General features: G+C 56.9%; 61 protein-coding genes and 4 tRNA genes (1 of these 65 running past the window's edge). 56 read left to right on the forward strand and 9 right to left on the reverse strand.

What is annotated here, in order from left to right; translation table 11 throughout:
• Positions 1 to 131 precede the first annotated feature (131 nt).
• The 49 genes from birA to bfr all read left to right on the forward strand — a co-directional run bounded on the left by birA (position 132) and on the right by bfr (position 35,539).
• Positions 132 to 1,091 carry a bifunctional biotin--[acetyl-CoA-carboxylase] ligase/biotin operon repressor BirA gene (gene birA / locus D8U69_RS06265; RefSeq protein ID WP_056855890.1) on the forward strand — a complete coding sequence of 320 codons (960 nt, stop codon included), beginning with the start codon at positions 132 to 134 and terminating at the stop codon, positions 1,089 to 1,091.
• Positions 1,081 to 1,830, forward strand: a complete 750-nt coding sequence (locus D8U69_RS06270) for a pantothenate kinase (RefSeq protein WP_130906943.1) — start codon at positions 1,081 to 1,083, stop codon at positions 1,828 to 1,830. Before birA ends, D8U69_RS06270 begins: the two co-directional genes overlap by 11 nt.
• Before the next feature lie 7 nt (positions 1,831 to 1,837).
• Positions 1,838 to 2,290: a hypothetical protein gene (locus D8U69_RS06275; RefSeq protein ID WP_056855888.1), complete on the forward strand. Its 453-nt coding sequence runs from the start codon at positions 1,838 to 1,840 to the stop codon at positions 2,288 to 2,290.
• Positions 2,291 to 2,433: 143 nt separating this feature from the next.
• Positions 2,434 to 2,518, forward strand: a tRNA-Tyr gene (locus D8U69_RS06280).
• Between the two features lie 24 nt (positions 2,519 to 2,542).
• Positions 2,543 to 2,616: transfer RNA gene (locus D8U69_RS06285), tRNA-Gly, on the forward strand.
• A 26-nt stretch (positions 2,617 to 2,642) separates the two neighbouring features.
• A tRNA-Thr gene (locus D8U69_RS06290) sits at positions 2,643 to 2,718 on the forward strand.
• Between the two features lie 174 nt (positions 2,719 to 2,892).
• Positions 2,893 to 2,968: transfer RNA gene (locus tag D8U69_RS06295), tRNA-Trp, on the forward strand.
• A gap of 45 nt (positions 2,969 to 3,013) precedes the next feature.
• Positions 3,014 to 3,382 (forward strand): preprotein translocase subunit SecE, encoded by a 369-nt coding sequence (secE, locus tag D8U69_RS06300; protein ID WP_007896620.1) that lies wholly within the window; start codon positions 3,014 to 3,016, stop codon positions 3,380 to 3,382.
• A gap of 9 nt (positions 3,383 to 3,391) precedes the next feature.
• Complete coding sequence (gene nusG / locus D8U69_RS06305) at positions 3,392 to 3,925, forward strand: transcription termination/antitermination protein NusG (RefSeq protein ID WP_007933727.1); 534 nt, start codon at positions 3,392 to 3,394, stop codon at positions 3,923 to 3,925.
• 117 nt (positions 3,926 to 4,042) lie between these two features.
• Positions 4,043 to 4,474, forward strand: coding sequence for a 50S ribosomal protein L11 (gene rplK / locus D8U69_RS06310; protein ID WP_007933726.1), 432 nt, complete (start codon positions 4,043 to 4,045; stop codon positions 4,472 to 4,474).
• Positions 4,474 to 5,169 (forward strand): 50S ribosomal protein L1, encoded by a 696-nt coding sequence (rplA, locus tag D8U69_RS06315; protein WP_008041297.1) that lies wholly within the window; start codon positions 4,474 to 4,476, stop codon positions 5,167 to 5,169. Before rplK ends, rplA begins: the two co-directional genes overlap by 1 nt.
• Before the next feature lie 199 nt (positions 5,170 to 5,368).
• Positions 5,369 to 5,869 carry a 50S ribosomal protein L10 gene (gene rplJ, locus D8U69_RS06320; protein ID WP_007970413.1) on the forward strand — a complete coding sequence of 167 codons (501 nt, stop codon included), beginning with the start codon at positions 5,369 to 5,371 and terminating at the stop codon, positions 5,867 to 5,869.
• Between the two features lie 75 nt (positions 5,870 to 5,944).
• Positions 5,945 to 6,310: a 50S ribosomal protein L7/L12 gene (gene rplL, locus D8U69_RS06325; protein WP_056855887.1), complete on the forward strand. Its 366-nt coding sequence runs from the start codon at positions 5,945 to 5,947 to the stop codon at positions 6,308 to 6,310.
• Positions 6,311 to 6,530: 220 nt separating this feature from the next.
• Complete coding sequence (gene rpoB, locus D8U69_RS06330; protein ID WP_056855886.1) at positions 6,531 to 10,604, forward strand: DNA-directed RNA polymerase subunit beta; 4,074 nt, start codon at positions 6,531 to 6,533, stop codon at positions 10,602 to 10,604.
• 64 nt (positions 10,605 to 10,668) lie between these two features.
• Entirely contained in the window at positions 10,669 to 14,868 is a 4,200-nt protein-coding gene (rpoC, locus tag D8U69_RS06335) for a DNA-directed RNA polymerase subunit beta' (RefSeq protein ID WP_056855885.1), read from the forward strand.
• Between the two features lie 216 nt (positions 14,869 to 15,084).
• A complete protein-coding gene (gene rpsL / locus D8U69_RS06340) occupies positions 15,085 to 15,456 on the forward strand; it encodes a 30S ribosomal protein S12 (RefSeq protein WP_003186084.1) in 372 nt (123 codons plus the stop codon).
• 119 nt (positions 15,457 to 15,575) lie between these two features.
• Positions 15,576 to 16,046 carry a 30S ribosomal protein S7 gene (gene rpsG / locus D8U69_RS06345; RefSeq protein ID WP_002555493.1) on the forward strand — a complete coding sequence of 157 codons (471 nt, stop codon included), beginning with the start codon at positions 15,576 to 15,578 and terminating at the stop codon, positions 16,044 to 16,046.
• 30 nt (positions 16,047 to 16,076) lie between these two features.
• On the forward strand, positions 16,077 to 18,182 hold the full coding sequence (fusA, locus tag D8U69_RS06350) for an elongation factor G (protein ID WP_046815908.1): 2,106 nt from the start codon (positions 16,077 to 16,079) through the stop codon (positions 18,180 to 18,182).
• Positions 18,183 to 18,212: 30 nt separating this feature from the next.
• The gene (gene tuf / locus D8U69_RS06355) at positions 18,213 to 19,406 is read left to right on the forward strand and encodes an elongation factor Tu (RefSeq protein WP_008065716.1); all 1,194 of its coding nucleotides are present in this window, start codon (positions 18,213 to 18,215) and stop codon (positions 19,404 to 19,406) included.
• A gap of 157 nt (positions 19,407 to 19,563) precedes the next feature.
• Entirely contained in the window at positions 19,564 to 19,875 is a 312-nt protein-coding gene (gene rpsJ / locus D8U69_RS06360) for a 30S ribosomal protein S10 (RefSeq protein WP_003186070.1), read from the forward strand.
• Between the two features lie 80 nt (positions 19,876 to 19,955).
• The gene (gene rplC / locus D8U69_RS06365) at positions 19,956 to 20,591 is read left to right on the forward strand and encodes a 50S ribosomal protein L3 (RefSeq protein ID WP_003186059.1); all 636 of its coding nucleotides are present in this window, start codon (positions 19,956 to 19,958) and stop codon (positions 20,589 to 20,591) included.
• A gap of 12 nt (positions 20,592 to 20,603) precedes the next feature.
• Positions 20,604 to 21,206, forward strand: a complete 603-nt coding sequence (gene rplD, locus D8U69_RS06370; protein WP_003228735.1) for a 50S ribosomal protein L4 — start codon at positions 20,604 to 20,606, stop codon at positions 21,204 to 21,206.
• Entirely contained in the window at positions 21,203 to 21,502 is a 300-nt protein-coding gene (gene rplW / locus D8U69_RS06375) for a 50S ribosomal protein L23 (RefSeq protein WP_002555488.1), read from the forward strand. Before rplD ends, rplW begins: the two co-directional genes overlap by 4 nt.
• Positions 21,503 to 21,516: 14 nt before the next feature.
• Complete coding sequence (rplB, locus tag D8U69_RS06380; protein ID WP_003186055.1) at positions 21,517 to 22,341, forward strand: 50S ribosomal protein L2; 825 nt, start codon at positions 21,517 to 21,519, stop codon at positions 22,339 to 22,341.
• A 16-nt stretch (positions 22,342 to 22,357) separates the two neighbouring features.
• The gene (gene rpsS, locus D8U69_RS06385; protein WP_002555486.1) at positions 22,358 to 22,633 is read left to right on the forward strand and encodes a 30S ribosomal protein S19; all 276 of its coding nucleotides are present in this window, start codon (positions 22,358 to 22,360) and stop codon (positions 22,631 to 22,633) included.
• 11 nt (positions 22,634 to 22,644) lie between these two features.
• On the forward strand, positions 22,645 to 22,977 hold the full coding sequence (gene rplV / locus D8U69_RS06390) for a 50S ribosomal protein L22 (protein ID WP_003103908.1): 333 nt from the start codon (positions 22,645 to 22,647) through the stop codon (positions 22,975 to 22,977).
• Positions 22,978 to 22,990: 13 nt separating this feature from the next.
• Entirely contained in the window at positions 22,991 to 23,677 is a 687-nt protein-coding gene (rpsC, locus tag D8U69_RS06395; RefSeq protein ID WP_003176422.1) for a 30S ribosomal protein S3, read from the forward strand.
• 12 nt (positions 23,678 to 23,689) lie between these two features.
• Positions 23,690 to 24,103, forward strand: a complete 414-nt coding sequence (rplP, locus tag D8U69_RS06400) for a 50S ribosomal protein L16 (protein WP_003228729.1) — start codon at positions 23,690 to 23,692, stop codon at positions 24,101 to 24,103.
• Complete coding sequence (gene rpmC, locus D8U69_RS06405) at positions 24,103 to 24,294, forward strand: 50S ribosomal protein L29 (protein ID WP_002555481.1); 192 nt, start codon at positions 24,103 to 24,105, stop codon at positions 24,292 to 24,294. Before rplP ends, rpmC begins: the two co-directional genes overlap by 1 nt.
• Positions 24,295 to 24,296: 2 nt before the next feature.
• Positions 24,297 to 24,563 carry a 30S ribosomal protein S17 gene (gene rpsQ / locus D8U69_RS06410; RefSeq protein WP_003176419.1) on the forward strand — a complete coding sequence of 89 codons (267 nt, stop codon included), beginning with the start codon at positions 24,297 to 24,299 and terminating at the stop codon, positions 24,561 to 24,563.
• Between the two features lie 23 nt (positions 24,564 to 24,586).
• Positions 24,587 to 24,955, forward strand: coding sequence for a 50S ribosomal protein L14 (gene rplN / locus D8U69_RS06415; RefSeq protein WP_002555479.1), 369 nt, complete (start codon positions 24,587 to 24,589; stop codon positions 24,953 to 24,955).
• 11 nt (positions 24,956 to 24,966) lie between these two features.
• A complete protein-coding gene (gene rplX / locus D8U69_RS06420) occupies positions 24,967 to 25,281 on the forward strand; it encodes a 50S ribosomal protein L24 (protein ID WP_003186046.1) in 315 nt (104 codons plus the stop codon).
• A 20-nt stretch (positions 25,282 to 25,301) separates the two neighbouring features.
• Positions 25,302 to 25,841, forward strand: a complete 540-nt coding sequence (gene rplE, locus D8U69_RS06425) for a 50S ribosomal protein L5 (RefSeq protein WP_003210069.1) — start codon at positions 25,302 to 25,304, stop codon at positions 25,839 to 25,841.
• A gap of 13 nt (positions 25,842 to 25,854) precedes the next feature.
• Complete coding sequence (gene rpsN, locus D8U69_RS06430) at positions 25,855 to 26,160, forward strand: 30S ribosomal protein S14 (RefSeq protein ID WP_003176414.1); 306 nt, start codon at positions 25,855 to 25,857, stop codon at positions 26,158 to 26,160.
• 209 nt (positions 26,161 to 26,369) lie between these two features.
• The gene (gene rpsH, locus D8U69_RS06435; RefSeq protein WP_003228724.1) at positions 26,370 to 26,762 is read left to right on the forward strand and encodes a 30S ribosomal protein S8; all 393 of its coding nucleotides are present in this window, start codon (positions 26,370 to 26,372) and stop codon (positions 26,760 to 26,762) included.
• A gap of 12 nt (positions 26,763 to 26,774) precedes the next feature.
• Positions 26,775 to 27,308, forward strand: coding sequence for a 50S ribosomal protein L6 (gene rplF, locus D8U69_RS06440; protein WP_003176412.1), 534 nt, complete (start codon positions 26,775 to 26,777; stop codon positions 27,306 to 27,308).
• Positions 27,309 to 27,318: 10 nt separating this feature from the next.
• On the forward strand, positions 27,319 to 27,669 hold the full coding sequence (gene rplR / locus D8U69_RS06445) for a 50S ribosomal protein L18 (RefSeq protein ID WP_003186037.1): 351 nt from the start codon (positions 27,319 to 27,321) through the stop codon (positions 27,667 to 27,669).
• A gap of 3 nt (positions 27,670 to 27,672) precedes the next feature.
• A complete protein-coding gene (gene rpsE / locus D8U69_RS06450; RefSeq protein ID WP_003186035.1) occupies positions 27,673 to 28,173 on the forward strand; it encodes a 30S ribosomal protein S5 in 501 nt (166 codons plus the stop codon).
• 2 nt (positions 28,174 to 28,175) lie between these two features.
• Complete coding sequence (rpmD, locus tag D8U69_RS06455) at positions 28,176 to 28,352, forward strand: 50S ribosomal protein L30 (protein ID WP_003176408.1); 177 nt, start codon at positions 28,176 to 28,178, stop codon at positions 28,350 to 28,352.
• A 3-nt stretch (positions 28,353 to 28,355) separates the two neighbouring features.
• Positions 28,356 to 28,793, forward strand: a complete 438-nt coding sequence (gene rplO / locus D8U69_RS06460) for a 50S ribosomal protein L15 (RefSeq protein WP_003228720.1) — start codon at positions 28,356 to 28,358, stop codon at positions 28,791 to 28,793.
• Positions 28,794 to 30,122: a preprotein translocase subunit SecY gene (secY, locus tag D8U69_RS06465; RefSeq protein ID WP_056855884.1), complete on the forward strand. Its 1,329-nt coding sequence runs from the start codon at positions 28,794 to 28,796 to the stop codon at positions 30,120 to 30,122.
• Between the two features lie 24 nt (positions 30,123 to 30,146).
• Complete coding sequence (gene rpmJ, locus D8U69_RS06470) at positions 30,147 to 30,263, forward strand: 50S ribosomal protein L36 (RefSeq protein WP_002555468.1); 117 nt, start codon at positions 30,147 to 30,149, stop codon at positions 30,261 to 30,263.
• A gap of 130 nt (positions 30,264 to 30,393) precedes the next feature.
• Positions 30,394 to 30,750, forward strand: a complete 357-nt coding sequence (rpsM, locus tag D8U69_RS06475; protein WP_009045849.1) for a 30S ribosomal protein S13 — start codon at positions 30,394 to 30,396, stop codon at positions 30,748 to 30,750.
• Between the two features lie 30 nt (positions 30,751 to 30,780).
• On the forward strand, positions 30,781 to 31,170 hold the full coding sequence (rpsK, locus tag D8U69_RS06480; RefSeq protein WP_002555466.1) for a 30S ribosomal protein S11: 390 nt from the start codon (positions 30,781 to 30,783) through the stop codon (positions 31,168 to 31,170).
• 18 nt (positions 31,171 to 31,188) lie between these two features.
• Positions 31,189 to 31,809 (forward strand): 30S ribosomal protein S4, encoded by a 621-nt coding sequence (rpsD, locus tag D8U69_RS06485; RefSeq protein ID WP_003176404.1) that lies wholly within the window; start codon positions 31,189 to 31,191, stop codon positions 31,807 to 31,809.
• Positions 31,810 to 31,831: 22 nt separating this feature from the next.
• Complete coding sequence (gene rpoA, locus D8U69_RS06490; RefSeq protein WP_007970428.1) at positions 31,832 to 32,833, forward strand: DNA-directed RNA polymerase subunit alpha; 1,002 nt, start codon at positions 31,832 to 31,834, stop codon at positions 32,831 to 32,833.
• A gap of 42 nt (positions 32,834 to 32,875) precedes the next feature.
• Positions 32,876 to 33,262, forward strand: a complete 387-nt coding sequence (rplQ, locus tag D8U69_RS06495; protein ID WP_007970429.1) for a 50S ribosomal protein L17 — start codon at positions 32,876 to 32,878, stop codon at positions 33,260 to 33,262.
• A gap of 208 nt (positions 33,263 to 33,470) precedes the next feature.
• Positions 33,471 to 34,925, forward strand: a complete 1,455-nt coding sequence (locus tag D8U69_RS06500; RefSeq protein WP_130906960.1) for a catalase — start codon at positions 33,471 to 33,473, stop codon at positions 34,923 to 34,925.
• Positions 34,926 to 35,074: 149 nt separating this feature from the next.
• Positions 35,075 to 35,539 (forward strand): bacterioferritin, encoded by a 465-nt coding sequence (gene bfr / locus D8U69_RS06505; protein ID WP_056855882.1) that lies wholly within the window; start codon positions 35,075 to 35,077, stop codon positions 35,537 to 35,539.
• A gap of 65 nt (positions 35,540 to 35,604) precedes the next feature.
• On the opposite strand, the gene uvrA is transcribed toward bfr, so the two are convergent.
• The gene (uvrA, locus tag D8U69_RS06510; protein WP_056855881.1) at positions 35,605 to 38,439 is read right to left on the reverse strand and encodes an excinuclease ABC subunit UvrA; all 2,835 of its coding nucleotides are present in this window, start codon (positions 38,437 to 38,439) and stop codon (positions 35,605 to 35,607) included.
• A 191-nt stretch (positions 38,440 to 38,630) separates the two neighbouring features.
• Between uvrA and D8U69_RS06515 the strand changes: the two genes are divergently transcribed.
• The 3 genes from D8U69_RS06515 (at position 38,631) to D8U69_RS06525 (ending at position 41,569) form a co-directional block, all read left to right on the forward strand.
• Positions 38,631 to 40,028, forward strand: a complete 1,398-nt coding sequence (locus tag D8U69_RS06515) for an MFS transporter (protein WP_056855880.1) — start codon at positions 38,631 to 38,633, stop codon at positions 40,026 to 40,028.
• 9 nt (positions 40,029 to 40,037) lie between these two features.
• Positions 40,038 to 40,550: a single-stranded DNA-binding protein gene (locus D8U69_RS06520; RefSeq protein ID WP_056855879.1), complete on the forward strand. Its 513-nt coding sequence runs from the start codon at positions 40,038 to 40,040 to the stop codon at positions 40,548 to 40,550.
• A 152-nt stretch (positions 40,551 to 40,702) separates the two neighbouring features.
• Entirely contained in the window at positions 40,703 to 41,569 is an 867-nt protein-coding gene (locus tag D8U69_RS06525; protein WP_130906944.1) for an AraC family transcriptional regulator, read from the forward strand.
• Between the two features lie 35 nt (positions 41,570 to 41,604).
• Here D8U69_RS06525 and D8U69_RS06530 read toward each other — a convergent pair whose 3' ends face one another.
• Both D8U69_RS06530 and D8U69_RS06535 read right to left on the reverse strand, forming a co-directional pair.
• On the reverse strand, positions 41,605 to 42,105 hold the full coding sequence (locus D8U69_RS06530) for a DUF417 family protein (protein ID WP_056855870.1): 501 nt from the start codon (positions 42,103 to 42,105) through the stop codon (positions 41,605 to 41,607).
• A gap of 243 nt (positions 42,106 to 42,348) precedes the next feature.
• Positions 42,349 to 42,897, reverse strand: coding sequence for a cysteine hydrolase family protein (locus D8U69_RS06535; protein ID WP_130906945.1), 549 nt, complete (start codon positions 42,895 to 42,897; stop codon positions 42,349 to 42,351).
• A gap of 101 nt (positions 42,898 to 42,998) precedes the next feature.
• Between D8U69_RS06535 and D8U69_RS06540 the strand changes: the two genes are divergently transcribed.
• The 3 genes from D8U69_RS06540 to D8U69_RS06550 all read left to right on the forward strand — a co-directional run bounded on the left by D8U69_RS06540 (position 42,999) and on the right by D8U69_RS06550 (position 46,052).
• On the forward strand, positions 42,999 to 43,991 hold the full coding sequence (locus D8U69_RS06540; RefSeq protein ID WP_056855868.1) for a GlxA family transcriptional regulator: 993 nt from the start codon (positions 42,999 to 43,001) through the stop codon (positions 43,989 to 43,991).
• A 203-nt stretch (positions 43,992 to 44,194) separates the two neighbouring features.
• The gene (locus D8U69_RS06545) at positions 44,195 to 45,304 is read left to right on the forward strand and encodes a DUF3182 family protein (protein WP_130906946.1); all 1,110 of its coding nucleotides are present in this window, start codon (positions 44,195 to 44,197) and stop codon (positions 45,302 to 45,304) included.
• Positions 45,294 to 46,052 (forward strand): alpha/beta fold hydrolase, encoded by a 759-nt coding sequence (locus D8U69_RS06550; RefSeq protein ID WP_130904017.1) that lies wholly within the window; start codon positions 45,294 to 45,296, stop codon positions 46,050 to 46,052. Before D8U69_RS06545 ends, D8U69_RS06550 begins: the two co-directional genes overlap by 11 nt.
• A 78-nt stretch (positions 46,053 to 46,130) precedes the next feature.
• On the opposite strand, the gene D8U69_RS06555 is transcribed toward D8U69_RS06550, so the two are convergent.
• From D8U69_RS06555 to D8U69_RS06575, 5 genes are all read right to left on the reverse strand, one after another.
• Positions 46,131 to 47,117, reverse strand: coding sequence for a lysylphosphatidylglycerol synthase domain-containing protein (locus D8U69_RS06555; protein WP_130906947.1), 987 nt, complete (start codon positions 47,115 to 47,117; stop codon positions 46,131 to 46,133).
• Positions 47,104 to 48,396 (reverse strand): cardiolipin synthase ClsB, encoded by a 1,293-nt coding sequence (gene clsB / locus D8U69_RS06560; protein ID WP_130906948.1) that lies wholly within the window; start codon positions 48,394 to 48,396, stop codon positions 47,104 to 47,106. Before clsB ends, D8U69_RS06555 begins: the two co-directional genes overlap by 14 nt.
• Complete coding sequence (locus D8U69_RS06565) at positions 48,393 to 49,190, reverse strand: endonuclease/exonuclease/phosphatase family protein (protein WP_130906949.1); 798 nt, start codon at positions 49,188 to 49,190, stop codon at positions 48,393 to 48,395. Before D8U69_RS06565 ends, clsB begins: the two co-directional genes overlap by 4 nt.
• Positions 49,187 to 50,113 (reverse strand): DUF72 domain-containing protein, encoded by a 927-nt coding sequence (locus tag D8U69_RS06570; protein ID WP_130906950.1) that lies wholly within the window; start codon positions 50,111 to 50,113, stop codon positions 49,187 to 49,189. The genes D8U69_RS06565 and D8U69_RS06570 overlap by 4 nt, the downstream gene beginning before the upstream one ends.
• Before the next feature lie 198 nt (positions 50,114 to 50,311).
• Positions 50,312 to 51,514 (reverse strand): MFS transporter, encoded by a 1,203-nt coding sequence (locus tag D8U69_RS06575; protein ID WP_130906951.1) that lies wholly within the window; start codon positions 51,512 to 51,514, stop codon positions 50,312 to 50,314.
• 189 nt (positions 51,515 to 51,703) lie between these two features.
• Between D8U69_RS06575 and D8U69_RS06580 the strand changes: the two genes are divergently transcribed.
• Positions 51,704 to 53,797, forward strand: a complete 2,094-nt coding sequence (locus tag D8U69_RS06580) for a mechanosensitive ion channel domain-containing protein (RefSeq protein ID WP_130904013.1) — start codon at positions 51,704 to 51,706, stop codon at positions 53,795 to 53,797.
• A 169-nt stretch (positions 53,798 to 53,966) separates the two neighbouring features.
• Here D8U69_RS06580 and D8U69_RS06585 read toward each other — a convergent pair whose 3' ends face one another.
• Positions 53,967 to 55,646, reverse strand: partial view of a DEAD/DEAH box helicase gene (locus tag D8U69_RS06585; RefSeq protein WP_130906952.1) — the 3' end only. 2,625 nt of this gene lie beyond the right edge of the window; 1,680 of the gene's 4,305 nt are visible here — the last part of the coding sequence; the start codon falls outside the window, past its right edge; it ends in the stop codon at positions 53,967 to 53,969.

The following is a 55,646-nucleotide window of genomic DNA, read 5'->3' on the forward strand; positions in this document are numbered from 1 at the left end:
AATTCCGAAACCCCAATTGCGAAAGCAGTTGGGGTTTTGTTTTGTCCGCAGGAAAATCCGTCTCCCTTGATTTCTATGCATTTGCTCGGGGCGTGGCTATCATGCGGGCCTCATTGTGAGGCGAGACTTGCATGCTGACGTTGTTAAAGCTTCTTAAAGATGGCCGATTCCATTCAGGTCAAGCGCTTGGTGCTGCCTTGGGTGTTAGTCGCAGTGCTGTGTGGAAGCAGCTTCAGCACTTGGAAGCTGAGCTGGGTTTGTCCATTCATAAAGTTCGAGGGCGGGGTTATCAATTGGCAGCGCCATTGACGCTGCTTGATCCTGCTGAGATAGCGAGACTTGCCCCATCTTGCGAGTGGCCTGTTCTGGTCTTCGATTCAATTGATTCCACAAATGCCGAGGCTCTGAGAGCGATAGAGCGTCTCCAGGTCGCGCCCTTTCTGGTGCTTGCCGAGCGTCAAACGGCGGGGCGCGGGCGGCGGGGACGTAAGTGGGTCAGTCCATTTGCGGAGAATGTTTACTTTAGCCTGGTGCTGCGCATCGAAGGCGGGATGCGTCAGCTGGAGGGGTTGAGTCTTGTCGTTGGGCTTGCTGTCATGCAGGCGTTGCGTGAGCTTGGTGTTTCCGAGGCGGGTTTGAAGTGGCCGAACGATGTTCTGGTAGGTCAAAAGAAGATTGCCGGTATCCTGCTTGAGTTGGTAGGCGATCCAGCTGATGTCTGTCATGTGGTGCTGGGTGTTGGGATTAATGTAAACATGCAAATGACCGATGAGGTTGATCAGCAATGGACGTCCATGCGACTGGAGTCCGGCAAGATGTTTGATCGAAATCAGTTGGTGGCAACACTAGGTGTGATGCTGCAGAGGTACCTTGCTCGCCATCAGGCCACAGGCTTTTCTTCCATCCAGGCTGAGTGGGAGCAGCATCACTTGTGGCAGGGGCGCGCTGTGTCATTGATTGCGGGCGTAAATCAAATAGATGGCGAGGTGCTGGGGATCGATAATCAGGGGGCTCTGCGCTTGAAGGTAGGTGGTGTGGAAAAAGTCTTTAGTGGCGGTGAGCTGAGCCTGAGGTTGCGCAATGATTCTTGAGCTCGACTGCGGAAACAGTTTTATCAAGTGGCGTGTGCTCGAATCGAATGCCCGGGTGGTGGTGGGTGGCGGGGTTGTTGATTCGGATCTTGCTTTGCTCGCGGACTTGAATCTACTCGAGGGACTGGCTCTCAAGCACTGTCGGCTGGTCAGCGTGAGGACTCAAGAGGAGACCGGGCTGTTGGTCTCTCTCTTGAAGCAATTCTTCGGCGTATCGGTCGTTTGTGCTTCGCCTGCCCGGGAAATGTCCGGCGTTCGAAACGGTTATGAAGAGTTCGAGAAGCTGGGTCTCGACCGCTGGCTCGCCCTGCTTGGAGGGTTTCATTTGGCGGCTGGGGCGTGCCTTGTGTTGGATTTCGGTACTGCGGTCACAGCCGATTTCGTTGCGGCGGATGGGGGGCATCTCGGTGGGTTCATATGCCCCGGTATGCCATTGATGCGAAATCAACTTCGCACGCATACTCGCAAAATTCGTTACGGTGATCTTGCGGCTGAACGTGCATTGGAAAGTCTCGAGCCAGGGCGTACAACGGTTGAGGCTGTCGAGCGCGGTTGCCTGTTGATGCTGCGGGGGTTCGTGTTGACGCAGCTCGGACTGGCGCGGGAGCGTTGGGGTGACGATTATGCGGTTTTCCTAACGGGTGGTGATGCAGCTCTGGTCTCCGAAGTGGTGCCTGAAGCCAGGGTGGTTCCGGATCTGGTGTTTGTCGGTTTGGCGATGGCGTGCCCTTTAGCCTGAGGTACTTATGCGTTGGTTGTTTTTGCTGCTGCTTGTTCTCAATGTGTTTTATTACATTTGGCATCAACAAGAGGCTCCGCTGCGCGCGAAGGACGTAACGCCTTTGAGTTTGTATCGAGGGTCGCAGCACGATATCCGGCTGTTGAGCGAGACCGAAGTCGCGTCTAAAGATAAAGAGAAAGAGAAAGAGAAAGCGGTCCAGGTGGACTCAAACTGTCTTTATGTAGGTGGTTTTGCGCGCCAGGATGTTGCTCAGGGGCTTGAACGAAGACTGACAGGTATGGAGGTCAGGTTTCAGGCCTTGCCTCGAGGTAGCGCTGAATCAGCGGGTTATTGGTTGCGCGTGGCCCCGGAGAGCCGGCGCTGGCTGGATGATCTGCAGCTGATAAACCTTTCTAAAGAATTCAATGAGTTAAAACATAAAATAATGCCTTGCGAGGGGGTTGCACCCTTCGAATAGTTTGCATAGAATGGCGCCCGCTCCACAGCGAACACCGGAAACGGTCAACGGCGTGGAGCGAGGTCAACGCAGCTAACCTCAGGTTTTTAATGAGAAAAATGCTTGACAGAAGGCTGGCATGATGTAGAATGCCGACTCGCTTAGGAGGGGTTCCCGAGCGGCCAAAGGGATCAGACTGTAAATCTGACGTCTACGACTTCGAAGGTTCGAATCCTTCCCCCTCCACCATTTTTAGCGAGAGCTGCAAGCCTCGCGGGTATAGTTTAGTGGTAGAACCTCAGCCTTCCAAGCTGATGATGCGGGTTCGATTCCCGCTACCCGCTCCAAGTTTACAGGTTTTGCACAGTGTTTCGCTCTTGTAGCTCAGTTGGTAGAGCACACCCTTGGTAAGGGTGAGGTCAGCGGTTCAAATCCGCTCAAGAGCTCCATATAACAAGGCAGATATGAAAATATCTGCCTTTGTTTTAAGGGCTTCAGGTTGCAGTCGGTTGCTTCGCAAGGTTTTTTAGCTAGCTTGTGTGGAAGCCGTCACCTGGGTCGCAGAGTTAAAATGTTGTAAAGTCTTCTTCGGGCCGGCATAATGGTCGGCCTGATTTTGTTTTAGGTCAGTAGCTCAATTGGCAGAGCGACGGTCTCCAAAACCGTAGGTTGGGGGTTCGATTCCCTCCTGACCTGCCAGATTCACTCGGTGTGTCTGGCTTTCTTTTCACAGGATCTTCATAGATGACTCCTAAAGCTGAAGCTCAAGGCTCTCGCTTCGATCTGCTCAAGTGGCTAGTGGTAGTCGCTTTGGTGGTTGTTGGCGTTGTTGGTAATCAGTATTACTCTGCTTCGCCGATCCTGTACCGCGTACTCGCATTGCTTGTGATTGCTGCTGTAGCTGCCTTTGTAGGCCTGCAGACAGTTAAGGGCAAGTCTTTCTTTGTACTGGTAAAGGAAGCGCGTACCGAGATTCGTAAAGTCGTATGGCCAACTCGCCAAGAAACCACGCAGACCACGTTGATCGTTGTGGCTGTTGTCCTGGTTATGGCGTTGCTGTTGTGGGGTCTTGATTCCCTGCTCGGCTGGCTTGTCTCCTTGATTGTCGGCTAAGGGTGTCCCGTGGCTAAGCGTTGGTATGTTGTGCATGCTTACTCGGGTTACGAGAAGCATGTCATGCGTTCGTTGATCGAGCGTGTAAAGCTGGCTGGCATGGAAGATGGCTTCGGCGAGATTCTGGTTCCCACTGAAGAAGTGGTTGAGATGCGTAACGGCCAGAAGCGCAAAAGCGAGCGCAAGTTCTTCCCTGGCTATGTGCTGGTCCAGATGGATATGAACGAGGGTACCTGGCACTTGGTCAAGGATACTCCTCGGGTGATGGGTTTTATTGGCGGTACTGCTGATAAGCCGGCACCGATTACTGATAAAGAAGCGGAAGCGATTCTGCGACGCGTCGCTGACGGTAGCGATAAGCCTAAGCCGAAGACCTTGTTCGAGCCGGGCGAGTCGGTACGTGTTAACGACGGTCCGTTTGCCGATTTCACTGGCACGGTCGAAGAGGTTAACTACGAGAAGAGCCGGATCCAGGTCGCGGTGCTCATTTTCGGACGCTCTACTCCGGTAGAGTTGGAGTTCAGTCAGGTCGAGAAGGTCTAGCTGAGCAAGCATCCCAACCCCGCAGCCTTAGGCTGTGGGGTTTTGTCGTCACTGGGATAAACGCGCAAGTAACCGGGGAGCCTTTCGAGGCGTTTGAACCCGTAATTGGAGTGCCTCATGGCCAAGAAGATTACCGCTTACATCAAGCTGCAAGTGAAGGCCGCTCAGGCTAACCCAAGCCCACCTGTTGGTCCTGCTCTGGGTCAGCACGGCGTGAACATCATGGAATTCTGCAAGGCTTTCAACGCCCGTACTCAGGGTCTTGAGCCAGGTCTGCCGACTCCAGTGATCATCACTGTCTACAGCGACCGTAGCTTCACTTTCGAAACCAAATCCACCCCTGCTTCGGTTCTGCTGAAGAAGGCGGCCGGTCTGACCAGCGGTTCCGCTCGTCCGAACACCGTTAAGGTTGGCACTGTAACTCGTGCTCAGCTGGAAGAAATCGCGAAAACCAAAAACGCGGATCTGACTGCAGCTGATATGGAAGCAGCCGTGCGTACCATCGCCGGTTCTGCTCGTAGCATGGGCCTTAACGTGGAGGGTGTGTAATGGCTAAGCTGACCAAGCGTCAAAAGGCTATCGCCGGCAAAATCGAAGCAGGCAAGTCCTACAACTTTGTAGACGCTGCTGCCCTGCTGGCTGAGCTGTCGACTGTCAAGTTCAGCGAGTCGTTTGACGTTGCTGTGAACCTGGGTGTTGACCCGCGTAAATCCGACCAGGTTGTTCGTAGCGCTACTGTGCTGCCACACGGCACTGGCAAGACCGTTCGCGTTGCTGTGTTCACCCAGGGTCCAGCTGCTGAAGCCGCTCTGGCTGCCGGCGCTGACCGTGTAGGCATGGACGACCTGGCTGCCGAAATGAAAGGCGGCGACCTGAACTATGACGTAGTTATTGCCTCCCCGGATGCAATGCGCGTTGTGGGTCAGTTGGGTCAGATCCTCGGTCCACGTGGCCTGATGCCTAACCCTAAAGTCGGCACCGTAACTCCAGACGTAGCTACCGCGGTTAAAAACGCCAAGGCTGGTCAGGTTCGTTATCGCACCGACAAAAACGGCATCATTCACACTTCCGTTGGCAAGATCGGCTTCGACGCCGTCAAGCTGAAGGAAAACGTTGAAGCCCTGATCGCTGATCTGAAGCGTATCAAGCCAGCTTCCTCGAAAGGCATTTACGTCAAGCGCGTTACCCTGAGCACCACTATGGGCCCAGGTCTGGTCATCGACCAAAGCTCGCTCGACGCGTAAGACACAGATTGGCGCAAGCGATTGCGCCAATTGAAAAAATTGGGGTCCCTGCCTGGCGGGGGCTATCCAAGACCGTAGGCGACGCAAGTCTTAAACCACAAGCCTACGCAGATGGTGCTCCCGGTTCCTTACCGAATCAGACACCAAAACGACATCCGGTTTCGACCAGATGAAACGGTAACAAGCAGGAGTTAAACCCGTGGCAATTAAACTCGAAGACAAGAAGGCCATCGTCGCTGAAGTCAACGAGGCTGCCAAAGTCGCTCTGTCCGCTGTCGTGGCTGATGCCCGTGGCGTAACAGTAGGCGCGATGACCGGACTCCGTAAAGAGGCTCGTGAAGCTGGCGTTTACGTACGTGTTGTACGTAACACCCTGCTCAAGCGCGCTGTTGCTGACACTGAATTCAGTGTCCTCAACGACGTGTTCACCGGCCCTACCCTGATTGCATTCTCCAAGGAACATCCAGGCGCTGCTGCCCGGATCTTCAAAGAGTTCGCAAAGGGTCAGGACAAGTTCGAGATCAAGGCAGCTGCGTTCGAGGGCAAGTTCCTCGCAGCTAACCAAATCGACGTACTGGCAACTCTGCCGACCCGTGACGAAGCAATTTCTCAGCTGATGAGCGTGATTCAAGGCGCTACCAGCAAATTGGCTCGTACTCTGGCGGCAATTCGCGACCAGAAAGAAGCTGCTGCAGCCTAAGGCTCGTCAACTTCTCGCGTTTTTTGTTTTTTTCGATGGTCGCGTAGGCCGTCCCCAATATCAGGAATTAGATTCATGTCTATCTCTCAGAACGATATCCTTGAAGCAGTTGGCAACATGTCCGTAATGGAAGTTGTTGAGCTGATCAAAGCTTTCGAAGAAAAATTCGGCGTTACTGCTGCTGCTGCATCGGCTGGTCCAGCTGCTGCTGCTGCCGTTGTTGAAGAGCAAACTGAATTCAACGTCATGCTGACCGAAGCTGGCGAGAAGAAAGTTAACGTGATCAAGGCAGTACGTGAACTGACCGGTCTGGGCCTGAAAGAAGCCAAGGCTGTAGTTGACGGCGCTCCTGCCATGGTTCTGGAAGCTGTTGCCAAAGACGCAGCTGACAAAGCCAAAGCAGCTCTGGAAGAAGCAGGCGCTAAAGTCGAGCTGAAGTAAGCATCGACTTTGCTCCTCCAGCCCGAGCGTTAAGCGACAGGCTGATGGCTGGTGGCTCTTGCCACCGGCCTTTTTCCGTTATTGGCAGCCGACTGGGTCGGTGCTGATAACGTGCTGTAACCACCCGATGCGGTGGCGCAAACCATGGGGTTTGCACGATTTTCTGGCTGCTCCCGTCGGGAGGGGCCAAACAAGCAGGTGACCAAGCTGGGGAACGCTGATGGCTTACTCATATACTGAGAAAAAACGTATCCGCAAGGACTTTAGCAAGTTGCCGGACGTCATGGATGTGCCGTACCTCCTGGCCATCCAGCTGGATTCGTATCGTGAATTCTTGCAAGCGGGAGCGACTAAAGATCAGTTCCGCGACGTGGGCCTGCATGCGGCCTTCAAATCCGTTTTCCCGATCATCAGCTACTCCGGCAATGCTGCGCTGGAGTACGTCGGATATCGTCTGGGCGAACCGGCATTTGATGTCAAAGAATGCGTATTGCGCGGTGTAACTTACGCCGTACCTTTGCGGGTAAAAGTGCGCCTGATCATTTTCGACAAAGAATCGTCGAACAAAGCGATCAAGGACATCAAAGAGCAAGAAGTCTACATGGGTGAAATCCCCCTGATGACTGAGAACGGTACCTTCGTAATCAACGGTACCGAGCGTGTAATCGTTTCCCAGCTGCACCGTTCCCCGGGCGTGTTCTTCGACCACGACCGTGGCAAGACGCACAGCTCCGGTAAACTGCTGTACTCCGCGCGCATCATTCCTTACCGCGGTTCGTGGCTGGACTTCGAGTTCGACCCGAAAGACTGCGTGTTCGTGCGTATCGACCGTCGTCGCAAGCTGCCTGCATCGGTACTGCTGCGCGCGCTCGGCTATACCACCGAGGAAGTGCTGGACGCGTTCTACACCACCAACGTGTTCCATGTGAAAGGCGAGAACCTGAGCCTGGAACTGGTACCTCAGCGTCTGCGCGGTGAAATCGCGGTTCTGGACATCCAGGACGACAAAGGCAAGGTTATTGTCGAGCAAGGTCGTCGTATCACCGCTCGCCACATCAACCAGCTGGAAAAGGCCGGGATCAAAGAGCTGGAAGTGCCACTGGACTACGTCCTGGGTCGCACTACCGCGAAGGTCATCGTGCACCCGGCTACCGGCGAAATCCTGGCAGAGTGCAACACCGAGCTGAACACCGAGATCCTGGCGAAAATCGCCAAGGCCGGCGTTGTTCGCATCGAAACTCTGTACACCAACGACATCGACTGCGGTCCGTTCGTCTCCGATACGCTGAAGATCGACTCCACCAGCAACCAACTGGAAGCGCTGGTCGAGATCTATCGCATGATGCGTCCTGGCGAGCCGCCAACCAAAGACGCTGCCGAGACTCTGTTCAACAACCTGTTCTTCAGCCCTGAGCGCTATGACCTGTCTGCGGTCGGCCGGATGAAGTTCAACCGTCGTATCGGTCGTACCGAGATCGAAGGTTCGGGCGTGCTGTGCAAAGAAGACATCGTCGCGGTTCTGAAGACTCTGGTCGACATCCGTAACGGTAAAGGCATCGTCGATGATATCGACCACCTGGGTAACCGTCGTGTTCGCTGCGTAGGCGAAATGGCCGAGAACCAGTTCCGCGTTGGCCTGGTGCGTGTTGAGCGTGCGGTCAAAGAGCGTCTGTCGATGGCAGAAAGCGAAGGCCTGATGCCGCAGGATCTGATCAACGCCAAGCCAGTGGCTGCGGCGGTGAAAGAGTTCTTCGGTTCGAGCCAGCTGTCGCAGTTCATGGACCAGAACAACCCGTTGTCCGAGATCACCCACAAGCGCCGTGTTTCTGCACTCGGCCCTGGCGGTTTGACTCGTGAGCGTGCCGGCTTTGAAGTTCGTGACGTACACCCGACTCACTACGGTCGTGTTTGCCCGATCGAAACGCCGGAAGGTCCGAACATCGGTCTGATCAACTCCCTGGCTGCCTATGCGCGCACCAACCAGTACGGCTTCCTCGAGAGCCCGTACCGTGTGGTGAAAGACGCTCTGGTCACCGACGAGATCGTGTTCCTGTCCGCCATCGAAGAAGCTGATCACGTGATCGCTCAGGCTTCGGCCACGATGAACGACAAGAAAGTCCTGATCGACGAGCTGGTAGCTGTTCGTCACTTGAACGAATTCACCGTCAAGGCGCCGGAAGACGTCACCTTGATGGACGTATCGCCGAAGCAGGTAGTTTCGGTTGCTGCGTCGCTGATTCCGTTCCTCGAGCACGACGACGCCAACCGTGCGTTGATGGGTTCGAACATGCAGCGTCAAGCTGTACCGACCCTGCGTGCTGACAAGCCGCTGGTAGGTACCGGCATGGAGCGTAACGTAGCCCGTGACTCCGGCGTTTGCGTCGTGGCTCGTCGTGGCGGCGTGATCGATTCCGTCGATGCCAGCCGTATCGTGGTTCGTGTTGCCGATGACGAAGTTGAAACCGGTGAAGCCGGTGTCGACATCTACAACCTGACCAAGTACACCCGCTCCAACCAGAACACCTGCATCAACCAGCGTCCGCTGGTGCGTAAAGGTGATCGGGTTCAGCGTAGCGACATCATGGCCGACGGCCCGTCCACCGACATGGGTGAACTGGCGCTGGGTCAGAACATGCGCATCGCCTTCATGGCATGGAACGGCTTCAACTTCGAAGACTCCATCTGCCTGTCGGAACGCGTTGTTCAGGAAGATCGTTTCACCACGATCCACATTCAGGAACTGACCTGTGTGGCCCGTGACACCAAGCTTGGCCCAGAGGAAATCACTGCGGACATCCCGAACGTGGGTGAAGCCGCACTGAACAAGCTGGACGAAGCCGGTATCGTTTACGTGGGTGCTGAAGTAGGCGCAGGCGACATCCTGGTGGGTAAGGTCACTCCGAAAGGCGAGACCCAACTGACTCCGGAAGAAAAACTGCTGCGTGCGATCTTCGGTGAAAAAGCCAGCGACGTTAAAGACACCTCCCTGCGTGTACCTACCGGTACCAAGGGTACTGTCATCGACGTACAGGTCTTCACCCGTGACGGCGTTGAGCGCGATGCGCGTGCACTGTCGATCGAGAAGTCTCAGCTGGACGAGATCCGCAAGGACTTGAACGAAGAGTTCCGTATCGTTGAAGGTGCTACTTTCGAACGTCTGCGTTCCGCCCTGGTCGGCCACAAAGCCGAAGGCGGTGCCGGTCTGAAGAAAGGCCAGGACATCACCGACGAAGTACTCGACGGTCTTGAGCACGGCCAGTGGTTCAAACTGCGCATGGCTGAAGATGCTCTGAACGAGCAGCTCGAGAAGGCTCAGGCCTACATCGTTGATCGTCGCCGTCTGCTGGACGACAAGTTCGAAGACAAGAAGCGCAAACTGCAGCAGGGCGATGACCTGGCTCCAGGCGTGCTGAAAATCGTCAAGGTTTACCTGGCAATCCGTCGTCGCATCCAGCCGGGCGACAAGATGGCCGGTCGTCACGGTAACAAAGGTGTGGTCTCCGTGATCATGCCGGTTGAAGACATGCCGCACGATGCCAATGGCACCCCGGTCGACGTTGTCCTCAACCCGTTGGGCGTACCTTCGCGTATGAACGTCGGTCAGATCCTTGAAACCCACCTCGGCCTCGCAGCCAAAGGTTTGGGCGAGAAGATCAATCGTATGGTTGAAGAGCAGCGTAAAGTTGCCGAGCTGCGTAAATTCCTGCACGAGATCTACAACGAGATCGGCGGTCGTCAGGAAAGCCTCGATGACTTCTCGGACCAGGAAATCCTGGATCTGGCTCAAAACCTGCGTGGCGGCGTTCCGATGGCCACTCCAGTGTTCGACGGCGCCAAGGAAAGCGAAATCAAGGCCATGCTGAAACTGGCGGACCTGCCAGAAAGCGGCCAGATGCAGCTGACCGATGGCCGTACCGGCAACAAGTTCGAGCGCCCGGTTACCGTTGGCTACATGTACATGCTGAAGCTGAACCACTTGGTAGACGACAAGATGCACGCTCGTTCTACCGGTTCGTACAGCCTGGTTACCCAGCAGCCGCTGGGTGGTAAGGCGCAGTTCGGTGGTCAGCGTTTCGGGGAGATGGAGGTCTGGGCACTGGAAGCATACGGTGCTGCTTACACTCTGCAAGAAATGCTCACAGTGAAGTCGGACGATGTGAACGGCCGTACCAAGATGTACAAAAACATCGTGGACGGCGATCACCGTATGGAGCCGGGCATGCCCGAGTCCTTCAACGTGTTGATCAAGGAAATTCGTTCCCTCGGCATCGATATCGATCTGGAAACCGAATAACACGTGACGCGAATCGAGAGCGGGGCAGGATTGCCCGCTCTCTGCTCCGCCAGGAGGAAAGGCCTTGAAAGACCTACTGAATTTGCTGAAAAACCAGGGTCAAGTCGAAGAGTTCGACGCCATCCGTATCGGATTGGCATCGCCTGAGATGATCCGTTCGTGGTCGTTCGGTGAAGTTAAAAAGCCGGAAACCATCAACTACCGTACGTTCAAACCTGAGCGTGACGGCCTGTTCTGCGCCAAGATCTTTGGCCCGGTAAAGGATTACGAGTGCCTGTGCGGTAAGTACAAGCGCTTGAAGCACCGCGGTGTGATCTGTGAGAAGTGCGGCGTTGAAGTCGCGCTGGCAAAAGTTCGTCGTGAGCGTATGGCCCACATCGAACTGGCCTCGCCGGTTGCCCACATCTGGTTCCTGAAATCGCTGCCGTCCCGTATCGGCTTGCTGATGGACATGACCCTGCGTGATATCGAGCGCGTTCTCTACTTCGAGAGCTACGTCGTTATCGACCCAGGCATGACCACCCTTGAAAAAGGTCAGCTGCTGAACGACGAGCAGTACTTCGAAGCGCTGGAAGAGTTCGGCGACGATTTCGATGCCCGCATGGGTGCCGAGGCTGTCCGCGAACTGCTGCACGCTATCGACCTGGAGCACGAGATTGGCCGTCTGCGTGAAGAGATTCCGCAAACCAACTCCGAAACCAAAATCAAAAAGCTGTCCAAGCGTCTGAAGTTGATGGAAGCCTTCCAGGGTTCCGGCAACCTGCCAGAGTGGATGGTGCTGACCGTTCTGCCGGTTCTGCCGCCAGATCTGCGTCCACTGGTCCCGCTGGATGGCGGTCGCTTCGCGACTTCCGACCTCAACGATCTGTATCGTCGAGTGATCAACCGTAACAACCGTTTGAAGCGCCTGCTGGATCTGTCCGCTCCGGACATCATCGTGCGCAACGAAAAGCGTATGTTGCAGGAAGCCGTTGACGCACTGCTCGACAACGGTCGTCGTGGCCGCGCTATCACAGGTTCCAACAAGCGTCCTCTGAAATCCCTGGCTGACATGATCAAGGGTAAGCAAGGTCGTTTCCGTCAGAACTTGCTCGGTAAGCGTGTTGACTACTCCGGCCGTTCGGTAATTACCGTAGGTCCGACCCTGCGTCTGCACCAGTGCGGTCTGCCGAAGAAGATGGCTCTCGAGCTGTTCAAGCCTTTCATTTTCGGCAAGCTGGAAATGCGTGGTCTGGCGACCACCATCAAAGCTGCCAAGAAGATGGTCGAGCGCGAGCTGCCGGAAGTGTGGGACGTTCTCGCTGAAGTAATTCGCGAACACCCGGTTCTTCTCAACCGTGCACCGACCCTTCACCGTCTGGGTATCCAGGCGTTCGAACCGGTACTGATCGAAGGTAAGGCTATCCAGCTGCACCCTCTGGTCTGCGCCGCGTACAACGCCGACTTCGACGGCGACCAAATGGCCGTGCACGTACCGCTGACGCTGGAAGCCCAGCTCGAAGCGCGTGCGTTGATGATGTCGACCAACAACATTCTGTCGCCAGCCAACGGTGAGCCAATCATCGTTCCGTCGCAGGACGTTGTATTGGGTCTGTACTACATGACTCGTGAAGCGATCAACGCCAAGGGCGAAGGTCGTGTGTTCGCGGATCTGCAGGAAGTTGACCGTGTGTTCCGTGCCGGCGAAGCCGCACTGCACGCCAAGGTCAAAGTGCGGATCAACGAAACCGTCAACGACCGTGATGGCGGCAGCGTGACCAACACCCGTATCGTCGACACCACTGTCGGCCGTGCGCTGTTGTTCCAGGTTGTGCCAAAAGGTCTGTCGTACGATGTCGTCAACCTGCCGATGAAGAAAAAGGCGATCTCCAAGCTGATCAACCAGTGCTACCGCGTGGTTGGTCTGAAAGAGACCGTGATCTTCGCTGACCAGTTGATGTACACCGGTTTTGCCTACTCGACCATTTCCGGCGTTTCCATCGGCGTTAACGACTTCGTTATCCCGGATGAAAAAGCCCGCATCATCGGTGCTGCCACCGACGAAGTGAAAGAAATCGAAAGTCAGTACGCCTCCGGCCTGGTAACCCAGGGCGAGAAGTACAACAAAGTGATCGACCTTTGGTCCAAGGCGAACGACGAAGTTTCCAAGGCGATGATGGCCAACCTCTCGAAAGAGAAAGTCATCGACCGTCATGGCGTCGAAGTCGACCAGGAATCCTTCAACTCGATGTACATGATGGCCGACTCGGGTGCGCGGGGTTCCGCAGCACAGATTCGTCAGCTGGCCGGTATGCGTGGTCTGATGGCCAAGCCAGACGGCTCCATCATTGAAACGCCGATTACTGCGAACTTCCGTGAAGGTTTGAGCGTACTTCAGTACTTCATCTCGACTCACGGTGCTCGTAAAGGTCTGGCGGATACCGCGTTGAAAACCGCGAACTCTGGTTACCTGACTCGTCGTCTGGTAGACGTAGCGCAAGATCTGGTTGTAACCGAGATCGATTGCGGCACCGAACACGGTCTGCTGATGACTCCGCACATTGAAGGCGGTGACGTTGTAGAGCCGCTGGGTGAGCGCGTATTGGGTCGTGTTATTGCCCGTGACGTATTCAAGCCGGGTACCGAGGACGTCATCGTTCCTGCCGGCACCCTGGTAGATGAGAAGTGGGTTGAGTTCATCGAGCTGAACAGCATCGACGAAGTGATCGTGCGTTCGCCGATCAGCTGCGAAACCCGCTACGGCATTTGCGCCAAGTGCTACGGCCGTGACCTGGCTCGTGGTCACCAGGTGAACATCGGTGAAGCTGTCGGCGTAATTGCTGCACAGTCGATCGGTGAGCCGGGTACCCAGCTGACGATGCGTACGTTCCACATCGGTGGTGCGGCAAGCCGGACTTCCGCAGCCGACAGTGTTCAGGTGAAGAATGGCGGTACCGTCCGTCTGCACAACCTGAAGCACGTTGAGCGCGTGGATGGTCACCTGGTAGCTGTGTCCCGTTCCGGTGAGCTGGCCATCGCTGATGACTTCGGTCGTGAGCGTGAGCGTTACAAGCTGCCGTACGGTGCCGTGATTTCGGTTAAAGAAGGTGACAAGGTCGACGCTGGCGCAATCGTGGCCAAGTGGGATCCGCACACTCACCCGATCGTTACCGAAATGAAAGGTACCGTGACCTACGTGGGCATGGAAGAAGGCATCACGATCAAGCGTCAGACTGACGAATTGACCGGTATGACCAACATTGAAGTACTCGACGCCAAAGATCGTCCAGCTGCCGGCAAGGACATTCGTCCTGCCGTGAAGATGGTCGACGACAACGGCAAGGATCTGTTGCTGCCAGGCACTGACGTTATCGCTCAGTACTTCCTGCCAGCCAACGCCCTGGTCGGTGTAGCGGACGGTGCGAAGATCGCGATCGGTGATGTTATCGCTCGTATCCCGCAAGAGACTTCGAAGACCCGTGACATCACCGGTGGTCTGCCGCGTGTTGCCGACCTGTTCGAAGCTCGTCGTCCGAAAGAAGCGTCGATTCTGGCTGAAGTCAGCGGCACCATCGCGTTCGGTAAAGAGACCAAGGGCAAGCGCCGTCTGGTCATCACCCCGAACGACGGTAGCGATCCGTATGAAGAGCTGATTCCGAAGTGGCGCCACCTGAACGTGTTCGAAGGCGAACAGGTAAACCGCGGCGAAGTTATCTCCGACGGTCCGAGCGATCCACACGACATCCTGCGTCTGCTGGGTGTGAGTGCGCTGGCCAAGTACATCGTTAACGAGATCCAGGACGTTTACCGTCTGCAAGGCGTGAAGATCAACGACAAGCACATCGAGACCATCCTGCGTCAGATGTTGCGTAAAGTTGAAATCGCTGAATCCGGCGATTCCAGTTTCATCAAGGGCGACCAGATGGAATTGACTCACGTTCTGGTAGAGAACGAGCGTTTGAGCAACGAAGACAAATTTGTCTCCAAGTTCACTCGCGTTCTGCTGGGTATCACCAAGGCGTCGTTGTCCACCGAATCGTTCATCTCGGCGGCTTCCTTCCAGGAAACCACCCGCGTACTGACCGAAGCGGCGGTAACCGGCAAGCGCGACTACCTGCGCGGCCTGAAAGAAAACGTGGTCGTGGGTCGTCTGATCCCGGCTGGTACCGGCCTGGCTTATCACAGCGAGCGTAAGCGTCGTCGTGATGCCGACAAGCCGTTGCGCGTAAGCGCCAGTGAAGTGGAAGCTGCACTGACCGAAGCGCTGAACTCTAGCGGTAACTGAGTTCTGCGATAAATGAGCGTAAGGCCCTGGCAGCTCCGTTCATCGAATCGCGACAATTTGTCGAGGTTGGATGGGCGGGGAGGTCGGGGCCTTGCCTTGACTGGGGACAAGATCCTCTTTAGACTCTTGTACCCCTAAATTTGGCGGGGATTCGTTCCTGCCATTTTGCTTTTCTTGCAAGACAATAGCGTCGCAAGACAACAGTGGAGCTAGTAGATGGCAACTATCAACCAGCTGGTACGTCAGCCGCGTAAGCGTATCGTCGAGAAATCCGACGTGCCTGCGCTGCAGAACTGCCCGCAACGTCGTGGCGTGTGCACCCGTGTGTATACCACTACGCCGAAAAAACCTAACTCGGCACTGCGTAAAGTATGCCGTGTGCGTCTGACCAACGGTTTCGAGGTTTCCTCGTACATCGGCGGTGAAGGCCACAACCTGCAAGAGCACAGCGTGGTACTGATCCGCGGCGGTCGTGTAAAAGACTTGCCAGGTGTTCGTTACCACACCGTTCGCGGTTCTTTGGATACTTCCGGCGTTAAGGGTCGTAACCAGGGTCGTTCGAAGTACGGTACCAAGCGTCCGAAGTAATGGTCGCTTGCTGCAAAAAACTGATTTCTATTTTTCTGAGTCGATAAGAGTAAGGTCGGAGGCGTCCCTGATAGGGCACCAATTCCGAGCGAACCTGAAGACCGTTTGAGGGCTTATCCATGCCAAGAAGACGCGTAGCAGCCAAGCGCGAAGTGCTTGACGATCCAAAATACGGAAGCCAAATCCTGGCCAAGTTCATGAACCACGTGATGGAAAGCGGCAAGAAAGCCGTTGCCGAGCGTATCGTTTATGGCGCGCTGGAAAAGGTTAAAGAACGCAAGAACAGCGACCCCCTGGAAATCTTCGAGAAAGCTCTCGACGCCATCGCTCCGCTGGTCGAAGTAAAGTCGCGCCGTGTAGGCGGTGCTACTTACCAGGTTCCGGTTGAAGTTCGTCCGTCCCGTCGTAACGCTCTGGCAATGCGCTGGTTGGTAGACTTCGCTCGCAAGCGCGGCGAGAAGTCTATGGCTCTGCGTTTGGCTGGCGAACTGTTGGACGCTGCCGAAGGTAAAGGTGCTGCAGTTAAGAAGCGTGAAGACGTGCACCGTATGGCTGAAGCTAACAAAGCTTTCTCGCACTACCGCTTCTAATTTTAGCGTCACTAATTTTGCGAGGGCTTTATGGCTCGTACTACACCGATTAATCGCTACCGTAACATTGGTATCGTTGCTCACGTGGATGCTGGTAAAACCACCACCACCGAGCGCGTCCTTTTTTACACTGGCAAAAGTCACAAGATGGGCGAGGTGCATGACGGCGCCGCGACCACAGACTGGATGGTTCAGGAGCAGGAGCGTGGTATTACCATTACTTCTGCTGCTATTACCGCCTTCTGGCAGGGTTCTGCGAAGCAGCACAAGGACCAATACCGCTTCAACGTCATCGATACCCCGGGTCACGTAGACTTCACTATTGAAGTTGAGCGTTCCCTGCGTGTACTCGACGGCGCTGTCGTTGTGTTCTGTGGTACTTCCGGCGTTGAGCCTCAGTCCGAAACCGTATGGCGTCAAGCCAACAAGTACGGTGTTCCACGTATCGTTTACGTGAACAAGATGGACCGTGCCGGCGCGAACTTCCTGCGCGTGATCGCTCAGATCAAGCAGCGCCTGGGTCACACTCCGGTGCCGATCCAGTTGGCTATCGGTTCCGAAGACAACTTCCAGGGTCAGATCGATCTGATGACCATGGAAGCGGTTTACTGGAACGATGCTGACAAGGGCATGACCCCACGTCGCGAAGCTATCCCTGCTGAACTGCAGGAGCTGGCTGAAGAGTGGCGCAGCAACATGGTTGAGGCTGCGGCCGAAGCCAGCGAAGAGCTGATGAACAAGTACCTCGAAGGCGAAGAGCTCTCCATCGAGGAAATCAAGGCCGCTCTGCGTCAGCGTACCATCGCTGGTGAGATCGTTCTGGCTGTTTGCGGTTCTTCCTTCAAGAACAAGGGTGTTCCCCTGGTTCTCGACGCCGTTATCGACTACCTGCCTGCACCAACTGACATTCCTGCCATCAAGGGTACTGACCCGGATGACGAGGAAAAGCAGATGGAGCGTCACGCAGACGACAACGAGCCGTTCTCGGCTCTGGCGTTCAAGATCGCTACCGACCCATTCGTGGGTACCTTGACCTTCGTTCGAGTTTACTCGGGCGTGTTGGCCTCCGGCGACGGCGTGATCAACTCGGTTAAAGGCAAGAAAGAGCGCGTGGGTCGTATGGTGCAAATGCACGCAAACGCCCGCGAAGAGATCAAGGAAGTACGCGCTGGTGACATCGCGGCCCTGATCGGCATGAAGGACGTCACCACTGGTGAAACCCTCTGCAACGCTGACAAGCCAATCATCCTGGTTCGCATGGACTTCCCGGAGCCGGTTATTTCGGTTGCCGTAGAGCCTAAAACCAAGGATGACCAGGAAAAAATGGGTATCGCTCTGGGCAAACTTGCTCAGGAAGACCCGTCTTTCCGCGTCAAAACTGATGAAGAGACTGGTCAAACGATCATCTCTGGCATGGGCGAGTTGCACCTGGACATCCTGGTTGACCGGATGCGCCGTGAGTTCAACGTCGAAGCCAACATCGGTAAGCCTCAGGTTTCCTATCGTGAGCGCATCACGAAGAGCTGCGAAATCGAAGGCAAGTTCGTTCGTCAGTCCGGCGGTCGTGGCCAGTTCGGTCACTGCTGGATTCGTTTTGCACCTGCTGACGAAGGTCAGGAAGGTCTGCAATTCCTGAACGAAGTAGTGGGTGGTGTGGTTCCTAAGGAATACATCCCGGCTATCCAGAAGGGTATCGAAGAGCAGATGAAGAACGGTGTTGTTGCCGGCTATCCGCTGATCGGCCTGAAGGCTACCGTGTTTGATGGTTCTTACCACGACGTCGACTCGAACGAGATGGCGTTTAAGGTGGCTGCTTCCATGGCGACCAAGCAACTGGCCCAGAAGGGCGGTGGTGAGTTGCTCGAGCCGATCATGGCGGTAGAGGTTGTTACGCCTGAAGACTATATGGGTGACGTGATGGGCGACCTTAACCGTCGTCGCGGCATGATTCTGGGTATGGAAGATACGGTTTCCGGTAAGGTTATCCGTGCTGAAGTTCCGTTGGGCGAGATGTTCGGTTATGCGACCGACGTTCGTTCGATGTCCCAGGGTCGCGCAAGCTACTCTATGGAATTCAAAAAATACAATACGGCTCCGTCGCACATCGTCGAAACCGTTACCAAAAAACAAGGCTGATTCAGTCCTTTAGGCAAGGAGTTAATTGTCGTGGCTAAAGAAAAATTTGATCGTTCCCTACCGCACGTCAACGTTGGCACCATCGGTCACGTTGACCACGGTAAAACCACTCTGACCGCTGCTCTGACTCGCGTCTGCTCCGAAGTTTTCGGTTCGGCCGTAGTTGAATTCGACAAGATCGACAGCGCGCCAGAAGAAAAGGCTCGTGGTATCACCATCAACACCGCGCACGTCGAGTACAACTCGAACATTCGTCACTACGCTCACGTTGACTGCCCGGGTCACGCTGACTACGTGAAGAACATGATCACCGGTGCTGCCCAGATGGACGGCGCGATCCTGGTTTGCTCGGCCGCCGATGGTCCGATGCCACAAACCCGTGAGCACATCCTGCTGTCCCGTCAGGTAGGCGTTCCGTACATCGTGGTTTTCCTGAACAAGGCTGACCTGGTAGACGACGCTGAGCTGCTGGAACTGGTTGAGATGGAAGTTCGCGACCTGCTGTCCACCTATGACTTCCCAGGCGACGACACTCCGATCATCATCGGTTCTGCTCGTATGGCGCTGGAAGGCAAAGACGACAACGAAATGGGCACCACTGCCGTTCGTAAGCTGGTTGAGACTCTGGACACCTACATCCCAGAGCCAGAGCGTGCTATCGACAAGCCATTCCTGATGCCAATCGAAGACGTATTCTCGATCTCGGGTCGTGGTACTGTTGTGACTGGTCGTATCGAGCGCGGTATCGTTCGCGTTCAAGATGCACTGGAAATCGTTGGTCTGCGTGACACCACCACCACCACCTGCACCGGTGTTGAGATGTTCCGCAAGCTGCTCGACGAAGGTCGTGCTGGCGAGAACTGCGGCGTTCTGCTGCGTGGTACCAAGCGTGACGACGTTGAGCGTGGTCAGGTTCTGGTCAAGCCGGGTTCGGTTAAGCCGCACACCAAGTTCACCGCAGAAGTTTACGTTCTGAGCAAGGAAGAAGGCGGTCGTCACACTCCGTTCTTCAAAGGCTACCGTCCACAGTTCTACTTCCGTACTACTGACGTGACCGGTAACTGCGAGCTGCCAGAAGGCGTTGAAATGGTAATGCCAGGTGACAACATTCAGATGACTGTTACCCTGATCAAAACCATCGCAATGGAAGACGGTCTGCGCTTCGCTATCCGTGAAGGCGGCCGTACCGTTGGTGCTGGTGTTGTAGCCAAAATCATCGAGTAATCTCTTTTTTGAGATGGCTTTGATGCTTTGAGAAAGCCCCCGCTCAGCGGGGGCTTTTTTATTGGGTTGACACCTATCTGGGGCGTCTATAGAATTGCGCCTCCTTTTAACGGGCGTATTGCGCCCGGTGGGAATAGCAGCCGGAGTCTGAAATCCAATGCAAAATCAGCAAATCCGTATCAGGTTGAAGGCTTTCGACCATCGCCTGATCGACCAATCAACCCAGGAAATCGTGGAAACCGCGAAACGTACTGGTGCTCAAGTGCGTGGTCCAATTCCACTGCCTACCCGTAAAGAGCGGTTCACCGTTCTGGTCTCCCCGCACGTCAACAAAGACGCGCGTGACCAGTACGAGATCCGTACTCATAAGCGCGTTCTGGACATCGTCCAGCCAACGGATAAAACCGTTGATGCTCTTATGAAGCTTGATCTTGCGGCCGGTGTGGAAGTGCAGATCAGCCTCGGCTAAGACTCGGTCTTAGTCGTGTAACGCTCTGAAATGGGCGGCCATAGCGGGTGAAAGCCCCGTACACTCATGAGGTTTACAACATGACTATTGGTGTAGTCGGTCGTAAATGCGGTATGACCCGTATTTTCACCGAAGAAGGTGTCTCCATTCCGGTCACGGTCATTGAGATCGAGCCGAATCGCGTCACCCAGTTCAAAACTGAAGAGACCGATGGCTATCGTGCAGTGCAAGTCACTGTCGGCGAGCGTCGCGCTTCGCGTGTAACAGCAGCTCAGGCTGGCCACTTCGCCAAGGCGAACGTTGCCGCTGGTCGTACCGTAATGGAATTCCGTCTTGAAGAAGGCGAGTACCAGGCCGGCGATCTGATCAACGCTGAAATCTTCGCCGCTGGTCAACTGGTTGATGTAACCGGTCAGTCCAAGGGTAAAGGCTTCCAGGGTACGATCAAGCGTTGGAATTTCCGCGGGCAAGATAACACCCACGGTAACTCCGTATCCCACCGCGTTCCAGGCTCTATCGGCCAGTGCCAGACTCCTGGTCGTGTATTCAAGGGCAAAAAAATGTCCGGTCATATGGGCGCTGAGCGCGTGACCGTGCAGTCCCTCGAAGTAGTGCGCGTGGACGCTGAACGCAATCTGTTGTTGGTCAAGGGCGCTGTTCCTGGCGCTACTGGCGGCAACTTGGTTGTACGTCCAGCAGCCAAGGCTCGCGGTTAAGGGGAAGCTGACATGCAATTAAATGTAAATGACGCTCAAGCGATCGAAGTTTCCGAACTGACATTTGGCGGCGAGTTCAACGAGACGCTGGTTCACCAAGCAGTCGTGGCCTACATGGCCGGCGGCCGTCAGGGTAGCAAGCAGCAAAAGACCCGTTCCGACGTTCGTGGTGGCGGTAAGCGCCCATGGCGTCAGAAAGGTACTGGCCGTGCTCGTGCCGGTACTATCCGTAGCCCAATCTGGCGTGGCGGCGGTACCACTTTCGCAGCTCGTCCACAGGATCACTCCCAGAAGCTGAACAAGAAGATGTATCGCGCAGCAATGCGTTCCATCCTTGCTGAGCTGGTGCGTACTGATCGTCTGGTCGTGGTTCAGGATTTCGCCGTTGAGACGCCGAAAACCAAAGACCTGCTGGGCAAACTGAACAACATGAGCCTGACCGACGTTCTGATCGTGTCGGACGCTGTTGATCAGAACCTGTACCTGGCTGCTCGTAACCTGCCACACGTAGATGTACGTGACGTGCAAGGTTCCGATCCAGTTAGTCTGATCGCATACGACAAGGTGTTGATCACCGTGTCGGCCGTGAAGAAATTCGAGGAGCTGCTGGGATGAACCAGGAACGCGTATTTAAAGTTCTGCTTGGCCCGCACGTTTCCGAGAAGGCTACGGTTCTGGCAGACAAGAAAGGCCAGTTCGTTTTCAAGGTTGCTACTGACGCAACCAAGCTGGAAATCAAGAAGGCCGTCGAAAGCCTGTTCAGCGTGAAAGTAGAGCGTGTTACTACCCTGAATGTTCTGGGTAAGAGCAAGCGCACTGCTCGCGGTCTGGGCAAGCGTAATGACTGGAAGAAGGCAGTTATCTCCCTTCAGCCAGGCCAAGATCTCGATTTCAGCAGCAGTGCTGAGTAAGGAAGGGGTGCATCATGGCAATCGTTAAATGCAAACCGACTTCCCCTGGCCGCCGTTTTGTGGTCAAGGTGGTCAACCAGGAGCTGCATAAAGGCGCTCCTCACGCACCGCTGCTCGAGAAGAAGTCGAAGTCTGGTGGTCGTAACAACAATGGCCGTATTACCACTCGTCACATCGGTGGTGGTCATAAGCAGCATTATCGTCTGGTCGACTTCCGTCGCAACGACAAAGATGGCATCGCTGCCACTGTCGAGCGTATCGAATACGATCCAAACCGTACTGCTCACATCGCTCTGCTGCTGTACGCAGATGGCGAGCGTCGCTACATCATCGCCCCTAAAGGCGTGAGCGCTGGCGACCAGCTGATCGCAGGTGCTCTGGCACCGATCAAGCCGGGCAACGCTCTGCAACTGCGTAACATTCCAGTTGGTAGCACCGTACACGGCATCGAATTGAAGCCAGGTAAAGGCGCGCAGATCGCTCGTTCCGCTGGTGCTTCGGCTCAGCTGATCGCTCGTGAAGGTGTCTACGTGACCCTGCGTCTGCGTTCTGGTGAGATGCGTAAAGTGCTGGCTGAGTGCCGCGCGACCCTGGGCGAAGTCTCGAACTCCGAGCACAGCCTGCGTTCGCTGGGTAAAGCTGGTGCCAAACGCTGGCGTGGCGTTCGCCCAACCGTTCGTGGTGTTGCCATGAACCCGGTTGACCACCCACATGGTGGTGGTGAAGGTCGTACCTCTGGTGGTCGTCATCCGGTATCGCCATGGGGCTTCCCGACTAAGGGCGCGAAGACTCGTGGTAATAAGCGTACCGACAAAATGATCGTCCGTCGTCGCAAGTAAATAGAGGGATACGACAGTGCCACGTTCTCTGAAAAAAGGTCCTTTTATCGATCTTCACCTACTGAAGAAGATCGAAGTGGCGGCGGAAAAGAACGATCGCAAACCAGTTAAAACCTGGTCGCGCCGTTCGATGATCCTGCCACAAATGGTCGGTCTGACCATCGCAGTACACAACGGTCGTCAACACGTCCCAGTTCTCGTTAACGAAGACATGGTCGGCCACAAACTGGGCGAGTTCGCCGGTACCCGCACTTATCGCGGGCACGTGGCAGACAAGAAAGCCAAGCGTTAAGGGGTTAGGAAATGGAAGTAGCCGCTAAGTTGTCGGGCGCTCGAATCTCCGCCCAGAAAGCCCGCTTGGTCGCCGACCAGATCCGCGGGAAGAAGGTGGGCGAAGCGCTCAACCTGTTGGCTTTCAGCAGTAAGAAAGCCGCCGAGATCATGAAGAAAGTGCTGGAGTCGGCCGTAGCCAACGCCGAGCATAACGAAGGCGCAGACGTTGATGACCTGAAGGTCAGCACCGTTTTCGTCAACGAAGGGCGTTCGCTGAAGCGCATCATGCCACGTGCCAAAGGCCGTGCTGATCGCATCGTCAAGCGGTCTTGCCATATCACTGTCAAGGTTGCTGACAAGTAACGGAGTCGAAGAGATGGGTCAGAAAGTACATCCCATTGGCATTCGCCTGGGAATCGTCAAGGAGCACACCTCCGTCTGGTACGCAGACGGTCGGACTTATGCGGACTACTTGTTCGCTGATCTGAAGGTGCGTGAGTATCTCCAAGACAAACTAAAAAGCGCGTCCGTAAGCCGTATCGATATCCATCGTCCGGCCCAAACTGCACGTATCACCATCCACACCGCTCGTCCAGGTATCGTTATCGGGAAGAAAGGTGAAGATGTTGAGAAACTGCGTCAGGACCTGACCAAGCAAATGGGTGTGCCTGTGCACATCAATATCGAAGAGATCCGCAAGCCGGAGCTCGACGGTATGCTGGTTGCGCAGAGCGTAGCTCAGCAGCTGGAGCGTCGCGTAATGTTCCGTCGCGCTATGAAGCGCGCTGTACAGAACGCCATGCGCATTGGTGCCAAAGGCATCAAAATCCAAGTGAGCGGTCGTCTCGGCGGTGCTGAAATCGCACGTACTGAATGGTATCGCGAAGGTCGTGTGCCACTGCACACCCTGCGTGCCGACATCGACTATGCCAACTACGAAGCTCACACCACTTACGGTGTGATCGGTGTAAAGGTTTGGATCTTCAAAGGCGAAGTAATTGGTGGTCGCCAAGAAGAACTGAAACCACAAGCACCAGCGCCTCGTAAAAAAGCTGCTAAGTAAGGGGTACGCCAAATGTTGCAACCAAAGCGTACGAAGTTCCGCAAGCAAATGACTGGTCACAACCGTGGCCTGGCATTGCGCGGTAGCAAAGTCAGCTTCGGCGAGTTCGCGCTGAAGTCTGTTGCTCGTGGTCGTCTCACCGCTCGTCAGATCGAGTCAGCGCGTCGTGCTCTGACCCGTCACGTAAAACGTGGCGGCAAGATCTGGATCCGTGTATTCCCGGACAAGCCGATCTCCAAAAAACCTCTCGAGGTTCGGATGGGTAAAGGTAAGGGTAACGTGGAATACTGGGTTGCCCAGATTCAGCCAGGCAAAGTCCTGTATGAAATCGAGGGTGTTTCTGAAGAGCTGGCGCGTGAGGCTTTCGCCCTGGCTGCTGCAAAGCTGCCGCTCGCCACCTCCTTTGTTAAACGGACGGTGATGTGATGAAAGCGAATGAACTTCGTGAAAAATCCGCACAGCAGCTGAACGAGCAACTGCTCGGCCTGCTGCGCGACCAGTTCAATCTGCGTATGCAGAAAGCAACTGGCCAGTTGGGGCAGTCTCATCTGCTCTCGCAAGTTAAGCGTGACATCGCTCGCGTGAAGACTGTGCTCAACCAGCAGGCAGGTAAGTAATCATGGCTGAAGCCGAAAAAACTGTCCGTACGCTGACTGGCCGTGTTGTCAGCGACAAGATGGACAAAACCATCACCGTTCTGATCGAGCGTCGCGTTAAGCACCCGATCTACGGTAAATACGTTAAGCGTTCGACTAAGCTGCACGCGCACGACGAAACCAATCAGTGCCACATCGGCGACAAAGTCACTATTCGTGAAACTCGTCCTTTGGCCAAGACCAAGTCTTGGGCGCTGGTTGATGTTCTCGAACGCGCTGTGGAAGTCTAAGGACTAGGGGTCGGAGAAATTATATGATTCAGACTCAATCCATGCTCGATGTGGCCGATAACAGCGGCGCTCGCCGTGTTATGTGCATCAAGGTGCTGGGTGGCTCCCATCGTCGTTACGCTGGTATCGGTGACATCATCAAGGTTACCGTCAAGGAAGCAATTCCTCGCGGTAAAGTGAAAAAAGGCCAAGTGATGACTGCTGTTGTAGTCCGCACTCGTCACGGCGTACGCCGTGCCGATGGCTCCATTATCCGCTTTGATGGCAACGCTGCTGTTCTTCTGAACAACAAGCAAGAGCCGATCGGCACCCGTATCTTTGGGCCAGTGACCCGTGAACTTCGTACTGAGAAGTTCATGAAGATCGTCTCGCTCGCCCCAGAAGTGCTGTAAGGAGATCCGACATGCAAAAGATTCGTCGTGACGACGAGATCATCGTGATCGCCGGCAAAGACAAAGGTAAGCGCGGTAAGGTGCTGAAGGTTCTTGCTGACAACCGTCTGGTTGTTGGTGGTCTGAACCTGGTCAAGCGCCATACCAAGCCTAACCCGATGTCGGGCGTACAAGGCGGTATCGTCGAGAAAGAAGCGCCACTGCACGCTTCCAACGTCGCCATCTTCAACGGCGAAACCAACAAGGCTGACCGCGTTGGTTTCAAAGTAGAAGACGGTAAGAAAATTCGTGTCTTCAAGTCGACCCAAAAAGCGGTTGATGCTTGAACACTGCTAGGTAGAAGACCATGGCACGACTAAAAGAGATTTACCGGAAGGAAATCGCTCCGAAACTTAAGGAAGAACTTAAGCTTTCGAACGTGATGGAAGTTCCGCGCGTTACCAAAATCACCCTGAACATGGGTCTGGGCGAAGCGATCGGCGACAAAAAAGTCATCGAGCACGCTGTTGCTGACCTGGAAAAGATCACCGGCCAGAAAGTCGTTGTGACCTACGCTCGCAAATCCATCGCTGGCTTTAAAGTCCGTGAAGGTTGGCCGATCGGCGTCAAAGTGACCCTGCGCCGTGAGCGTATGTACGAGTTCCTGGATCGTCTGCTTTCGATCTCCCTGCCTCGGGTTCGCGACTTCCGCGGCCTGAATGCCAAGTCCTTCGATGGTCGTGGTAACTACAGCATGGGCGTAAAAGAGCAGATCATCTTCCCGGAAATCGACTACGACAAGATCGATGCTCTCCGCGGTCTGGACATTACCCTGACCACCACTGCCAAGAACGATGATGAAGGCCGCGCTCTGCTGCGTGCGTTCAAATTCCCGTTCCGCAACTGATTGGAGTAGGACCATGGCCAAGATGAGCATGAAAAACCGCGAGCTGAAGCGTCAGCTCACGGTTGCCAAGTACGCCAAGAAGCGTGCAGCACTGAAAGCAATCATCGTTGATCTGAACGCAAGTCCAGAAGCGCGTTGGGAAGCTACAGTAGCCCTGCAGAAGCAGCCACGTGACGCAAGCGCCTCGCGCATGCGTAACCGCTGCCGCCTGACTGGTCGTCCGCACGGCGTTTACCGCAAGTTCGGCCTCGGCCGTAACAAGCTGCGTGAAGCGGCAATGCGTGGTGACGTACCAGGTCTGGTTAAAGCCAGCTGGTAAATACTGTCAAAGTCTCGGTGTTCAGGGTCGCAAGATCCTGACCACCGGTGGCCTTGAATCTGAATCAAGCCCCTTTTGGGGCTTGATTCATTTCTGGGGTGTGTCTAGAATACCCGGCTCGCCTGAGCCCGTGTTTTATACGCTCGGAGATTCTCGGCGACACGTAGTAGCCGCGAGGCTAATTTTTCTGTATTAGGAGCGTCTAGCCCATGAGTATGCAGGACCCGTTAGCGGACATGCTAACTCGAATCCGTAATGCCCAGATGGCTGAAAAGTCCGTCGTAAGCATGCCATCTTCTACTTTGAAGGTAGCTGTTGCCAAAGTCCTGAAGGACGAAGGTTACATCGCGGGTTATCAGATCAGCAGCGAAACCAAACCACTGCTGTCTATCGAGCTGAAATATTTCGAAGGCCGTCCGGTTATCGAAGAAGTCAAGCGCGTTAGCCGTCCAGGCCTGCGTCAGTACAAGTCCGTCGAAGATCTGCCGAAAGTTCGTGGCGGTCTCGGTGTGTCTATCGTCTCCACCAACAAGGGTGTGATGACTGATCGTGCTGCGCGCGCTGCCGGTGTCGGCGGCGAAGTTCTTTGCACTGTGTTCTAAGGGGGGATAAGCATGTCTCGCGTCGCTAAGAACCCCGTTAAGCTGCCAGCCGGTGTCGAAGTAAAATTCGCAGGCCAACAGCTTTCGGTGAAGGGTGCCAAGGGCACTCTCGAACTGAACATCCATTCGTCCGTTGAGATCGTTGAAGAAGCCGGTGAGCTGCGTTTTGCTGCTCGCAATGGCGATCAACAGACTCGCGCAATGGCTGGTACCACTCGTGCGTTGGTAAACAACATGGTCCAAGGCGTAAGCCAAGGCTTCGAGCGCAAGCTCCAGCTGGTCGGTGTTGGTTACAAAGCGCAAGCTAAAGGCACAGTGCTGAACCTGGCTCTTGGCTTCTCGCACCCAGTGGATTACGAACTGCCGGAAGGCATCACCGCTGAGACTCCTAGCCAGACCGATATCCTGATCAAGGGCATCGACAAGCAGCTGGTAGGTCAAGTGGCCGCCGAGATCCGCGACTTCCGTCCACCAGAGCCGTACAAAGGCAAAGGTGTGCGCTACGCGGACGAAGTCGTCCGTCGTAAAGAAGCCAAGAAGAAGTAGGGCATAGCAAATGACCGACAAAAAAGTTACTCGACTGCGTCGCGCTCGCAAAGCACGCCTGAAAATGCACGAACTCGAAGTCGTGCGTCTCTGCGTGTTCCGCTCTTCGCAGCACATCTACGCCCAGGTCATTTCGGCCGACGGCAACAAAGTCCTGGCAAGTGCCTCGACTTTGGATAAAGAACTGCGTGATGGCGCCACTGGCAACATCGACGCGGCCACTAAGGTTGGCCAGCTGGTCGCTACGCGTGCTAAGGCCGCTGGCGTCTCGCAGGTGGCTTTCGACCGCTCTGGCTTCAAGTACCACGGCCGCGTTAAAGCGCTGGCTGATGCTGCTCGTGAAGCTGGGCTGGAGTTCTAAGTTATGTCAAATAACGACCAAAAGCGCGACGAAGGCTACATCGAGAAGCTGGTTCAAGTTAACCGCGTAGCCAAAACCGTTAAAGGCGGCCGTATCTTCACTTTCACCGCGTTGACCGTGGTTGGTGATGGTAAAGGCCGTGTTGGCTTCGGCCGTGGCAAGTCGCGTGAAGTGCCTGCTGCGATCCAGAAGGCAATGGAAGCTGCTCGCCGCAACATGATCCAGGTTGATCTGAACGGCACCACTCTGCAGTACGCAATGAAGTCCGCTCACGGCGCTTCGAAGGTGTACATGCAGCCTGCTTCTGAAGGTACCGGTATCATCGCTGGCGGCGCAATGCGTGCCGTTCTCGAAGTTGCTGGCGTTCAGAACGTTCTGGCCAAGTGCTACGGCTCGACTAACCCGGTAAACGTGGTTCACGCCACTTTCAAGGGTTTGAAAGCAATGCAGTCTCCTGAATCCATTGCCGCCAAGCGTGGCAAAAGCGTCAAGGAGATCTTCTGATCATGGCTACCGTTAAAGTTACGCTGATCAAAAGCATGACCGGCCGCATCCCTAACCACAAACTGTGTGTTAAGGGTCTGGGTCTGCGTCGCATCGGTCACACTGTAGAAGTCCAGGATACTCCCGAGAATCGCGGGATGATCAACAAGGCTTACTACATGCTGCGTGTCGAGGGTTAATCGATGAAACTCAATGATCTGAGTCCAGCGCCGGGTTCCCGTCGCGAAAAGCATCGTCCGGGCCGTGGTATCGGTAGTGGTTTGGGTAAGACTGGTGGCCGTGGTCACAAAGGTCAAACCTCCCGCTCCGGTGGCACCATTGCTCCAGGCTTTGAAGGCGGTCAACAGCCGCTGCATCGTCGCCTGCCGAAGTTCGGTTTCGTTTCCCTGAAAGCCATGGATCGCGCAGAAGTGCGTCTGTCCGAGCTGGCTAAAGTGGAAGGCGACATCGTCACCGTGCAGTCCCTGAAAGATGCCAACGTGATCAACGTCAACGTACAGCGTGTGAAAATCATGCTGTCCGGTGAAGTGACTCGCGCTGTCACTATCGGCAAGGGAATCGGCGCCACCAAAGGTGCGCGTGCGGCTATCGAAGCAGCTGGCGGCAAGTTCGAGGAATAAATGGCTAAGCAAGGTGCTCTCTCTGCGCTCGGCAAAGGCGGTATGTCTGAACTCTGGGCTCGTCTGCGTTTTCTGTTCCTGGCGATTATCGTCTACCGAATAGGCGCACACATCCCGGTTCCAGGTATCAACCCGGACCGACTCGCGGACCTGTTTCGACAGAATGAGGGGACCATTCTTAGCTTGTTCAACATGTTTTCCGGCGGCGCGCTGGAGCGGATGAGCATCTTTGCACTGGGGATCATGCCGTACATTTCGGCATCGATCATCATGCAGTTGATGACAGCCGTCAGCCCGCAGCTGGAGCAGTTGAAGAAGGAAGGTGAAGCTGGCCGTCGCAAGATCAGCCAGTACACCCGCTACCTCACCGTCGCTCTTGCTCTTGTCCAGGCCATTGGCATGTCCATCGGCCTGGCGGGGCAGGGCGTTTCGTTTACTGCTGATTTCAGCTTTCATTTCGTTGCGGTAACCACATTTGTGGCTGGTGCGATGTTCATGATGTGGCTGGGTGAGCAGATCACTGAGCGCGGTGTAGGCAACGGTATCTCGATGTTGATCTTCGCAGGTATCGTCGCCGGTCTTCCGAGAGCGATCGGGCAGTCTTTCGAGTCTGCACGTCAGGGTGATATCAATATCTTCGCCCTGGTTGCCATCGGTTTGCTGGCAGTAGCGATTATCGGTTTCGTGGTGTTCATTGAGCGTGGTCAGCGTCGTATTGCTGTTCACTACGCCAAGCGTCAGCAAGGCCGTAAGGTGTTTGCTGCGCAGACTAGCCACTTACCGCTGAAGGTGAACATGGCCGGTGTTATTCCGGCTATTTTCGCGAGCAGCATTTTGCTGTTCCCGGCTTCGTTGGGTGCCTGGTTCGGTCAGTCTGAAGGTATGGGCTGGTTGCAGGACATCTCGCAGTCGATCGCTCCTGGTCAGCCGTTGAATATTCTGCTGTTTAGTGCAGGGATTATTTTCTTCTGCTTCTTCTATACGGCGTTGATGTTCAATCCGAAAGACGTAGCGGAAAACCTGAAGAAGTCCGGTGCCTTTATTCCGGGCATTCGTCCAGGTGAGCAGTCTGCGCGCTACATTGATGGCGTTCTGACTCGCTTGACCCTGTTCGGTGCTCTATACATGACGGCCGTGTGCCTGTTGCCCCAGTTCCTGGTGGTTGCAGCCAACGTTCCGTTCTACCTTGGCGGGACCTCGTTGCTGATCGTCGTCGTGGTTGTGATGGACTTCATGTCCCAAGTACAATCGCACCTCGTTTCGCACCAGTACGAATCCCTGATGAAGAAAGCCAACCTGAAGGGTTACGGCAGCGGCATGCTGCGCTGACCCATAAGGTTCGAGGAGTTGGTGATGAAAGTTCGTGCATCGGTGAAAAAGCTGTGCCGTAACTGCAAGATTATTCGCCGCGAAGGTGTTGTTCGAGTAATTTGCAGCGCGGAACCGCGTCACAAACAGCGCCAAGGCTGAGTGTGATTGTGCTTCAAGCCCGGTAGCTAGTGCGCTACCGGGTTGATTATTTGTTATTACAGCGATATTATCTCGCGCCCTATTTCTTGGCTTCCGGGGCGTAGGTAGCTGTCAATTGGAGTCCCACTGAATGGCCCGTATTGCAGGCGTTAACATTCCAGATAACAAGCATACTGTTATCTCGCTGACCTACATCTATGGTGTTGGTCGCACTACTGCACAGAAAATTTGTGCAGAGACTGGGGTAAACCCAGCAGCAAAGATCAAAGATCTGAGCGACGAGCAAATTGAACAGCTGCGTGGCGAAGTGGCGAAGTTCACCACTGAAGGTGACCTGCGTCGCGAAATCAACATGAAAATCAAGCGCTTGATGGACCTCGGTTGCTATCGCGGTCTGCGTCATCGTCGTGGTCTTCCAGTACGCGGTCAGCGTACCAAGACCAACGCGCGTACCCGTAAAGGTCCGCGTAAGCCGATCCGCAAGTAATCGCCCCAGCGAATCGACAGGAATTTAATCATGGCAAAACCTGCTGCTCGTCCTCGTAAAAAAGTTAAAAAGACAGTGGTTGATGGCATCGCCCACATCCATGCATCTTTTAACAACACCATCGTGACCATCACCGACCGTCAAGGTAACGCTCTTTCCTGGGCTACCTCCGGTGGTTCGGGTTTCCGCGGTTCCCGCAAGTCCACCCCGTTTGCTGCTCAAGTAGCTGCTGAACGTGCTGGTCAAGCTGCGCTGGAATACGGCCTGAAAAACCTCGACGTCAACGTCAAAGGTCCAGGTCCAGGTCGTGAATCCGCAGTCCGCGCTTTGAACGGCTGTGGCTACAAGATCGCCAGCATCACCGACGTGACGCCAATCCCGCACAACGGGTGCCGTCCGCCGAAGAAGCGCCGCGTGTAATCCAGGAGATTGTAAAGAATGGCTCGTTACATTGGTCCAAAATGCAAACTCGCTCGTCGCGAAGGCACCGATCTCTTCCTGAAGAGCGGCGTGCGCGCGATCGAATCGAAGTGCAACATTGAAGCAGCACCTGGTATCCACGGCCAACGCCGCGGTCGCCAGTCCGACTACGGCACCCAACTGCGTGAAAAGCAGAAGGTCCGTCGTATCTACGGCGTTCTCGAGCGTCAGTTCAGCGGCTACTACAAAGAAGCTGCTGGCAAGAAAGGTGCAACCGGTGAAAACCTGCTGCAACTGCTCGAATGCCGTCTGGACAACGTTGTATACCGTATGGGCTTTGGTTCGACTCGTGCCGAATCCCGTCAGCTGGTATCGCACAAGTCGATCAGCGTAAACGGTCAGACCGTTAACGTTCCGTCCTACCAGGTTCGTGCTGGTGACGTGGTTGCTGTTCGCGAGAAAGCAAAAAACCAACTTCGCATTGTCCAAGCTCTCGATCTGTGTGCCCAACGTGGCCGCGTAGAATGGGTAGAAGTAGACACTGAGAAGAAGTCGGGCGTTTTCAAGAACGTTCCAGCTCGCAGTGATCTGTCCGCCGACATCAACGAAAGCCTGATTGTCGAGCTCTACTCCAAGTAAGGGCTAGAAAATAGGTGCATCCATGCAGATTTCGGTAAATGAGTTCCTGACACCCCGCCACATTGATGTGCAGGTTGTCAGTCCAACCCGCGCCAAGATCACTCTCGAGCCTCTCGAGCGTGGTTTTGGCCACACCCTGGGCAACGCGCTGCGCCGCATCCTGTTGTCCTCAATGCCTGGCTGTGCAGTAGTCGAGGCCGAGATTGACGGTGTGCTCCACGAGTACAGCGCCATCGAAGGTGTACAGGAAGACGTAATTGAAATCCTGTTGAACCTTAAAGGTCTGGCTATCAAGCTGCACGGCCGTGACGAAGTTACGCTGACCTTGTCGAAGAAGGGTTCGGGGGTGGTTACCGCTGCCGATATTCAGCTGGATCATGATGTCGAGATCGTTAACCCCGATCACGTAATCGCTAACCTGGCGTCTAACGGCGCCCTGAACATGAAGCTCGTAGTAGCTCGTGGTCGTGGTTATGAACCAGCAGACTCGCGTCAGAGCGATGAAGACGAAAGCCGCAGCATCGGTCGCTTGCAGCTCGACTCTTCGTTCAGCCCGGTTCGCCGTATCGCATACGTGGTGGAAAACGCCCGTGTCGAGCAGCGTACCAACCTGGACAAGCTGGTTATTGATCTGGAAACCAACGGTACTCTGGATCCTGAAGAGGCAATCCGTCGCGCTGCAACCATTCTGCAACAGCAGTTGGCTGCGTTCGTCGACCTCAAAGGTGACAGTGAGCCAGTGGTTGTCGAGCAGGAAGACGAGATCGATCCGATCCTGCTTCGCCCGGTTGACGATCTGGAACTGACTGTACGTTCGGCTAACTGCCTTAAGGCGGAAAACATTTACTACATCGGCGACCTGATTCAGCGTACCGAAGTAGAACTGTTGAAGACTCCGAACCTGGGCAAGAAATCCTTGACTGAAATCAAGGACGTTCTGGCCTCCCGCGGTCTGTCCCTCGGCATGCGCCTCGACAACTGGCCGCCTGCAAGTCTTAAGAAGGACGACAAGGCGACTGCCTGATCGTCGTAATCACCGAACGTAGTGTTTGGTAAGGAATGAACCATGCGTCATCGTAAAAGTGGTCGTCACCTCAGCCGCACCAGCTCGCACCGCAAGGCCATGTTCCAAAACATGGCGGTGTCGCTGTTCGAGCACGAGCTGATCAAAACTACTCTGCCAAAAGCTAAAGAACTGCGCCGCGTTGCCGAGCCGCTGATCACTTTGGCCAAGACAGACAGCGTTGCTAACCGCCGCCTGGCTTTCGACCGTACTCGTTCGAAAGCTATCGTTGGTAAGCTCTTCAACGACCTGGGCAAGCGTTACGCTACCCGTGAGGGTGGCTACCTGCGCATCCTCAAGTGCGGTTTCCGCGCTGGCGACAACGCGCCTATGGCGTACGTCGAGTTGGTTGATCGTGCTACTGCTGGCGAAGCTGTATCCGCCGAGTAAGACGTCAGTCTGAAACAAAGAACCGGGCCTAGCGCCCGGTTTTTTGTGTCCGCTTCAAAAGCCCGCCGAGCCGTCTATAAATTGAAGAGTGATCAGGTTTCTCTATCGATTTATATCAGTCAATGAATTAGAAGATGTCATCTCGATCGTCAATACTTCCTTTCAGCCGTTTAGCCGGCAGTTCAAGACCGACAAAGGAAGAGATCGCATGAGCCAAAACAAAACGCTTACCACCGCCAGTGGCGCTCCTGTCGCCGATAACCAGAATTCCCGATCCGCCGGTCCTCGTGGCCCGCTGCTGCTCGACGATTTTCATCTGATCGAGAAGCTTGCCCACTTCAATCGTGAAAACATCCCGGAACGCCGTGTACACGCCAAAGGCTCGGGCGCTTACGGTACCTTCACCGTGACGCGTGACATCACTCAGTTCACTAGCGCCAAGCTGTTCGAGACTGTAGGTAAGCAGACTCCGACGTTTCTGCGGTTCTCAACCGTTGGTGGTGAGCGTGGTTCGGCAGACACCGAACGTGACCCCCGCGGCTTTGCCTTGAAGTTCTATACCGAAGAAGGTAACTGGGACATTGTCGGCAACAACACACCGGTGTTTTTCATTCGAGATCCGCTGAAATTCCCGGACTTTATCCACACGCAAAAGCGTCTGCCGCAGAGCAACCTCAAGAGTGCGCAGGCGATGTGGGATTTCTGGTCGCATTCTCCAGAGGCATTGCATCAGGTCACGGTCCTGTTTTCAGATCGCGGCATCCCTGATGGTTACCGTCACATGCACGGCTTTGGTAGCCACACGTATAGCCTGATCAACGCCAGTGGCGAGCGTCATTGGGTCAAGTGGCACTACAAGACCCGGCAGGGCATCAAGAATCTGGCACCGGCAGATGCAGCGCGTCTGGCCGGGACTGATCCTGATTACGCTCAGCGCGACCTGTTTGAGGCCATCGAGCGCGGTGACTTTCCGAAATGGAGCGTGTGCATTCAGATCATGACGCAAGCTCAGGCTGCCGCACATTATGAAAACCCGTTTGATGTCACCAAAACCTGGTCGCAGAAAGAGTTTCCGCTGATCGAGGTCGGTGAGCTGGAACTCAACCGAAACCCGCTCAATTACTTCGCTGAGGTTGAGCAAGCCGCATTCGGTCCTAGCAATATGGTGCCGGGTGTTGGTCTGTCGCCGGATCGCATGCTGCAAGGCCGAGTATTCGCGTATGCGGATGCACATCGCTACCGTGTCGGTACCAACCACCAGCAACTGCCAGTGAACGCGCCTCGCAGTCCTGTAAACACCTATCAGCGTGATGGCTCCATGGCTTTCGGAAGCAATGGCGGTGCGGCACCGAACTACGAGCCGAACAGCTATGTGGAGGCACCTAAACAGGCGCCTCGTTATGCCGAGCCTGCGTTGGCTGTAAGCGGGGCTGCCGATCGCTATGACCATCGTGAGGACACCGACTACTACAGCCACGCCGGTGCACTTTTCCGATTGATGAGCGATGAGCAGAAAAACTTGCTGGTCAGCAACATCGCTGGAGCAATGGCAGGTGTGTCGAGTGATGTGGTCGACCGGCAGTTGCAGCATTTCTTCAAGGCCGACCCGGCGTATGGAGAAGCAATCGCAACGCTACTCAACGTACAGCTTAACGAAGTCTAAATGAGAAGCAGAACCGCCCTTATTAGGGCGGTTTTTGCGTTATTTCAGCTGGTTTTCTCAGAATATCTTCGCTTTTATTGCGTCTGCCGAGTGACGTTGCAGCCCGGTTGGTTCAAACTACAGACTTTAAAGCAGGGAGATGTAGGGCGATGCAAGGCCACCCAGACGTTATCGATTACCTCAACACGTTGCTGACCGGCGAGCTGGCCGCGCGTGATCAATATTTCGTCCACTCGCGGATGTATGAGGACTGGGGTTTCACCAAGCTCTACGAACGTATCAACCATGAAATGGAAGAAGAAGCAGGTCATGCTGATGCGCTGATGCGTCGCATCCTGATGCTAGAAGGCACACCGCGCATGCGTCCGGACGACCTCGATGTCGGCACCACCGTACCGGAAATGCTCGAAGCGGATCTGCGTCTCGAGTACAAAGTTCGCGCCGCTCTGTGCAAAGGTATCGAGCTTTGCGAGCAGCACCAGGATTACGTTAGCCGCGAAATGCTACGCATCCAGCTCAACGACACCGAAGAAGATCACACTTACTGGCTGGAGAAGCAGTTGGGTCTGATCAAGTTGATCGGTCTCGAGAACTATCTGCAATCCCACACCTGATCTCAGCGAATACAAAAAAGCCCCTGTCACCGATAAAGTGACAGGGGCTTTTTCATTGCGTCAGGTCAGGCGCGATCACGCTCCAGCAGCGGCTTGAGGTAGTAACCCGTGTGAGACTGCTTCATTTCGGCCACCTCTTCGGGTGTGCCGACCGCAATGATCTGTCCACCCTTTGACCCGCCTTCCGGCCCCAGATCCACCAGCCAGTCGGCGGTCTTGATCACGTCCAGGTTGTGTTCGATGACGACGACTGTGTTGCCGTGGTCGCGCAATCGATGCAGTACGTCGAGCAGTTGCTGGATGTCCGCGAAATGCAGCCCTGTCGTCGGCTCGTCAAGGATGTACAACGTCTTGCCGGTATCGCGCTTGGAGAGCTCGCGGGACAGTTTGACCCGCTGGGCCTCACCACCGGACAAGGTTGTCGCCGATTGCCCCAGCTTGATGTACGACAGGCCGACGTCCATCAACGTTTGCAGCTTGCGCGCCAGCGCCGGTACAGCGTCGAAGAACTCACGCGCTTCCTCGATGGTCATCTCAAGCGTTTCATGGATGCTCTTGCCCTTGTATTTGATCTCAAGGGTTTCACGGTTGTAGCGTTTGCTCTTGCAAACATCGCATGGCACATAGATGTCGGGCAGAAAGTGCATTTCGACCTTGATCAAGCCATCGCCCTGGCAAGCTTCGCAGCGACCGCCCTTCACGTTGAAGGAGAAACGCCCGGGGCCATAACCGCGGGAACGTGATTCAGGCACGCCAGCGAACAACTCGCGAATCGGCGTGAACAAACCGGTGTAAGTCGCCGGGTTGGAGCGCGGCGTGCGACCGATCGGGCTCTGATCGATGTCGACAACTTTGTCCAGATGCTCCAGTCCCTTGATGCTGTCGTGGGCCGCGGCTTCCAGCGTGGTTGCGCCATTCAGAGCCGTGGCGCTCAGTGGGAAAAGCGTGTTGTTGATCAGCGTCGATTTGCCCGAGCCGGAGACTCCGGTCACGCATGTCAGCAGGCCGATGGGGATTTCCAGGTCGACATTGCGCAAGTTGTTGCCGCGAGCGCCCTTGAGCGACAACGACAACTTCTTGTTGCGGGGCGTGCGTTTGGCGGGTACCTGGATTTTCACCCGGCCCGACAGGTACTTGCCGGTCAGGGAGTCCGGGTGGGCCATGACTTCGGCCGGTGTACCTTCGGCGACGATATGACCGCCGTGAACCCCGGCGCCTGGGCCGATATCCACCACGTAGTCGGCCAGACGGATCGCATCTTCGTCGTGTTCGACGACGATCACCGTGTTGCCGATGTCGCGCAGGTGCTTGAGGGTACCCAGTAGCCGGTCGTTATCACGCTGGTGAAGGCCGATCGATGGTTCGTCGAGGATGTACAGAACGCCCACCAGCCCAGCGCCGATCTGACTCGCCAGACGAATACGCTGCGCTTCACCACCGGACAGCGTGTCCGCGCTGCGATCCAGCGACAGATAGTCGAGGCCGACGTTGACCAGGAACTGAAGGCGTTCGCGGATTTCCTTGAGAATCTTGTCGGCGATTTCCCCGCGACGGCCGGTCAGTTTCAGGCCACCGAAGTAGTCACAGGCATCGCCGATCGGCAGATTGGTGACTGCCGGCAAGGTTTTCTCACCGACCCACACATGCCGCGCCTCACGGCGCAAGCGGGTGCCGCGGCAGTCCGGACACGACTGGGTGCTGAGGAACTTGGCCAGTTCTTCACGCACCGAGGCCGATTCGGTTTCGCGGTAGCGCCGCTCCAGATTCGGCACGATGCCTTCGAACGGGTGCGAGCGTTTGACGATGTCGCCACGGTCGTTCAGGTACTTGAAGTCGACGTTCTGCGAGCCACTGCCGTGCAGGATCTGCTTTTGTTGATCGGCCGGCAGTTCGTTGAATGGCACTTCCAGACTGAACTTGAAGTGGGAGGCCAGTGACCCGAGCATCTGGAAGTAATAGACGTTGCGCCGGTCCCAGCCACGTATCGCGCCTTCGGCCAGCGTCAGTTCGCCATTGACCAGCCGCTTGATGTCAAAGAACTGCTTCACACCCAAACCATCGCAAGTCGGGCAGGCGCCGGCCGGGTTATTGAAGGAAAACAGCTTCGGTTCGAGTTCGCTGATGGCGTGACCGCAAATCGGGCAGGCGAAGCGTGCGGAGAAGATCATCTCTTCGCCGGGCTCGTCGTCCATCGGCGCCACGAGGGCGATGCCGTCCGCCAGTTTCAGTGCGGTCTCGAAGGATTCGGCCAGACGCTGCTGCAGGTCGGGACGGACCTTGAACCGGTCGACCACGACATCAATGGAGTGCTTCTTCTGTTTGTCGAGCTTGGGCGCTTCGTCCAGCTCATACAGCTTGCCGTTGATCCGGGCGCGTACAAACCCTTGGGCGCGCAGCTCTTCGAAAACCGACAGGTGTTCGCCTTTACGCTCGCGGATGACCGGGGCCAACAGCATCAGTTTACTGCCCTCCGGTTCGGCGAGGACCAGATCGACCATCTGGCTGACAGTCTGCGCTTCCAGCGGAATGTCATGGTCCGGGCAACGCGGAATACCCACGCGTGCATACAGCAAACGCAGGTAGTCGTAGATTTCGGTGATGGTGCCGACGGTCGAGCGCGGGTTGTGCGAGGTCGATTTCTGTTCGATGGAGATCGCCGGCGACAAGCCTTCGATGGTGTCGACGTCGGGCTTTTCCATCATCGACAGGAACTGGCGGGCATACGCCGACAGCGATTCGACGTAGCGGCGCTGGCCTTCGGCGTACAACGTGTCGAACGCCAGGGAAGACTTGCCGGAGCCGGACAGGCCGGTGATGACGATCAGCTTGTCCCGTGGCAGGGTCAGGTCGATGTTCTTAAGGTTGTGGGTTCGAGCCCCACGAATCAGGATCTTGTCCAAGGTGGCCTCGCTTGGCGGGCGTCGAAAACGTAGGAGTATACGGCCAAATACTGGATGGATGCACACTATCGAATGATGTCATTGCAGGCTTACATGAAAGCTCTGTCATCTACACGCGGCAAAGCGTCGCGATATACCCTGCCAATCGATGGGACTGGTAGAATCGCCGCCGGTTCACATGAGGTTTTTCCATGCACGATCCCCACAGCGAACGCATGAGTGGCAGCGAGACCCGCGCAGCGAGCGGTCTGGCCCTGGTGTTCGCCTTCCGTATGCTTGGCATGTTCATGGTGTTGCCGGTGCTGGCGACCTATGGCATGGACCTGGCAGGCGCGACCCCGGCCCTGATCGGGCTGGCGATTGGCGCTTATGGCCTGACCCAGGCGATTTTCCAGATTCCCTTTGGTTTCATTTCCGACCGTATCGGTCGCCGCCCGGTGATCTACCTTGGGCTGATCATCTTCGCCCTGGGCAGCGTATTGGCGGCCAACGCCGATTCGATCTGGGGCGTGATCGCCGGTCGCATCCTGCAGGGCGCCGGGGCGATTTCCGCAGCGGTCATGGCGTTGCTGTCGGACCTGACCCGCGAACAGCACCGGACCAAGGCCATGGCCATGATCGGTATGACCATCGGTCTGTCGTTCGCCGTCGCCATGGTCGTGGGGCCATTGCTGACCCGTGCCTTCGGCCTGTCCGGGCTGTTTCTTGCCACGGGCGGCATGGCGCTGTTGGGCATTGTGATCGTGATGTTCATGGTGCCGCGCTCCACCGGGCCGTTGCAGCATCGCGAGTCCGGCGTGGCGCGCCAGGCTTTGATTCCTACCCTTAAACACCCGGATCTGCTGCGTCTGGATCTGGGGATTTTTGTCCTGCATGCAATGCTGATGTCGAGCTTCGTTGCCTTGCCGCTGGCGCTGGTGGAAAAAGCCGGGCTGCCCAAGGAGCAGCATTGGTGGGTGTACCTGACTGCGTTGCTGATTTCCTTCTTCGCCATGATTCCGTTCATTATCTACGGCGAGAAGCGACGCAAAATGAAACGAGTTTTACTCGGCGCCGTCGTGACGCTGATGCTCACTGAGCTATTCTTCTGGCAGTTTGGCGATAGCTTGCGGACTCTGGTGATCGGTACGGTGGTGTTCTTCACCGCGTTCAATCTGCTGGAAGCCTCATTGCCATCGCTGATCAGCAAGGTTTCACCGGCCGGCGGCAAAGGCACGGCGATGGGGGTGTATTCCACCAGTCAGTTCCTCGGATCGGCATTGGGCGGGATACTCGGCGGCTGGTTGTTCCAGCATGGCGGTTTGTCGGTTGTCTTCCTGGGATGTGCCGGGCTGGCTGCACTTTGGTTGGTCTTTGCTGTTACCATGCGCGAACCTCCCTATGTAACGAGCCTGCGCTTGCCGTTGTCGCCCGAAGCGATTCGTGAAGCTGGCCTGATCGAGCGCCTCAAGGCCGTCGTAGGGGTAACAGATGCAATTGTCGTTGCCGATGAAGCCGCCATTTACATCAAACTGGACACAGAATTATTGGATCGCACCACTCTCGAGCGTCTGGTGAACAACCCGGCCGCGACAGCGTGCGAAGCCTAGGAGAACGCAATGGCCCGTGGGGTTAACAAAGTCATATTGGTCGGCACTTGCGGCCAGGATCCTGAAGTTCGCTACCTGCCCAATGGCAACGCCGTGACCAACCTGAGTCTGGCGACCAGCGAGCAATGGACTGACAAGCAAACCGGTCAGAAAGTCGAAAAGACCGAATGGCACCGTGTGTCGATGTTCGGCAAGGTCGCAGAAATCGCTGGCGAGTACCTGCGTAAAGGTTCGCAGGTCTACATCGAAGGCAAACTGCAGACCCGCGAGTGGGAAAAAGACGGTATCAAGCGTTACACCACTGAAATCGTGGTCGACATGCAAGGCACCATGCAATTGCTGGGCGGCCGTCCTCAGGGCGACCAGCAGGCTCAGGGCGGCGGTAACTACCAGCAATCCGCTCCGCGCCAGCAGGCTCCACGTCCTGCTCCGCAACAACAGCCACAGCGTCCGGCCCCACAGCAGGCCGCACCGCAACCGGCTCCGGATTTCGACAGCTTCGATGACGATATCCCGTTCTGATTCCTGCAAGCAGCAATAGAACCTGAAAAGCCCGGCTTCCGTATGGATGCCGGGCTTTTCGCATTTTCACCTGGGAAAATCCTGCGGGGGACAGGCCCGACCCAGGTGCGGTGGTATTCTGCTACAGGTGTAGAGCCTGTGAAGAATTGCCCATGGATCGCCTATCCACGTTGTTGTCACAGTTTGGCGTACGCGCAAATCTGTTTTACAGCGGCAAGCTGTGCGGAGTGTCTACCTATGAGGGTGCCGACCAACGCGGTCATATTCATCTGTTGCAGGCCGGCTCTGTCGCGTTGAAAGTCCCTGGGCGGCGCGAAATGCTGTTAACGCGCCCAAGCCTGATTTTCCTGCCACGCCCCAGCCGTCACCAACTCATCGCCAGTGAGCCTGAGGGCGCTCAGCTGTTATGCGCGTCGATGGTGTTTGATGGCGGTGTCAGCAATCCTCTATGTGTTTCGCTTCCCGACCTGCTGGTGCTACCCCTGGATGAGTTGCCGCTGCTGGCGGACACCTTGAGATGGTTGTTCAGTGAAGCTGCGGATGGGCATTGTGGCAGGGAAGCGGTGCTTGATCGCTTGTTCGAACTGTTGATTATCCTGCTGTTCCGGCATTTGCTCGATCACCAGCAGTTGAGCACCGGCATGATGGCCGGATTGGCCGATGCGCGCCTGGCTCGCTCGCTGATACAGATGCACAACCATCCTCAACGCCCCTGGTCCGTGGCGGAGCTGGCGAACGAGTCGAACATGTCGCGCGCCGCGTATGCGCTGCATTTTCGTGCGGTCCTGGGACAAACCCCGCTGGATTATCTTTTGAGCTGGCGGATCAGTCTGGCGCAGAAGCGTTTGCGGGAGGGACGGCCGATAACGCTGATCGCCGACGAAGTGGGCTATGAAAGTCCTTCGGCGCTCGCCCGTGCCTTTCGCCGCAAGACCGGCTGCAGTCCACGGGACTGGATGAAATCACTGAGCGGTGAGGGCATCTTTCTAGCGCAAGACGGCGATGACCTGAATGTATGAACTGATTCAGGCCATCGGTGGATGAGGTTGTCAGCTCAAGGGGTTTCCAATCGGGTCAGCGAATGGCCTGCCACGAACAGGGACGCGGCAAGCAAGCCGATGTCCTTGAGCAGGAATTGGCCTGGCGCGACGGTAATGGCCGGGAAACCAAGACCGGGCTCGACCACACCGGGCGTCGAGAACATAAAGCTCAACGTGGTGAAAAACAATCCGGCCGACAAAGCGCCCCCAATCAATGAAAGCTTTGGTGAGAACAGGCGGCCCGCAATCAGTACACCGATCGAAACTTCCAGGACACCCAGCAAACTGGAAAACAGATCGACGCTGAAAAGCTGATAGACCCAACCCAGCAAGGGACTGTTGCTCACCAGGGGGACCAGCCCCTGCGCTTCGTAGTGAGTGAATTTCATTCCGCCGAACCAGAAGTAGATTACGGCGAGGGCGAAATAGATACCGTAGGTCCCGATCGCCATGGTGGTGAGACCCAGGGATGTTTTTTTCTTCAGGCTGTCGGTGCTGATAGTCATGCTGTTCATTGTTCAGGCTTCCAGTGAGTTTTCTCGAAAGTGGCATGGGTGCAAGCAACAATCCCCCGCGGATGCGTTGGGAGTGAGGCCATTGTTAGCGTTGGCATGACTTTCCAGCGTTCAGGCGGTCTTGCGTTCGGTGCAGATCGTCCAGACTCACAGGCAATAAAAAGCCCATGGCATTTGCGGCCATGGGCTTTTGCATTTTTGTTGCCGGTCAGGTTCTGGCAAATGCCAGCATGACTGAAGTGCTTATCGGACCAGGAACTCGTCGGTCGACACCACGCTGGCATAAGCAAATCCCAGTGCCGACATGAAGGCGGCATGCACGTGGGCCGCCGGGACGGTGAGGCCATTGAACTCCAGATCGCGGGAGGCGCAGGCGTCATGGATCACCGTGACGTTGTAGCCCAGATCATTGGCCGCCCGGGTGATGCCATCGACGCACATGTGGCTCATGCTGCCGACGACCACCAGCTCCTTGATGCCTTGCTCGTCGAGGATCGACTGTAATTCGGTTTCGCGGAACGAGTTGACGAAGTGCTTGAGCACCACCGGCTCATTGGCCAGGTTGAGGACTTTGGGGTGAAGCTTGGCGCCCTCGGAGTTCGGCGTGAAAAACGGCGCGTCCTCTGAGGTGAATTCGTGGCGAATGTGCACCACCGAATCACCGGCCTCGCGAAAAGCCTTGAGCAGGCGAACGGCGTTGTCGGCAGCGGCATCGGCGCCGACCAGCGGCCACTTGCCTTGGGGGAAGTAGTCGTTTTGGATATCGACTACGATGAGTGCTTGCTTGGCCATGACTGTTTCCTCGAAGTGCGGTTTGGTGTGGAATCAAGTATTGGCTTGTGCAGGCCTTCCGAGGATTGGCCGCACCGACAATTGAAAGGGGAAAACTGACAATGGACGCACAAAGGCCAATCGCCGAGCTGGGGGTGGTGATCTATCCCGGCGCGCAAATGGCGGCGGTGCATGGCTTGACGGACCTGTTCGGGGTGGCCAACCGGATTGCCGGGGAACATCAGGCAGCTCATCTGCCGTTGTTGCGCGTCAGCCATTGGCAGGTCGAGGGTGACCGGGAACCGGTGCGGGTTTACGACAGCCATCCCGGCCCCGAGCACGCGTTAGTGGCGGTGCTGATTCCGCCGTCGATTGCCGGGTTCTCCGAAGGCCAGGCGCCGCAAGGGCTGATTCAGTGGATTCGACAGCAGCACGCCAACGGAGCAACTCTGGGCGGCGTCTGTGTCGGCTCGATCCTGTTGGCCGAAAGTGGTCTGCTCGACGGTCGTAGCGCCACGACTCACTGGACTTCGTCCAAGACCTTTGCCGAGCGTTATCCGGCCATCAAACTCAAGGCCGACACGCCGATTGTCGACGATGGCGACTTGATCACCACTGCCGGATTGATGGCCTGGTCGGAACTGGGGTTGCGTCTGGTGGATCGTCTGCTGGGGCCAAGCATTGCCACCGGCACCGCGCGTTTTCTGGTGGTCGAACACAGCGACAGCGCCAGCGAGTGCGGCAGCAACTTTGCGCCGATCCTCAACCATGGCGATGGGGCGATACTCAAGGTCCAGCACTGGCTGCAAAGCACCGGGGCCACTGACGTTTCGCTCACGACGATGGCTGAGCGCGCAGGGTTGGAGGAGCGTACGTTTCTGCGCCGGTTTCGCGCGGCCACCGGGCTCAAGCCCACCGAGTACTGCCAGCACCTGCGTGTCGGCAAGGCACGGGAAATGCTCGAGTTCACCAATGGCACCATCGATCACATTGCCTGGACCGTGGGCTATCAGGACCCGGGGGCTTTCCGTTCGACGTTCAAGAAAATTACCGGGCTGGCGCCGAGTGATTACCGGACGCGGTTTGGGGTGACGCCAGCCGCTGCGAACCGATAATCACCACAACCTCCCTGCAGGAGCGTTTATTGATCGTGCAAATTGCATGGAGTGGATTTGCTGTCGTGCAGAATAAAGCAGGCGCCATGCCATCACCGCTCGCGTAAATGTTTGATTGAAAAAGCTTTTTCCCGCTACCCCGATTGGCCTGATCTCTGCACCTGCAAAGGCTACATTCTCAAGCGACGATTCAAGGGGGATGCATGACCCCGGCAAACCGCAAGAAACTGGTGGTCGCCCATTCGGTGCACCCTGATGCGCCGCAGCATGAAGTCGAAACCAACCGCGCGTTGGCCCGCTGGCTGGCGCAAATTCTCGGGCTCAAGTTCGGAGGCAGCTTCGACCCGCAACAGCATGCCGGTCGAGACCTTTACTTTCTGCCAACCCAGACGCTGGTGGGTGCCGCGGCCGCTTGTCAACTGGGCATCAAGGGGCCGGAAGATTTGTGGGGCGGGTATGTCGAGCATGACTTCATCTGCACCAAGGCGATCAGCCACGGCTTGTTGAACTACCACGCTCATGCGCCGAAAGGCTGGGCGCCGCTGTTTTCCGAGCGAGTGCGCAGTGTCGTGCTCGACGGTCTCAGCGTGTTCTCGTTCGCTGATGCACGGCCGGCGGCGGAGCATCTGCTCTACACCGGGCCAATACGTCTCAAGCCCATTCATGCTTGCGCCGGACGCGGTCAGGAAGTGATCAGCAGCCTCGATCAATTCGACGAGATACTCGCTCGCCCTGAAGCCAAAGCGTTGTTCAATGAGGGCGTAGTGCTGGAACAGGACCTGGACCAGGTGATCACCCACAGCGTCGGTCAGAGTTTCATCGGCGACACCGTGCTGAGTTACTGCGGTGATCAATACTTGACCGAAGACGCTCACGGCGAAGAGGTCTATGGTGGTTCCAACCTGCTGGTAGTGCAGGGTAGCTACGATGATCTGTTGAAGCTGGACTTGCCGGAGGATGTGCAACTGGCGATCCACCAGGCGCAGGTGTTCGACAGGGCCGCTGATGAAGCCTATCCCGCTTTTTATGCCTCGCGGCGTAACTACGACATCGCCCAAGGGCTGGCCAGCGACGGCAAGCGGCGTAGCGGGGTGCTCGAACAATCCTGGCGCATGGGCGGTGCCAGTAGCGCCGAAGTGGCAGCGTTGCAGGCATTTCTCAATGATCCTGCAATGCGTGCGATCCGGGTGTCTTCGGTGGAAACCTACATCGATCAGGCGCTGCCCGCGGACGCCATCGAGGTGTACCGGGGACCGGCGCAAAACAGTGATTTTCTTCTCAAGTATGTAACGGTCAAATCCTATGACGGCTAGAAGCGAAAGCATTCAAATCGACATTGACGACGAACAGATGAGCGGGACGTTCCTCAGTCCCAAATCCAAGGTCCCTGGCGTGTTATTTGTGCACGGCTGGGGCGGCAGTCAGGAGCGAGACCTGGAACGGGCCAAAGGTATTGCCGGCCTGGGGTGTGTCTGCCTGACATTCGACCTTCGCGGACACACCGGAGGCACGGGGATTCCACTGTCACGGGTGACTCGCGAAGATAATCTGCGTGACCTGTTGGCAGCTTACGATCGCTTGCTGGCGCACCCGGCACTCGATACCTCGGCCATTGCCGTGGTGGGCACCAGTTACGGCGGTTACCTGGCCTCGATCCTGACGTCGTTGCGCCCTGTGCGCTGGCTGGCGTTGCGGGTGCCGGCGCTGTATCGCGACGATAAATGGCACACGCCAAAGCGTGACCTGGACAAGCTCGACCTGCGCGATTACCGCAGCACGCTGGTGCGTGCCGACAGCAATCGCGCCTTGCACGCCTGCTCGGAATTCACCGGGGATGTTCTGCTGGTGGAATCGGAGACCGATGCCTATGTACCTCACGCAACCATCATGAGCTACCGCGCGGCGTGCCAGCAGACGCACTCGTTGACGCACCGGATTATCGACGGTGCCGATCACGCATTGAGCGATCCGGTTTCACAGCAGGCTTACACCTCGATCCTCGTGGACTGGATCACGGAAATGGTGGTGGGTGAGCGTTTGAGCATTATTCAGTCCAAGTGATTGGTGGTGTTCTTTAAGGCGCCATCGAAGGCGCCATCGCGGGCAAGCCCGCGATGGCGTCAGTCCAATCACAGCAGATCACTTGGGTTTCTTGGCAATCCGCAGCGACTTCGCCTTGGCTTCCACCAACAAATACATCACCAACGTGATCAACAGCGGCAGCAGAAAATAGATCGCCCGATAGGCCAGCAACCCCGCCACCAGGCTGCCCCGTGACGCCTCATGTTGCAGCAGCGCGACGAACACCGCTTCCAGCACACCAAGCCCGGCCGGGATGTGCGTGATGACCCCGGCGATGGCACTGATCAGCAACACTCCAAGCACCAGCGGATAATCCAGTTTGCTCGGCAGCAAGGTAAAGATCACCGCGGCCATCAGTGACCAGTTCAAGGCACCCAGGCACAGTTGCAGGATTGCCATGCGCAGCGATGGCAAGTTGATTTCCACACCGCGAATCGACCACTCGCGGCGGCTGGAAAAACGGCAGGCCGCGAGGTATCCGGCACTCGCCAAGAGCAACAACACGCCCACCGCCTGCAATGCACCGCTGCTCAATTTCCAGCCTGGCGGCATCCGCACCAACCCACTGCTGAACACTACGCCGGCGATCAGCATGTAGCCGAACCAGTTGGTCGCCAGGCTCAGGCCGAGAATCTTGGCGATATTGCTCTTGCTCACCCCCAGTCGCGAATACAGACGATAACGCATGGCGATGCCGCCCACCCAGGCGCTCAGGTTGAGGTTGAAGGCATAGCTGATGATCCCTACCGGGAGAATCTGTTTCCACGTCAGGTTCTGGCGGATGTAAGTGCGGCCGATCAGGTCGAAACAGGCGTACACCAGAAAACTCACCACGGTCAGGCTGGCCGCGATAATCAGAGTACGCACCTTGAAATCAGCCAGGGTTTCGAGCACTTCGGCCCATTCGATACGCTGGGCGAACATCGTCAACAGGACGATCAGCGCCAGAAAAAACAGCAGGGTCAGCGGTCTTTTCCAACGGCCCAGACGCGATTTGGCCGGATGCTCGGCGTGGGGCGCCGCGGGTGCTTCAGTGCGGCTCATGTCGATCGCTCCCGGTCGGTGGGGTGAACGCTTTCAGACGAGGTTTGTGCGCGGGCAGCCACCCGGCCCAGGCGGGGAAATGGCGCAGGAAGTGGAACACCAGAAAGCCCACGGTCATGTGCCAGATTCGGCCGCGCGGGGCCTTGTCCACGGACATGAATTTGCAGTGGTTGTCACTGAGATCTTCCAGGCGTTCGTAAAGTACGCGGTTGAACGTTCGATCGCGGATCAACACGTTGGCCTCCAGGTTCATCGACAGGCTCAACGGGTCGAGGTTGCTGGAGCCGACGGTGCTCCAGTCTTCGTCCACCAGCGCGACTTTGCCGTGCAGCGGACGGTCGCAGTATTCGTAGATTTTCACCCCGGACTTGAGCAGGTAATCGTAGGTCATGCGCGCAGCGAGCTTGGCCATCAGGACGTCCGGCTGCCCTTGCAGGATCAGGCGCACGTCAACGCCACGGCGAGCCGCGTTGCGGATGTCGCGCAGCAAACGATAGCCAGGGAAAAAGTAGGCGTTGGCAATTACCACGCGACGTTTTGCCGTGCGCAACACCTCGCGGTAAACCTCTTCGATGTCGTTGCGGTGATCACCGTTGTCGCGGTGTACCAGGCGCACCTGACCATCGTGATCGCTGACCGCCAGTTCCGAGCGGCGCTGCCTGCGGCGTTGCCACCAGTACTTGGCGTGCACCGGTCGGCCGCATTGCAGCAGGGCAAAATGGTGAATGTCCGCCACCGCCGGGCCTTGAACTTCCACCGAATAATCCTGCTTGGCTTCAGGACCGAAATCGGCCAGATGGTCAGCGGAAAAATTGATCCCTCCGATGAAGGCAATGGTCCCGTCCACCACCACGATCTTGCGGTGCAGGCGGCGGAACCAATTGGTGCGGATGCCCAGGCGCTTGGGGGCCGGGTCGAACATTTGCAGGTGCACGCCAGCGCTGCTCAGGGCAGTGAGATACCCAGTGCTCAGTTCGCCACAACCAAATCCGTCCAGGCTGGCGGTGACACGCACGCCCCGTTGCGCTGCTTCGATGAGCACCTCCTTCAGTTCATCGCCGACCTTGTCTTCAAAGACAATGAAGGTTTCCAGAAGGATTTCGGTTTTCGCCTGGCGCATGGCCTCGAACACCCGGGGGAAATAGGCTTCGCCGTTTTCCAGCAACTCGACGCGGTTATTGCCTTGCCAGCGGTATTCGACATCGACGGTTGCGGGTTGGCTAATGGGGGGCGCGGCAATCGGCTGCACAGTGGTTTTTTCCATCGGTGAAATACTCATAGCTCTATCTCCACCGACAAGGGGGCGTGGTCGGAAAGGTGTGACCAGGGGCGAGTGGTGAGCACCTTCGGGTGGCTGGCCTTGAGGTTGCGCACGTAGATGCGATCCAGGCGCAGGGCCGGCAGGCGTGCCGGAAAACTGCGCGCCGGTTTGCCGTGATGCTGGGCGAACACTTCGCGCAGACCACAGGGTTTGAGCAGGGCATCGGCGCGCTGGCGCCAATCGTTGAAATCGCCGGCGACAATCACGGGTGCATCACCTGGCAGTTGCGCCAAACGCTGGGCGAGCAATTTGAGTTGTTCATTGCGGTGGGATTCACGCAGGCCCAGGTGCACGCAAATCGCGTGTACCTCCGGACCTTCACCGGGCAGGCGCAGGGTGCAATGCAGGATGCCGCGATTCTCGTGGCCGCTGATGGACACGTCGAGGTTGTCATGGCGAACGATCTGGAATTTCGACAACAGCGCGTTGCCGTGATCGCCCGCCGGATAAACCGCATTGCGTCCGTAGGCAAACTGCGGCCACAGCGTGTCGGCAAGGAACTCATATTGCGGCATCGCCGGCCAATTGCTGTAGCGTTTGGGATGCTGTTCGTGAGTGCCGTGAACCTCCTGCAAAAACACCACATCGGCGGCTACACTGCGCACCGCTTCGCGCAATTCCGGCAGAATGAACCTGCGATTGAGTGCGGTGAAACCCTTGTGCGTATTGACCGTCAGCACCGTAAACCGGTGCACGCTGGTGTTGACGCTTTCTTGTTCGTCCGTCACGCCGATTGGCTCGGAAATGCTCATGGCAGCACCCCTTCGGCGGCAGGTTCTCCGGGAGCGGTGAGCAGGTGTTTGTCGAGATCGAAACGTTCCAGCAGGCGGCGCGCGTCGTAGGGCGCGTGAACCTTGATGTCATTGTCGAAGTAGCAAAACACTTCGCGGGACTTGCGTGCCTTGGGCTTCTGTCTGGGTGCGATCAGATGCGGATCCTCCGGTTGCCGACCGAGATGCCAAGCATCGATCCGGTCCCCCCAACGCTTGAGCGCCTGCGCGGTATAGCCGCTGGCGTAGAGTTCTTCGGCACCGTGCAGGCGCAGGTAGACGAAGTCGCTGGTGATGTCTTCGCGGTAAGGCCACTTACCGGCGGTGTCGGCGATCACCAACGCGGCGTTATAGCGCTTGAGCAGGCGAACGAAGGCCGGGTCGATGAAGCTTTCGTGACGAATTTCCACCGCGTGGCGCAGCGGCTTTTTTCCATGGGCCTTCAAACTGGCCGGGCCGTTGAGGTGCGAGTCGTGCTCGTGGGCGAGGGCGGCTGCTTGCTGGGTATCGTGGGGAAGCTGATCGAGAAAGGTTTCGAACAGTTCGGCATCGAATTTGAAGTTGGGCGGAAATTGCCAGAGGATCGGCCCCAGTTTTTCTCTGAGCTCCAGAACTCCGGAGGCGAAGAAATTGGCCAAGGGCTTGTGGATGTCCCGCAAACGCTTGATGTGGGTAATGAAACGCGGGGCTTTAACGCTGAAGATGAAGTTCAGTGGGGTTTCGGCGTACCACTGGGCGTACCGGTCAGGCCGTTGCAGGGCGTAGAACGATCCATTGATTTCGATGCTGTTGACCGCCCGCGACGCGAACTGCAGTTCACGTTTCTGGGGCAAACCCTTTGGGTAGAAATCGCCCCTCCAGGGCGTGTAGCGCCAACCTGAAATTCCGATGTGAATCGCCGCCATGTCGCCTCCCGTCTGAATGCCCCCGATCTTTTGATGACTGCGGGCAAGCGGCGAAAGTTTCGACGGAACTACCGACGGTGCATTTCTTTAAATTGACCGGTAGGAGCGAGGCTTGCCCGCTAAGGCGTCATAACATTAAACATCAATGTCGCCAGATCCGGCGCCTTCGCGGGCAAGCCTCACTCCTGCAAGGGGATATCAGTGACTGGGGACGACCCGGGTCGAGCTTTCGGCATACACCGGGCCGAGGCGATCCAGGCGGCCGCTCCACGCCGTCAATGCCAGGGCCACCAGCACCACCAGCCCACCGATCCATGCGGTATGGATCAAGCCCATGTGTGCAACGATCAAACCGCCACCCCAGGCGCCGCCGGCGATACCGAGGTTGAACGCGGCGATGTTCAAGCCCGATGCGACGTCCACCGCATGGGGGGTGTGATGTTCGGCCTGTCGCACCACGTACACCTGCAAACCCGGCACATTCCCGAAAGCCACGGCGCCCCAGACCAGCACGGTCGCCAGCGCCAACCAGGGATTGCCAGCGGTAAATGTCAGGATGAACAGTACTGCGGCGAGCAAGGCGAAGATGATTTTCAAGGCGCTGATCGGGCCGCGTTTGTCCGCCAGTTTACCGCCCCAGATGTTGCCGACCGCCACCGATATGCCATACACCAGCAATACCAGGCTGACGGTGCTGGCACTGAAACCTGCGATGTCCTGAAGAATCGGTGCCAGGAACGTGAAGGCAATGAACGAACCGCCGTAACCGACCGCCGTCATCGCGTACACCAACAACAGGCGCGGTTGCTTGAGCACCTGCAATTGCTGCAACAATGAAGCCGGTTTGCTGTGGGCAATGTTTTTCGGCACATAGAGCAGGCTGCCAATGAACGCGATCACGCCCAGGGCCGAGACGGCGAGAAAGGTTTCACGCCAGCCGAAATGTTGGCCGATGAACGTACCCAGCGGCACGCCGGTGACCAGGGCCACGGTCAGGCCGGTGAACATGATGGCAATGGCGCTGGCGGCTTTTTCCTTGGGCACTAGACTGGTCGCGATGGTCGAACCGATCGAGAAAAACACCCCGTGCGCCAGACCGGTTACGATCCGTGCCAGTATCAGCGACTCGTAACCCGGCGCTTTCCAAGCCAGCAAATTGCCAAGGGTAAACAGCACCATCAGCGACAACAGCAACAATTTGCGCGGGACTTTGCCGGTCAGGGCAGTCAGCACCGGGGCGCCCACGGCGACACCCAGCGCATACAGGCTGACCAGCAGGCCGGCCGACGGCAGGCTGACGCCGAGGTCGGCGCCGATGGTAGGTAGCAGGCCAACGATGACGAACTCGGTCGTCCCGATGGCGAAGGCGCTGAGGGTCAGCGCGAGCAAGGCAATAGGCATGACTGCAACTCCGGTGGGTTGATTTGATGGAGCGCAGTGTCGGGGTTTGGGTTGTGCGGAAAAATACAGGGATGAGCATTTGATATTTGTCTTCAACGCAAAGATCGCCGAGCCGATGGGGGCCAGCGCCGAACTAGTCCGTCATTTGTCGATCAGTTCCTTACAGTCTTATCCAAAGGAGCGGATGCCTTGATCAAGCTCAAGACCGCGATGTTACTGGGGGCGTTGCTGTTTGTGGGCAGCGAGGAACTGGAGGCGGCGGCCGTTGCGGGTCTGCCCGCAAGTGCCACTGCAGCGACACCGCCGGCCCACCCTCAACCGCTGGTTCAGGGCGGCTTGCTGGGCGCCATCAGTTCCAGCATCGACGAGGTGCAGACCAGGCTCGACCTCAATGAAAACCTGGTCGACGCCTGGCGTCTGCGCGCCGATCGCGCCGCGGACGAGGTCGATCAGCTGGTCAATCATCCATCCGCTCGTTCGAGCTGGAGCGTGACTGGGGATTTCCTGTTGCTGACCTTGGTCTGGGCCGCAGTTTTTGGCTCATTCTGGTTGCTCGGCAAATGGTCGGCGCAACGCCTGTGTGAACATCGGTTACTGCTCAGTCGTGAACGTGGACAAGCGTTGCTGGGCTACGTGCTGCCCTACGGCATCGCCGCCCTGGTGAGCCTGCCGCTGACGATTTATGCCAGTCAGTTTCTACCGGTGTCGGCGGGGCGGGCGCTGGCGTTGTGCTTTGCCTATGCCACCAGTAGCGGCGTGTTCGCCGCGTCGTTGGTGATGTCACTGGTGGTGCTGTTCAACACCGGTCACAAACGTCGCGCAGTACAGATCATTCGCCAGCACAGTCCGCGTCCGCTGTTCGGGATCGGTTTTCTCGTCGCACTGAGTGACGCGCTGACCAGTCCGCAGATCGCTCATCAGTTGGGCAATAATCTCACCAGCAGCATCGCAGTGTTTACCGGTCTGGCGGCTTCGATTTCCTTTGGTCTGCTAGTGGTCCGCATGCGTCGACCGGTCGCTCAGCTGATTCGCATCCTGCCGCTGGCCCAACGCCGCAAACAGCCGGCGTTACGTGAAACCCTGCGGATTTTTTCCGGGCTCTGGTATTGGCCGATTCTGTTGATGGTGCTGGTTTCGATCATCAACCTGATCAGCGTCAGTGCAGACAATCAGCAGGTCCTGCGCAGTGCGCTGTTCACTACGATACTGCTGATTGCCACGGTGTTCCTGAGTACCACGCTGCATCACCTTTTCAAGTCGCGCAGTGAAACGGACGTGCGCCGCAGCAGTGCCTACAAACAGCGTTTTCTGAGCCTTTCCCACGCCTTGCTGCGCATCGCCATGGCCATTGTCTTCATCGATATTCTCGGGCGCATCTGGGGCGTATCGCTGTTTGATTTTGCGGTGAGCAATGCGGTCGGTCGGGCGATCAGTGATTCGCTGAGCCATATCGGCCTGATCTTCCTGATCACCTGGATGGTGTGGGTGGTGCTCGACACGGCGATCCAGGAAGCGCTGAAACCACCGGCCAATAAACGCTCGGCACGCCAGCCCAGTACACGGGTGAAAACCATCCTGCCGCTGCTGCGCAATGCGATCAAAATCATTCTGGTGGTGATCTGCGCGATCACCACCATGGCCAACCTGGGGATCAACGTCGCGCCATTCCTGGCCGGTGCCGGGGTGATCGGCCTGGCCATCGGTTTCGGTTCCCAGCAACTGGTGCAGGATGTGATCACCGGATTGTTCATCATCATTGAAGACACACTGTCCATCGGCGACTGGGTGGTACTCGATTCCGGCCACGCCGGCACGGTGGAAGGTTTGACCATCCGCACCTTGCGCTTGCGCGATGGCAAGGGGTTCGTGCACTCAGTGCCGTTCGGCCAGATCAAGGCAGTGACCAACCAATCGCGGCAATTTGCCTACGCGTTCTTCTCGGTGCAGTTCACCTACGACACCGATGTCGACAAGGCCATTGAGCTGATTCGCGAGGCCGGGCATTCCATCAGCGATGACCCGTTCCTCCGGTACAACTTGCAAGGTCCACTGGACGTATTCGGCGTCGACAAAATGGACCTCAACGGCGTGGTGCTGACGGCGCAGTTCCGTACCGTGTCGGGCGGTCAGTACGCGGTGAGCCGCGCGTTCAACCAGCGTTTGAAAAAGCTTGTGGATAACAGCCCGTGGGTGCACTTCGCGCAGACTTATCCACAGCAGGTTTTGTTGCCCAAGCGCCGGCAGGAGGATGAGGAGATATCGGATCAGGTTCGGATTCCATAACTGCGCCCCAACAAATCTTTTGTGGCGAGGGAGCTTGCTCCCGCTGGGCTGCGCAGCAGTCAATGATCGTTCCCACGCTCCGCGTGGGAATGCCTCACCGGACGCTCCGCGTCCGCTTCCGGGACGCAGAGCGTCCTTGGCTGGGTTCCCACGCGGAGCATGGGAACGATCAGCGTCTTATCAGTTTATTGCGAACCTCTGCACCCGCCTGCTGATCCAGCTCCCGCCAAAAAACCTGCTTGCCGGCAATCTCCGCAGCCACCGGCAATCCATCCCGATACACCAGCCGATTACTTGCCAGCGCCGGCACTTTCGCCCCTGGCAACAGCGTGCCGGCGAGGTTCAGCGGATCGACCCCGCACACCGCGATCAAGCTGCCGTCATGCGGCCGGCGGCGGACTTCGCGCAACAGCGGGATCGCCTCGGGCAGCGCAAATTGCTCGCCCGCCAGGCCACTGACAAAGCGTCCGCCGCGAATCTCACCGCGTGCTTCCAGGCGATGGAAAGTGCGTAACAATTCCCGCCAGCTCGGCAACCAATCCGCTTCCCGTTCGAGCAACCGCCAGAACACTACGCCGTAGCGGCGCAACAAGGTCATGGCGATGTGTTCCAGCGTGTCGGCGGGTGTTGGCGCCGGGCGCAGGTTATCCACAACCGCGGCGCCGGCACCACGCCTGAGCAGCGCCCAGCGCCCGGCGTCGTCCATGCCCCCGACGAAGGCCCCGCGGCCGCGTCGGCTGCTGCGGCTCTGCCGCTTGCTGGCCGGGGTGATCAATGCGCGCAGACCGGCAAAGCTGTCGGCGTTTACCAGTCCGGCGCCGACCAATTCCTGCAAGGCAATTTCCAGTTCCGCGCGCAGCAAGTGCGCTTCATGAGTCAGCTCATCAAAAAACAGTGCGCCGTGCTGGCTGAGGGCGGCGTGAACCTTTTGCGTTTTCGGCGACAGTTCGTCAATCGGTGTTTGTTCGGCCAATTCGCTCCAGAGCCCGACCCGGTTGCGTGGCAATAACACAATCGGTGTGCTGCGCAGGGCGGCGCTGGCGTTTTTGTTGTGCGTGGTGAGACGAGTCCACACCAGTTTGCCGCTGCGGCACAGTTCATCGAGCCAGGTCGGCGAATAGTCCTTGATGCGCGCCGGGAGGAGGTCGCTGTCCCAGGCTGAAGCGGCGGCGGGGTAGCCTTCGAATTGCGCGGCGATTGCCGGCAATACCGCATTGCCCTGACCTTGGGTAGCGCTGGACAGATGCTGCCAGTCGAACAGAAACCGCATGAAGTCCTGCAACGCCACCGGTTCGATTTCCCGGCGCAGACGCTTGACCGTGTAGCGGTGAATCCTCGCGAGCAGATGCCGTTCGCACCATTCGTCTTCGGCGCCGCCCGGGGTAAAACGACCACGCAGTACGTAGCCTTCGCGCTCCAGTTGCGCCAAGGCCTGCGTGACTCGATCAGGCGGTAAACCGAGCGGTTCGGCAATCGCCTCCAGCGGCACCGGGCCAAAAGCGCTGAGCCGCGCACGAAGCACTTCCAGCAGGGCGGCATCCGCTTTCCAGGGCTCATCAAAACCTGGCAGCGCTTCGACTTCCGGCGACCATTGGGCCTGTGGATAAATGGCCCGCAGGCAGGTCAGGCGTTCCCGCGCCAGCCACAGAGACTGATTGATTTGGCAGGCGCGGCCACTGTCCGTCAGGGTTCTCAGCCAGTCGAGCCAATTCGGATTGGCCCGGGCCTCGGTGTCGGTGATGCACGCCAGGCTCATCAGCGCCTCGTGCATTTCATCGACGTTCCCGGGGGCTGGCCAGGCTTCATCGCCCACAGCGGCAATCGCCTCGACGTCCAGTGCGCCGAGGTC

This window comes from Pseudomonas sp. Sample_16, assembly GCF_004307665.1.
Classification (GTDB): Bacteria; Pseudomonadota; Gammaproteobacteria; order Pseudomonadales; family Pseudomonadaceae; genus Aquipseudomonas.

Coding starts and splice junctions, on each gene's coding strand:
- birA (WP_056855890.1), top strand. CDS start 132: ATGCTGACGTTGTTAAAGCTTCTTAAAGATGGCCGATTCCATTCAGGT.
- D8U69_RS06270 (WP_130906943.1), top strand. CDS start 1,081: ATGATTCTTGAGCTCGACTGCGGAAACAGTTTTATCAAGTGGCGTGTG.
- D8U69_RS06275 (WP_056855888.1), top strand. CDS start 1,838: ATGCGTTGGTTGTTTTTGCTGCTGCTTGTTCTCAATGTGTTTTATTAC.
- secE (WP_007896620.1), top strand. CDS start 3,014: ATGACTCCTAAAGCTGAAGCTCAAGGCTCTCGCTTCGATCTGCTCAAG.
- rplK (WP_007933726.1), top strand. CDS start 4,043: ATGGCCAAGAAGATTACCGCTTACATCAAGCTGCAAGTGAAGGCCGCT.
- rplA (WP_008041297.1), top strand. CDS start 4,474: ATGGCTAAGCTGACCAAGCGTCAAAAGGCTATCGCCGGCAAAATCGAA.
- rplL (WP_056855887.1), top strand. CDS start 5,945: ATGTCTATCTCTCAGAACGATATCCTTGAAGCAGTTGGCAACATGTCC.
- rpoB (WP_056855886.1), top strand. CDS start 6,531: ATGGCTTACTCATATACTGAGAAAAAACGTATCCGCAAGGACTTTAGC.
- rpsL (WP_003186084.1), top strand. CDS start 15,085: ATGGCAACTATCAACCAGCTGGTACGTCAGCCGCGTAAGCGTATCGTC.
- rpsG (WP_002555493.1), top strand. CDS start 15,576: ATGCCAAGAAGACGCGTAGCAGCCAAGCGCGAAGTGCTTGACGATCCA.
- fusA (WP_046815908.1), top strand. CDS start 16,077: ATGGCTCGTACTACACCGATTAATCGCTACCGTAACATTGGTATCGTT.
- rpsJ (WP_003186070.1), top strand. CDS start 19,564: ATGCAAAATCAGCAAATCCGTATCAGGTTGAAGGCTTTCGACCATCGC.
- rplC (WP_003186059.1), top strand. CDS start 19,956: ATGACTATTGGTGTAGTCGGTCGTAAATGCGGTATGACCCGTATTTTC.
- rplD (WP_003228735.1), top strand. CDS start 20,604: ATGCAATTAAATGTAAATGACGCTCAAGCGATCGAAGTTTCCGAACTG.
- rplW (WP_002555488.1), top strand. CDS start 21,203: ATGAACCAGGAACGCGTATTTAAAGTTCTGCTTGGCCCGCACGTTTCC.
- rplB (WP_003186055.1), top strand. CDS start 21,517: ATGGCAATCGTTAAATGCAAACCGACTTCCCCTGGCCGCCGTTTTGTG.
- rplV (WP_003103908.1), top strand. CDS start 22,645: ATGGAAGTAGCCGCTAAGTTGTCGGGCGCTCGAATCTCCGCCCAGAAA.
- rpsC (WP_003176422.1), top strand. CDS start 22,991: ATGGGTCAGAAAGTACATCCCATTGGCATTCGCCTGGGAATCGTCAAG.
- rplP (WP_003228729.1), top strand. CDS start 23,690: ATGTTGCAACCAAAGCGTACGAAGTTCCGCAAGCAAATGACTGGTCAC.
- rpmC (WP_002555481.1), top strand. CDS start 24,103: ATGAAAGCGAATGAACTTCGTGAAAAATCCGCACAGCAGCTGAACGAG.
- rpsQ (WP_003176419.1), top strand. CDS start 24,297: ATGGCTGAAGCCGAAAAAACTGTCCGTACGCTGACTGGCCGTGTTGTC.
- rplN (WP_002555479.1), top strand. CDS start 24,587: ATGATTCAGACTCAATCCATGCTCGATGTGGCCGATAACAGCGGCGCT.
- rplX (WP_003186046.1), top strand. CDS start 24,967: ATGCAAAAGATTCGTCGTGACGACGAGATCATCGTGATCGCCGGCAAA.
- rplE (WP_003210069.1), top strand. CDS start 25,302: ATGGCACGACTAAAAGAGATTTACCGGAAGGAAATCGCTCCGAAACTT.
- rpsN (WP_003176414.1), top strand. CDS start 25,855: ATGGCCAAGATGAGCATGAAAAACCGCGAGCTGAAGCGTCAGCTCACG.
- rpsH (WP_003228724.1), top strand. CDS start 26,370: ATGAGTATGCAGGACCCGTTAGCGGACATGCTAACTCGAATCCGTAAT.
- rplF (WP_003176412.1), top strand. CDS start 26,775: ATGTCTCGCGTCGCTAAGAACCCCGTTAAGCTGCCAGCCGGTGTCGAA.
- rplR (WP_003186037.1), top strand. CDS start 27,319: ATGACCGACAAAAAAGTTACTCGACTGCGTCGCGCTCGCAAAGCACGC.
- rpsE (WP_003186035.1), top strand. CDS start 27,673: ATGTCAAATAACGACCAAAAGCGCGACGAAGGCTACATCGAGAAGCTG.
- rpmD (WP_003176408.1), top strand. CDS start 28,176: ATGGCTACCGTTAAAGTTACGCTGATCAAAAGCATGACCGGCCGCATC.
- rplO (WP_003228720.1), top strand. CDS start 28,356: ATGAAACTCAATGATCTGAGTCCAGCGCCGGGTTCCCGTCGCGAAAAG.
- secY (WP_056855884.1), top strand. CDS start 28,794: ATGGCTAAGCAAGGTGCTCTCTCTGCGCTCGGCAAAGGCGGTATGTCT.
- rpmJ (WP_002555468.1), top strand. CDS start 30,147: ATGAAAGTTCGTGCATCGGTGAAAAAGCTGTGCCGTAACTGCAAGATT.
- rpsM (WP_009045849.1), top strand. CDS start 30,394: ATGGCCCGTATTGCAGGCGTTAACATTCCAGATAACAAGCATACTGTT.
- rpsK (WP_002555466.1), top strand. CDS start 30,781: ATGGCAAAACCTGCTGCTCGTCCTCGTAAAAAAGTTAAAAAGACAGTG.
- rpsD (WP_003176404.1), top strand. CDS start 31,189: ATGGCTCGTTACATTGGTCCAAAATGCAAACTCGCTCGTCGCGAAGGC.
- rpoA (WP_007970428.1), top strand. CDS start 31,832: ATGCAGATTTCGGTAAATGAGTTCCTGACACCCCGCCACATTGATGTG.
- rplQ (WP_007970429.1), top strand. CDS start 32,876: ATGCGTCATCGTAAAAGTGGTCGTCACCTCAGCCGCACCAGCTCGCAC.
- D8U69_RS06500 (WP_130906960.1), top strand. CDS start 33,471: ATGAGCCAAAACAAAACGCTTACCACCGCCAGTGGCGCTCCTGTCGCC.
- bfr (WP_056855882.1), top strand. CDS start 35,075: ATGCAAGGCCACCCAGACGTTATCGATTACCTCAACACGTTGCTGACC.
- D8U69_RS06515 (WP_056855880.1), top strand. CDS start 38,631: ATGCACGATCCCCACAGCGAACGCATGAGTGGCAGCGAGACCCGCGCA.
- D8U69_RS06520 (WP_056855879.1), top strand. CDS start 40,038: ATGGCCCGTGGGGTTAACAAAGTCATATTGGTCGGCACTTGCGGCCAG.
- D8U69_RS06525 (WP_130906944.1), top strand. CDS start 40,703: ATGGATCGCCTATCCACGTTGTTGTCACAGTTTGGCGTACGCGCAAAT.
- D8U69_RS06530 (WP_056855870.1), bottom strand. CDS start 42,105: ATGAACAGCATGACTATCAGCACCGACAGCCTGAAGAAAAAAACATCC.
- D8U69_RS06535 (WP_130906945.1), bottom strand. CDS start 42,897: ATGGCCAAGCAAGCACTCATCGTAGTCGATATCCAAAACGACTACTTC.
- D8U69_RS06540 (WP_056855868.1), top strand. CDS start 42,999: ATGGACGCACAAAGGCCAATCGCCGAGCTGGGGGTGGTGATCTATCCC.
- D8U69_RS06545 (WP_130906946.1), top strand. CDS start 44,195: ATGACCCCGGCAAACCGCAAGAAACTGGTGGTCGCCCATTCGGTGCAC.
- D8U69_RS06550 (WP_130904017.1), top strand. CDS start 45,294: ATGACGGCTAGAAGCGAAAGCATTCAAATCGACATTGACGACGAACAG.
- D8U69_RS06555 (WP_130906947.1), bottom strand. CDS start 47,117: ATGAGCCGCACTGAAGCACCCGCGGCGCCCCACGCCGAGCATCCGGCC.
- clsB (WP_130906948.1), bottom strand. CDS start 48,396: ATGAGTATTTCACCGATGGAAAAAACCACTGTGCAGCCGATTGCCGCG.
- D8U69_RS06565 (WP_130906949.1), bottom strand. CDS start 49,190: ATGAGCATTTCCGAGCCAATCGGCGTGACGGACGAACAAGAAAGCGTC.
- D8U69_RS06570 (WP_130906950.1), bottom strand. CDS start 50,113: ATGGCGGCGATTCACATCGGAATTTCAGGTTGGCGCTACACGCCCTGG.
- D8U69_RS06575 (WP_130906951.1), bottom strand. CDS start 51,514: ATGCCTATTGCCTTGCTCGCGCTGACCCTCAGCGCCTTCGCCATCGGG.